47 protein-coding genes (1 of these 47 running past the window's edge) are annotated in these 57180 nt (G+C 66.0%); 29 read left to right on the top strand and 18 right to left on the bottom strand.

Features of this window, described 5'->3' with window-relative positions; translation table 11 throughout:
• The 5 genes from clpA to QM470_RS00960 form a co-directional block, all read left to right on the top strand.
• Window positions 1-2147 carry the 3' portion of an ATP-dependent Clp protease ATP-binding subunit ClpA gene (clpA, locus tag QM470_RS00980; RefSeq protein WP_280010719.1) on the top strand. 193 nt of this gene lie to the left of the window's left edge, so 2147 of the gene's 2340 nt are visible here — the last part of the coding sequence; its start codon lies off the left edge, out of view; the stop codon is at window positions 2145-2147.
• A 213-nt stretch (window positions 2148-2360) separates the two neighbouring features.
• Window positions 2361-3815, top strand: a complete 1455-nt coding sequence (cls, locus tag QM470_RS00975; protein WP_283337810.1) for a cardiolipin synthase — start codon at window positions 2361-2363, stop codon at window positions 3813-3815.
• Between the two features lie 6 nt (window positions 3816-3821).
• The gene (locus tag QM470_RS00970) at window positions 3822-4697 is read left to right on the top strand and encodes an NAD-dependent protein deacetylase (protein ID WP_283337809.1); all 876 of its coding nucleotides are present in this window, start codon (window positions 3822-3824) and stop codon (window positions 4695-4697) included.
• 108 nt (window positions 4698-4805) lie between these two features.
• Entirely contained in the window at window positions 4806-6260 is a 1455-nt protein-coding gene (gene sbcB, locus QM470_RS00965; RefSeq protein ID WP_283337808.1) for an exodeoxyribonuclease I, read from the top strand.
• 227 nt (window positions 6261-6487) lie between these two features.
• Window positions 6488-7060 (top strand): DUF3617 domain-containing protein, encoded by a 573-nt coding sequence (locus QM470_RS00960; protein ID WP_283337807.1) that lies wholly within the window; start codon window positions 6488-6490, stop codon window positions 7058-7060.
• Between the two features lie 138 nt (window positions 7061-7198).
• Here QM470_RS00960 and QM470_RS00955 read toward each other — a convergent pair whose 3' ends face one another.
• A complete protein-coding gene (locus tag QM470_RS00955) occupies window positions 7199-8428 on the bottom strand; it encodes a spore maturation protein (protein ID WP_283337806.1) in 1230 nt (409 codons plus the stop codon).
• A 138-nt stretch (window positions 8429-8566) separates the two neighbouring features.
• Here QM470_RS00955 and QM470_RS00950 point away from each other — a divergent pair, with 138 nt between their 5' ends.
• Window positions 8567-11038, top strand: a complete 2472-nt coding sequence (locus QM470_RS00950; RefSeq protein ID WP_283337805.1) for a putative bifunctional diguanylate cyclase/phosphodiesterase — start codon at window positions 8567-8569, stop codon at window positions 11036-11038.
• A 66-nt stretch (window positions 11039-11104) separates the two neighbouring features.
• On the opposite strand, the gene QM470_RS00945 is transcribed toward QM470_RS00950, so the two are convergent.
• Window positions 11105-12241, bottom strand: coding sequence for a PQQ-dependent sugar dehydrogenase (locus QM470_RS00945; RefSeq protein WP_502846796.1), 1137 nt, complete (start codon window positions 12239-12241; stop codon window positions 11105-11107).
• Between the two features lie 456 nt (window positions 12242-12697).
• On the opposite strand from QM470_RS00945, the gene QM470_RS00940 reads away from it, so the two are divergent.
• From QM470_RS00940 to QM470_RS00930, 3 genes are all read left to right on the top strand, one after another.
• Window positions 12698-13402, top strand: coding sequence for a YebC/PmpR family DNA-binding transcriptional regulator (locus QM470_RS00940; RefSeq protein WP_066532334.1), 705 nt, complete (start codon window positions 12698-12700; stop codon window positions 13400-13402).
• Window positions 13403-13637: 235 nt separating this feature from the next.
• Window positions 13638-14519, top strand: a complete 882-nt coding sequence (locus QM470_RS00935) for a DUF2189 domain-containing protein (protein WP_283337804.1) — start codon at window positions 13638-13640, stop codon at window positions 14517-14519.
• A gap of 77 nt (window positions 14520-14596) precedes the next feature.
• A complete protein-coding gene (locus tag QM470_RS00930) occupies window positions 14597-14770 on the top strand; it encodes a hypothetical protein (protein ID WP_283337803.1) in 174 nt (57 codons plus the stop codon).
• Between the two features lie 157 nt (window positions 14771-14927).
• On the opposite strand, the gene QM470_RS00925 is transcribed toward QM470_RS00930, so the two are convergent.
• Window positions 14928-15584, bottom strand: coding sequence for an arylesterase (locus QM470_RS00925; RefSeq protein WP_280010711.1), 657 nt, complete (start codon window positions 15582-15584; stop codon window positions 14928-14930).
• Between the two features lie 22 nt (window positions 15585-15606).
• Here QM470_RS00925 and QM470_RS00920 point away from each other — a divergent pair, with 22 nt between their 5' ends.
• Window positions 15607-16323 carry an ABC transporter ATP-binding protein gene (locus QM470_RS00920; RefSeq protein WP_283337802.1) on the top strand — a complete coding sequence of 239 codons (717 nt, stop codon included), beginning with the start codon at window positions 15607-15609 and terminating at the stop codon, window positions 16321-16323.
• Between the two features lie 76 nt (window positions 16324-16399).
• Here the strand turns inward: QM470_RS00920 and sstT are convergent, their stop codons facing one another.
• Window positions 16400-17656, bottom strand: a complete 1257-nt coding sequence (gene sstT / locus QM470_RS00915) for a serine/threonine transporter SstT (RefSeq protein ID WP_283338187.1) — start codon at window positions 17654-17656, stop codon at window positions 16400-16402.
• Between the two features lie 319 nt (window positions 17657-17975).
• On the opposite strand from sstT, the gene rlmB reads away from it, so the two are divergent.
• Both rlmB and QM470_RS00905 read left to right on the top strand, forming a co-directional pair.
• A complete protein-coding gene (gene rlmB, locus QM470_RS00910; protein ID WP_066532330.1) occupies window positions 17976-18734 on the top strand; it encodes a 23S rRNA (guanosine(2251)-2'-O)-methyltransferase RlmB in 759 nt (252 codons plus the stop codon).
• A gap of 77 nt (window positions 18735-18811) precedes the next feature.
• Window positions 18812-19570, top strand: a complete 759-nt coding sequence (locus QM470_RS00905) for an SIR2 family NAD-dependent protein deacylase (protein ID WP_283337801.1) — start codon at window positions 18812-18814, stop codon at window positions 19568-19570.
• A 51-nt stretch (window positions 19571-19621) separates the two neighbouring features.
• On the opposite strand, the gene QM470_RS00900 is transcribed toward QM470_RS00905, so the two are convergent.
• Window positions 19622-20017 carry a hypothetical protein gene (locus QM470_RS00900; RefSeq protein WP_066532322.1) on the bottom strand — a complete coding sequence of 132 codons (396 nt, stop codon included), beginning with the start codon at window positions 20015-20017 and terminating at the stop codon, window positions 19622-19624.
• Between the two features lie 236 nt (window positions 20018-20253).
• On the opposite strand from QM470_RS00900, the gene QM470_RS00895 reads away from it, so the two are divergent.
• Window positions 20254-21123, top strand: a complete 870-nt coding sequence (locus QM470_RS00895; protein ID WP_283337800.1) for a fumarylacetoacetate hydrolase family protein — start codon at window positions 20254-20256, stop codon at window positions 21121-21123.
• Window positions 21124-21182: 59 nt separating this feature from the next.
• Here the strand turns inward: QM470_RS00895 and QM470_RS00890 are convergent, their stop codons facing one another.
• Both QM470_RS00890 and QM470_RS00885 read right to left on the bottom strand, forming a co-directional pair.
• Window positions 21183-21488: a helix-turn-helix domain-containing protein gene (locus tag QM470_RS00890; RefSeq protein ID WP_066532320.1), complete on the bottom strand. Its 306-nt coding sequence runs from the start codon at window positions 21486-21488 to the stop codon at window positions 21183-21185.
• A gap of 98 nt (window positions 21489-21586) precedes the next feature.
• The gene (locus QM470_RS00885; protein ID WP_098066152.1) at window positions 21587-21808 is read right to left on the bottom strand and encodes a hypothetical protein; all 222 of its coding nucleotides are present in this window, start codon (window positions 21806-21808) and stop codon (window positions 21587-21589) included.
• Between the two features lie 273 nt (window positions 21809-22081).
• Here QM470_RS00885 and QM470_RS00880 point away from each other — a divergent pair, with 273 nt between their 5' ends.
• The 4 genes from QM470_RS00880 to QM470_RS00865 all read left to right on the top strand — a co-directional run bounded on the left by QM470_RS00880 (window position 22082) and on the right by QM470_RS00865 (window position 24486).
• A complete protein-coding gene (locus QM470_RS00880) occupies window positions 22082-23191 on the top strand; it encodes an NAD(P)/FAD-dependent oxidoreductase (protein ID WP_283337799.1) in 1110 nt (369 codons plus the stop codon).
• 157 nt (window positions 23192-23348) lie between these two features.
• Window positions 23349-23660 (top strand): DUF883 family protein, encoded by a 312-nt coding sequence (locus QM470_RS00875; RefSeq protein ID WP_066532311.1) that lies wholly within the window; start codon window positions 23349-23351, stop codon window positions 23658-23660.
• Between the two features lie 80 nt (window positions 23661-23740).
• Complete coding sequence (locus QM470_RS00870) at window positions 23741-24136, top strand: phage holin family protein (RefSeq protein ID WP_066532303.1); 396 nt, start codon at window positions 23741-23743, stop codon at window positions 24134-24136.
• Window positions 24133-24486, top strand: coding sequence for a hypothetical protein (locus tag QM470_RS00865; RefSeq protein ID WP_283337798.1), 354 nt, complete (start codon window positions 24133-24135; stop codon window positions 24484-24486). Before QM470_RS00870 ends, QM470_RS00865 begins: the two co-directional genes overlap by 4 nt.
• Window positions 24487-24659: 173 nt before the next feature.
• On the opposite strand, the gene QM470_RS00860 is transcribed toward QM470_RS00865, so the two are convergent.
• On the bottom strand, window positions 24660-25718 hold the full coding sequence (locus QM470_RS00860) for a quinone-dependent dihydroorotate dehydrogenase (RefSeq protein WP_283337797.1): 1059 nt from the start codon (window positions 25716-25718) through the stop codon (window positions 24660-24662).
• Window positions 25719-25752: 34 nt separating this feature from the next.
• Here QM470_RS00860 and rpiA point away from each other — a divergent pair, with 34 nt between their 5' ends.
• On the top strand, window positions 25753-26445 hold the full coding sequence (gene rpiA, locus QM470_RS00855; RefSeq protein WP_280010701.1) for a ribose-5-phosphate isomerase RpiA: 693 nt from the start codon (window positions 25753-25755) through the stop codon (window positions 26443-26445).
• A 181-nt stretch (window positions 26446-26626) separates the two neighbouring features.
• Here the strand turns inward: rpiA and QM470_RS00850 are convergent, their stop codons facing one another.
• The 5 genes from QM470_RS00850 to QM470_RS00830 form a co-directional block, all read right to left on the bottom strand.
• The gene (locus tag QM470_RS00850; protein ID WP_283337796.1) at window positions 26627-27166 is read right to left on the bottom strand and encodes a superoxide dismutase family protein; all 540 of its coding nucleotides are present in this window, start codon (window positions 27164-27166) and stop codon (window positions 26627-26629) included.
• 439 nt (window positions 27167-27605) lie between these two features.
• Entirely contained in the window at window positions 27606-29654 is a 2049-nt protein-coding gene (locus QM470_RS00845) for a M3 family metallopeptidase (protein WP_283337795.1), read from the bottom strand.
• Window positions 29655-29831: 177 nt separating this feature from the next.
• A complete protein-coding gene (gene folD / locus QM470_RS00840; RefSeq protein WP_066532289.1) occupies window positions 29832-30689 on the bottom strand; it encodes a bifunctional methylenetetrahydrofolate dehydrogenase/methenyltetrahydrofolate cyclohydrolase FolD in 858 nt (285 codons plus the stop codon).
• A gap of 73 nt (window positions 30690-30762) precedes the next feature.
• On the bottom strand, window positions 30763-31401 hold the full coding sequence (locus QM470_RS00835) for a response regulator transcription factor (RefSeq protein WP_192334065.1): 639 nt from the start codon (window positions 31399-31401) through the stop codon (window positions 30763-30765).
• On the bottom strand, window positions 31398-33983 hold the full coding sequence (locus QM470_RS00830; protein ID WP_283337794.1) for a PAS domain-containing sensor histidine kinase: 2586 nt from the start codon (window positions 33981-33983) through the stop codon (window positions 31398-31400). The genes QM470_RS00835 and QM470_RS00830 overlap by 4 nt, the downstream gene beginning before the upstream one ends.
• A 298-nt stretch (window positions 33984-34281) precedes the next feature.
• Between QM470_RS00830 and aceE the strand changes: the two genes are divergently transcribed.
• The 8 genes from aceE to QM470_RS00790 all read left to right on the top strand — a co-directional run bounded on the left by aceE (window position 34282) and on the right by QM470_RS00790 (window position 46034).
• A complete protein-coding gene (aceE, locus tag QM470_RS00825) occupies window positions 34282-36999 on the top strand; it encodes a pyruvate dehydrogenase (acetyl-transferring), homodimeric type (protein ID WP_283337793.1) in 2718 nt (905 codons plus the stop codon).
• A gap of 18 nt (window positions 37000-37017) precedes the next feature.
• The gene (aceF, locus tag QM470_RS00820) at window positions 37018-38748 is read left to right on the top strand and encodes a dihydrolipoyllysine-residue acetyltransferase (RefSeq protein WP_283337792.1); all 1731 of its coding nucleotides are present in this window, start codon (window positions 37018-37020) and stop codon (window positions 38746-38748) included.
• 14 nt (window positions 38749-38762) lie between these two features.
• Window positions 38763-40613, top strand: a complete 1851-nt coding sequence (gene lpdA, locus QM470_RS00815; RefSeq protein WP_283337791.1) for a dihydrolipoyl dehydrogenase — start codon at window positions 38763-38765, stop codon at window positions 40611-40613.
• Window positions 40614-41082: 469 nt separating this feature from the next.
• Window positions 41083-42297 carry an ABC transporter substrate-binding protein gene (locus tag QM470_RS00810; protein WP_283337790.1) on the top strand — a complete coding sequence of 405 codons (1215 nt, stop codon included), beginning with the start codon at window positions 41083-41085 and terminating at the stop codon, window positions 42295-42297.
• Window positions 42298-42301: 4 nt separating this feature from the next.
• Window positions 42302-43246: a carbohydrate ABC transporter permease gene (locus tag QM470_RS00805; RefSeq protein ID WP_283337789.1), complete on the top strand. Its 945-nt coding sequence runs from the start codon at window positions 42302-42304 to the stop codon at window positions 43244-43246.
• Between the two features lie 2 nt (window positions 43247-43248).
• A complete protein-coding gene (locus tag QM470_RS00800) occupies window positions 43249-44079 on the top strand; it encodes a carbohydrate ABC transporter permease (protein ID WP_283337788.1) in 831 nt (276 codons plus the stop codon).
• A gap of 32 nt (window positions 44080-44111) precedes the next feature.
• Window positions 44112-45188 (top strand): ABC transporter ATP-binding protein, encoded by a 1077-nt coding sequence (locus tag QM470_RS00795; protein ID WP_283337787.1) that lies wholly within the window; start codon window positions 44112-44114, stop codon window positions 45186-45188.
• 57 nt (window positions 45189-45245) lie between these two features.
• Window positions 45246-46034 (top strand): DeoR/GlpR family DNA-binding transcription regulator, encoded by a 789-nt coding sequence (locus QM470_RS00790; protein WP_283337786.1) that lies wholly within the window; start codon window positions 45246-45248, stop codon window positions 46032-46034.
• Between the two features lie 153 nt (window positions 46035-46187).
• Here the strand turns inward: QM470_RS00790 and QM470_RS00785 are convergent, their stop codons facing one another.
• The 3 genes from QM470_RS00785 to QM470_RS00775 all read right to left on the bottom strand — a co-directional run bounded on the left by QM470_RS00785 (window position 46188) and on the right by QM470_RS00775 (window position 50540).
• Window positions 46188-48614 (bottom strand): TonB-dependent siderophore receptor, encoded by a 2427-nt coding sequence (locus tag QM470_RS00785; protein ID WP_283337785.1) that lies wholly within the window; start codon window positions 48612-48614, stop codon window positions 46188-46190.
• Between the two features lie 212 nt (window positions 48615-48826).
• Entirely contained in the window at window positions 48827-49891 is a 1065-nt protein-coding gene (locus QM470_RS00780) for a FecR family protein (protein ID WP_283337784.1), read from the bottom strand.
• An 88-nt stretch (window positions 49892-49979) separates the two neighbouring features.
• Window positions 49980-50540: a sigma-70 family RNA polymerase sigma factor gene (locus QM470_RS00775; protein ID WP_283337783.1), complete on the bottom strand. Its 561-nt coding sequence runs from the start codon at window positions 50538-50540 to the stop codon at window positions 49980-49982.
• A 337-nt stretch (window positions 50541-50877) separates the two neighbouring features.
• Here QM470_RS00775 and QM470_RS00770 point away from each other — a divergent pair, with 337 nt between their 5' ends.
• Complete coding sequence (locus QM470_RS00770; protein ID WP_283337782.1) at window positions 50878-52524, top strand: carboxylesterase/lipase family protein; 1647 nt, start codon at window positions 50878-50880, stop codon at window positions 52522-52524.
• A gap of 101 nt (window positions 52525-52625) precedes the next feature.
• Here the strand turns inward: QM470_RS00770 and QM470_RS00765 are convergent, their stop codons facing one another.
• Window positions 52626-52982 (bottom strand): zinc ribbon domain-containing protein YjdM, encoded by a 357-nt coding sequence (locus QM470_RS00765; RefSeq protein WP_066532258.1) that lies wholly within the window; start codon window positions 52980-52982, stop codon window positions 52626-52628.
• A 348-nt stretch (window positions 52983-53330) separates the two neighbouring features.
• Between QM470_RS00765 and QM470_RS00760 the strand changes: the two genes are divergently transcribed.
• Complete coding sequence (locus QM470_RS00760) at window positions 53331-54746, top strand: GntP family permease (protein WP_283337781.1); 1416 nt, start codon at window positions 53331-53333, stop codon at window positions 54744-54746.
• A gap of 266 nt (window positions 54747-55012) precedes the next feature.
• Window positions 55013-56086 carry an alkene reductase gene (locus QM470_RS00755; protein WP_283337780.1) on the top strand — a complete coding sequence of 358 codons (1074 nt, stop codon included), beginning with the start codon at window positions 55013-55015 and terminating at the stop codon, window positions 56084-56086.
• Between the two features lie 141 nt (window positions 56087-56227).
• Here QM470_RS00755 and QM470_RS00750 read toward each other — a convergent pair whose 3' ends face one another.
• Window positions 56228-57142: a LysR family transcriptional regulator gene (locus QM470_RS00750; protein WP_283337779.1), complete on the bottom strand. Its 915-nt coding sequence runs from the start codon at window positions 57140-57142 to the stop codon at window positions 56228-56230.
• Window positions 57143-57180 lie beyond the last annotated feature (38 nt).

Here is a 57180-nt window from a genome sequence, read left to right as displayed (position 1 = left end):
ACACGCCTCAGGTCGCTGGTACCGAGGAAGTGGATACACAACCCACGCTGGGCTTCCAGCGGGTGATCCAACGCGCCATCATGCATGTGCAGTCCACAGGCAATGGCAAGAAGGAAGTGACCGGCGCCAACGTGCTGGTGGCCATCTTCGGCGAAAAAGACTCCCATGCCGTGTACTACCTGCACCAGCAGGGTGTGACGCGCCTGGATGTGGTCAATTTCATTGCCCACGGCATCAAGAAGAGCGAACCCCCGGAACCGGCCAAGGCAGACACGCCCATGGACGGCGATGAGGGCATGGGCAGCGACCGCAATGAAAAGGCCTCGCCGCTGGAGCAGTACACGCTGAACCTGAACCAGGCGGCCAAGGACGGCAAGATCGATCCGCTGATCGGGCGCGAGTACGAAGTCGAGCGCACGATCCAGATCCTGTGCCGCCGCCGCAAGAACAACCCGCTGCTGGTGGGCGAGGCTGGCGTGGGCAAGACGGCGATCGCTGAAGGCCTGGCATGGCGCATCACCGAGGGCACGGTGCCCGAGGTGCTGGCCGAAGCCAATGTCTATTCGCTGGACATGGGTGCACTGCTGGCCGGGACCAAGTACCGCGGTGACTTCGAGCAGCGCCTCAAGGGCGTGCTCAAGTCGCTCAAGGACAAGCCCAACGCCATCCTGTTCATTGACGAAATCCACACCTTGATCGGTGCCGGTGCGGCATCGGGCGGCACGCTGGACGCGTCCAATCTGCTCAAGCCGGCGCTGTCCAGCGGCCAGCTCAAGTGCATCGGCGCGACCACGTTCACGGAGTACCGCGGCATCTTCGAAAAAGACGCTGCGCTGTCCCGCCGCTTCCAGAAAGTGGATGTGGTCGAGCCGACCGTGCAGGAAACCGTGGACATCCTCAAGGGCCTCAAGAGCCGCTTTGAAGAGCACCACGGCGTGAAGTACGCCACGGCCGCACTGCAGGCTGCGGCCGAGCTGTCGGCCAAGTACATCAACGACCGCCATCTGCCGGACAAGGCCATCGACGTGATCGACGAAGCCGGTGCTGCCCAGCGCATCCAGCTGGCCAGCAAGCGCAAGAAGACCATCGGCCGCGCCGAGATCGAAGAGATCGTGGCCAAGATCGCCCGCATTCCGCCGGCCAATGTCTCCAACGACGACCGCAGCAAGCTGCAGACGCTGGAGCGCGACCTCAAGAGTGTGGTGTTCGGCCAGGACAAGGCCCTGGAAGTGCTGGCATCGGCCGTCAAGATGGCCCGCTCGGGTCTGGGCAAGCCGGAAAAGCCGATCGGCTCTTTCCTGTTCTCCGGCCCCACCGGCGTCGGCAAGACGGAAGCCGCCAAGCAGCTGGCCTACATCCTGGGCGTGGACCTGATCCGTTTCGACATGTCTGAGTACATGGAGCGCCATGCGGTCAGCCGCCTGATCGGCGCGCCTCCCGGCTATGTGGGCTACGACCAGGGCGGTCTGCTGACCGAGGCCATCACCAAGAAGCCGCACTCCGTGCTGCTGCTGGATGAAATCGAGAAGGCACACCCGGACATCTTCAACGTGCTGCTGCAGGTCATGGACCACGGCACGCTGACGGACAACAACGGACGCAAGGCCGACTTCCGCAACGTGATCATCATCATGACCACCAATGCGGGTGCCGAGACCATGAACAAGGCCACCATCGGCTTCACCAACCCGCGCCAGGCCGGGGACGAAATGGGCGACATCAAGCGCCTGTTCACCCCCGAGTTCCGCAACCGCCTGGATGCGACGGTGAGCTTCAAGCCGCTGGACGAGCAGGTCATCCTGCGCGTGGTGGACAAGTTCCTGTTGCAACTGGAGCAGCAGCTGGCCGAGAAGAAGGTGGAAGTCACGTTCACCGACACCTTGCGCAAGCACCTGGCCAAGACGGGCTTCGATCCGCTGATGGGCGCCCGCCCGATGCAGCGCCTGATCCAGGACACCATCCGCCGCTCGCTGGCCGACGAACTGCTGTTCGGCCGCCTGACCGACGGTGGCCGCCTGGAGGTGGACTGGATTGCCGACGCCAACGAAGGCAAGGGCGATGTCCAGCTGGACATCTCTCCGCTGCCCAAGAAGGAGCGCAGCAAGTCGGAGCCGGCCGAGCCGGAAGAGGCTGCTGCAGCGGATTGATGCAGTTCCAGTGCGTATAGCGTGCGACAAAACCGGCAGCAGGTCTGCCGGTTTTTTTGTGTCTGCAGGCGCGGTGGTGCAGCCTGGCTGGCGGCGCGGTGCTGACACTGGCACGGCGGATTTGTCGGCATACTCTGGCCTGCCACGGTGCAGTCTGCCTGCGCCGCTTCGGCCTTGTGGGCGTGCCGTGCGCCTGTCTCCTGGGAGCTTTGTGTGGATTGGATTGCGTCGTACCTCACGCACCACAACCTGATGCTGCTGCTGTCCGTGGTCTGGACGGCCTATGTGGTGGTGGTCGGGGTCTGGATCTTGCTGCAGCGCCGCGCGCCGGTGGCCACGCTGAGCTGGTTGCTGTCCATGGCGGTGATCCCGGTGGTCGGGATTGGCGTGTACTACTTTCTGGGGCCACGCCGGCTCAAGCGCCAGCGACTGCGGCGCTTGCGCAGCCGGCGCAAGTCGCGTGCGCGCAGCAGTATTGCCCGCCTGCGCGAGAAAGTGCCCCAGGCGCCGGACCGGCTGCAGCAGGTGGTCAAGCTGGTCACGGCGTCCACCCATTTCCCGATCAGCACGGCCGACGAGGTGGAGCTGCTGGTGGGCGGGGCGGCCACCTTCGACTCCATCATGGACGCGGTGCGTGCGGCCCGCCACCATGTGCACCTGGAGTACTACATCTTCGAGCCTGACAAGACCGGGCTGGCGCTGCTGGCGCTGCTGCAGGAAAAAGCCCGTGCCGGCGTGAAGGTGCGGCTGCTGGTGGATGCGCTGGGCTCCAAGAATCTGGGGCGCCAGCACTACCAGCCGCTGGAAGAGGCCGGGGCAGAGTTTGCCCTGTTCCACCCGACCAAGCTGGGCCGCCGCGTGCGGCCGGTGATCAACTTCCGCACCCACCGCAAGATCGTGGTCATCGACGGCTGCATCGGTTACACCGGCGGCGTCAACATCACCGACGAGGAAGACCGCCGCATTCTGCCGGACGCCTACCACGATGTGCATGTGCGCCTGGCGGGGCCGGTGGTCAACTGGCTGCAGACCGTGTTTCTGGAAGACTGGGCCTATGCGCTGGACTACAACCGCCGCAACGAACCCAGCGACTTCGAAAACATCCTGCCGGAGCTGCCCGAGGGCAAGCAGGTGGTGCAGATTATGGCGTCCGGCCCGGACAGCAGCATGGAAGCCATCCACCGCGTGCATGTGGCGGCCATCCATGCCGCGGCCAAGCGCCTGTGGCTGACCACGCCGTACTTTGTGCCCACCGAAGCCAGCATGCTGGCGCTGACCAATGCGGCGCTGCGGGGGGTGGATGTCTGCCTGCTGGTGCCCGAAAAATCCGATTCGCAGCTGGTGACGGCGGCGGCACGGTCCTATTTCGACGAGCTGATCAGCTGCGGCGTGAAGGTGTTCGAGTACCAGGCCAGCATGCTGCATTCCAAGACCATGCTGGTGGATGACTTCATGGGCATCATCGGCACGGCCAATTTCGACAACCGCAGCTTTCGCCTGAACTACGAGGTCTGCGCCATTGCCTATGGCGAAGCCTTCAACGGCAAGCTGGCCACCCAGTTCCAGGAAGACCTGAAGCTGGCACGCCGCGTGGGCTATGCACGGCCGCAGCCGTTCTGGCAGCGGCTGTTCGATTCCGCCGCGCGGCTGTGTTCCCCCTTGCTGTAACGCACCATGCACTACGCTTTGAGAGACCAGCCGGTCGATGTGCCCGCCGCGACGCCCGCGCAGTTGCTGGACTGGGCGCGCCAGCACCCACGCTGGCTGGTGATCACCGGTGCAGGCTGCAGCACCGAGGTGGGCATTCCGGACTACCGCGACCAGGCCGGGCAGTGGAAGCGCCCGCAACCCGTGACCTACCAGGCCTTCATGGGCGATGCGCTGGTGCGCCAGCGCTACTGGGCGCGCAGCCTGGTGGGCTGGCGGGTGATGGGCCATGCCCGGCCCGGGGCCGCCCACCATGCGCTGGCGGCGCTGGAGGACGCCGGCCATGTGCAGCTGCTGCTGACCCAGAATGTGGACGGCCTGCACAGCGCCGCCGGCAGCCGCAAGGTGCTGGATCTGCATGGCCGCATCGACACCGTGCGCTGCCTGGACTGCGGCCACCGCTTTGCGCGGACCGACTGGCAGCGCGCGCTGGAGGCCCTGAATCCCGACTGGGTGCAGCTGCAGGCCCGTACCGCACCGGATGGCGATGCCGATCTCGACGGACTGCCGTTTGCCGAGTTCCGCATTCCTCCCTGTCCGCACTGCGGCACCGGCGTGCTCAAGCCCGATGTGGTGTTCTTTGGCGAGAGCGTGCCGCGCGAGCGGGTGCAGCGCGGCCTGGACACCCTGGCCCAGGTGGATGGGGTGCTGGTGGCCGGTTCTTCGCTGATGGTGTATTCGGGCTTTCGCTTTGTGCAGGCGGCGGCCGCTGCCGGGCTGCCGGTGCTGGCCATCAACCAGGGACGCACACGGGCCGATGCGCTGCTGGCGGCCAAGCTGCAGGCCGATGTGGGACAGTCCTTGCAGGCGCTGGCCCAGGGGCTGGGGGCCGAGGGCGGCTGATAGAACGGACACGGCTGACTGGGGCGGGGGCGTTGCCGATGCCCGACACGGTGCAGCGCAGCGCCCGGCAGGCCGGGAGCGCCTGCGCTTGCAGGCATACTCGCCCCCATGGCTGAATCCGCTTCCCTCACTTTTCTGTGGCACGACTACGAGACCTTCGGTGCCAATCCCCGCTATGACCGCCCGGCGCAGTTTGCGGCCATCCGCACCGACATGGAGCTCAACGAAGTCGGCGAGCCGCTGATGTTCTACTGCCAGCCGGCCCCGGATTACCTGCCCGATCCCCAGTCCTGCCTGATCACCGGCATCACCCCCCAGCAATGCCTGGAAGAGGGCGTGCCGGAGGTGGAGTTTGCCAACCGCATCGAAGCCGCGTTCAGCCAGCCGGGCACCGTGGGCGTGGGCTACAACACCATCCGCTTTGACGACGAGGTGACGCGCTTTCTGTTCTGGCGCAACCTGATCGACCCCTATGCCCGGGAATGGCAGAACGACTGCAGCCGCTGGGACCTGCTGGATGTGGTGCGCATGGTCTACGCGCTGCGCCCGGACGGCATCCAGTGGCCGAAGAAGGAAGACGGCAGCCCCAGCTTCAAGCTGGAAGATCTGGCCCGCGCCAACGGCCTGCTGCACGCGCAGGCCCACGATGCGCTCAGCGACGTGCGCGCCACCATTGCGCTGGCGCGGCTGATCCGCCAGGCACAGCCCAAGCTGTTTGAATTTGCCTTTGCCCTGCGCAAGAAGGACCGGGTGCTGCACGAGATGGGCCTGCCTGCCGTGCAGGTCGATGCGCGGCCTTTTCTGCACGTGAGCGGCATGATCCGCCCCGAGCGCGGCTGCATTGCCATGATGTGGCCGCTGGCCCAGCACCCGACCAACAAGAACGAGGTGATCTGCTGGGACCTGAATGCCGACCCGTCCGAGCTGGCCAGCCTGGACGCCGAGCAGCTGCGCCTGCGCCTGTTCACGCGCCAGGCCGATCTGCCGGAAGGCGTGCAGCGCCTGCCGATCAAGAGCATCCACATCAACAAGTCGCCGATGGTGGTGCGCAATCTGAAGACGCTGTCGCCCGAGATGGCGGCCCGCTGGGGCCTGGACATGGCGCAGTGCATCGAACATGCCGTGGCCGCACGCGCGCTGCCGGACATGAGTGCGCTATGGAAGCAGGTGTACCAGCGCCAGGACGGCCATGGCCCGCAGGATGTGGACCAGGATCTGTACAACGGCTTTGTCGGCCCCAACGACCGCCGCCACCTGAACCAGCTGCGCGGCCTGAACCCGCAGGAGCTGGCGGTCAGCCGCATGGGCTTTGACGACAAGCGCCTGCCCGAGCTGGTGTTCCGCTGGCGTGCCCGCAACTGGCCGCAGACGCTGAACCCGCAGGAGCAGGTCCGCTGGGAGCAGCTGCGTGCAGCCTTCCTGGTGGAAGGCCAGGGCGGTACCCGCACGGCCGAGCAGATGTTTGCCCAGATTGACGATCTGTCGGAAAACGCCAGCGAGCAGGGGGAGGAGATCCTGGGCATGCTGTACGACTACGCCGAAAGCATTGTTCCGGAGATGTGAGCGGGTGGGCAGGCATGCCCCGGCGCCGCCACCACCCCACAACCATCCAGGGCCATCCGCGGCGGGGTGTGGGGGCCGGGCCACGCTGATTCGGCCATTTGTCTTATAGGATTTCCCTTGGAGGCCCGCCTTTTCTATAGTCGGTTTCCATGTCCTGTCCTTTGTTCCTGACGTGGTTGCCGCGCATGGCTACGGCCGTGCGGCCGCTTGGCGCGACGGGATGGCGCATGGCCGCAGGGGCAGTGTGCCTGGGGGTGGTACTGACACAGGTCCAGGCCCAGACGGTGCGCCCCGGGCTGTGGGAGTTCGAAGGCCGGCAGTCGCAACTGCGCCAGAGCAGCGGGCAGACGGTGGACATGCAGAAGATCAACCAGCAGCTGGAAACCCAGTTGCTGGGCATGGAGCCCGGCGTGCGCCGCATGCTGGAGGACAACCTGCGCAGCGCGGGGGTGGTGGTGGACCGGGGGCGCAGCCAGTTGCTGTGCGTGCCGCCCGACCAGATCCAGCTGGCACGGCTGGTCGAGCGCCAGCAGCAGGAGGGCTGCACCTTCACCCTGCAGGAGCGCGGTGCCGATTTTGTGCGCGGCCAGCTGAAATGTACCGAGCCGCGGGGGCAGGGCAGCCATGTGGCATCGGTCATCACGCCCGAGCGGCTGAGCACCCGCACCGAGCTGAAGATCCCGCAGGGCCAGCTGATCATCACCGCTTCCGCCCAATGGATTGCCGCCGACTGCGGCAATGCCGCCGAGGTGGGCCGCCAGCGGCAGCAGGAGCGCTCGCTGTTCGGCGGGGGCAAGTAGGGCGGTGCACCGGCGGCTTGGGTCATCAGGGCTGTGCCTGCGGTGGCCTACACACCTCTGCCGTGGATGTGAGGTGACCTGTGCAGTACGCCTGGAGGGTGCCTCCGGCGGGCGCGGGGCCCGTCCGGAGGATGTGATTCAGCCAAAGAACCGGTAGCAGACCACGATGGCGGCCACCACACCGGCCAGCTCGGCAATCAGGGCGCAGGGCACGGCGTGGCGTGCACGCTGTATGCCCACGGCACCAAAGTACACGGCCAGCACATAGAAGGTGGTTTCGGTGCTGCCCTGGATGGTGGCGGCGGCCAGGGCGGCAAAGCTGTCCACGCCCTGGGTCTGCATGGTCTCGATCAGCATGGCACGCGCCGCGCTGCCGGAAAACGGTTTGACCAGGGCCGTAGGCAGGGCGTCCACAAAGCGGGTGTCCATGCCCAGCACGTCCACGACCCAGCGGATGCCGTCCAGCGCATAGCCCAGCGCGCCCGAGGCGCGGAACACGCCCACGGCGCAGAGCATGGCCACCAGATAGGGCAGCAGGCCCTTGGCCACGTCAAACCCTTCCTTGGCCCCGGCGATGAAGCTGTCGTAGACGGCGACCTTCCTCCAGGCGCCCAGGCAGACGAACAGCAGCACCAGGGCGAACAAGGTCAGATTGCCCAGCAGCGCCGACAGGCTGGCCAGCGCGGCGGCGCTCAGCGTGCTCAGCAGCGCCATGAAGCCGGCCAGGCCCAGGGCCACCGGCAGCAGATAGGCCAGCACCACCGGGCTGAACAGCGGCAGGCGCTGCACCAGGGCCACGGCCAGCAGGCCGGCCAGCGTGGAGCAGCTGGTGGCCAGCAGAATCGGCAGGAACACCAGCGTGGGGTCGGGCGCGCCTTGCTGCATGCGGTACATGAAGATGGTGACCGGCAGCAGCGTCAGCGACGAGGCGTTGAGCACCAGGAACAGGATCTGCGCATTGGTGGCGGTGTCGGGCCGGGGGTTGAGCGTCTGCAGCTCCTGCATGGCCTTGAGCCCCATGGGCGTAGCGGCGTTGTCCAGCCCCAGGCCGTTGGCGGCAAAGTTCAGCGTGATCAGGCCCAGCGCCGGGTGGCCGCGCGGCACTTCGGGCATCAGCTTGCCAAACAGCGGACCCAGCACCTTGGCCAGCCATTGCACCACGCCGGCCTGTTCGGCAATGCGCAGAAAGCCCAGCCACAGTGTGAGCGTGCCGAACAGCAGCACCATCACTTCGACCGACAGCTTGGCCATGGCAAACAGCGCCTGCACCATGTTGGCAAACACCTGGGCCTGGCCGCCCAGCAGCCACTGCGCGGCTGCGGCCACGGCGGCAATCACAAAAAAGCCCAGCCACAGGGCGTTGAGCATGGAAGTTCTCCCTCAGGGCAGATGTCATGGGTCTTGGACGCCGCCATTGTCGCGCGGCGCACAGGGCGTGCCGATCGTCACCGGCGTGTAACAAGAAGTTTTCACAATCGGCGCACGCGCAACGCTCCCTTTGTGATCTTGACCACTGTTTCATCTTCTTTCCCTGCCGCCGCACGCCTGTGGGCCGGGCCCCGTGGGTTCTATGGCGCGGCGCTGGGCCGTGTGGGGGGCGCTATTTCCGGTTGGCCGCTGCTGCGCTGGGCGCCGCCGGTGCTGGTGCTGACCGCGCTGGCGCTGTCCTGGTGGTTCACCAGCCAACGCCTGCAGTCGCAGGAGGACCAGCTGTGGGAGGCTGCCCTGAGCCAGCAGGCTGCCGTGGCGGCCAGCCTGCAGGAGAGCCTGGTGCAGGCGGTGGACAAAGGCCACTTGATGGCCCTGATTGCAGCGGAGGCGCTGGACGGTGCACCGCAGGAGGTGGCCCAGACCCGCCGCCGCCTGCTGGCCATGCAGGCGGCCGACCCCACCTTGCTGCGCTTTGCGGTGCTGGACGCGCAGGGCGAGCGCCTGCTCAGCTCCACGCCGGTGCAGGACGGCGTGGCGCAGCTGCCGCTGGTGGACCCGGCCCTGTTGCGCAGTGCCGCGCGCCAGCAGAGCCCGGCCGCGCGCCAGGTGCAGGTGCTGCCGGTGTTGCCAGGGGGCAAGGAATTCGTTCCCGACACGCCCAACGTGCGACCTGTGTCCCTGCTGCTGGGCATGCCGCCGGCCTGGGCGGCGCAGGGGGATGCGCTGAGCCAGGTGCCGTCGCCAGGCGGCTTTTTGCTGCAGGCCATCGATCTGGTGCATTTCCTGGGCCCGTACCGGGGGGCGGACATGCACACGGGCACCCACATCCAGGTGTTGGCGCCGGATGGCAGCGTGTTGGCGGCCATGCAAGACCATGCGCTGCTGGCGTCGCCGCCCGGTCAGCGTCAGGCGGTGCTGGCCCAGCAGCCCGGTGTGCAGGGCCATGGCCGGCTGCGGCTGGACGACCAGCAGCTGCATCTGGTCAGCTGGCGGCGCAATGCCGGCACCCCGTTCACCGTGGTCGTCAGCCAGGACCTGCCCCGGCTGCTGGCCGAGCACCGCGCCAACAGCCGGCGTGCATGGGGACTGCTGGCGCTGCTGACGGCCATCACCTTGCTGGCCACCTTGGCGCTGGCCCGGGTGCTGGGGCGGCAGCACCACCTGTTCCAGGCGCTGTCGGTGGCAGACGCCAAGAACCAGTCGTTGATCGAGCAGCTGGAGCAGGAAAAAATCCGTGCGCTGGAGCTGGCGGGCAGCGACCACCTGACGGGACTGCACAACCGCCGCATGTTCAACGAGCTGGTGGCCAGCCACCTGGCGCTGGCGCGGCGCAGCCCCAAGCACTACGCGCTGCTGTACCTGGACCTGGACCGCTTCAAGCAGATCAACGACAGCCTGGGCCACCATGTGGGCGATTTGCTGCTGCAGGCCGTGGCCCAGCGCCTGCGTTCCCTGGTGCGCGGCAGCGACATCATCGGCCGCATGGGGGGCGACGAGTTTGCCGTGCTGGTCACCGCCATGGAGCAGCTGGCCGACATGGACCAACTGGCCAGCAAGCTGGTGGCCCAGCTCAGCCAGCCCTATGTGGGCCTGGACGGGCACAGCCTGCAGCTGAGCCCCAGCATCGGGATCGCCTTCTTCCCGCGCGACGGCCATGACGTGGCCACGCTGTGCCAGCACGCGGACATGGCCATGTACGCCTCCAAGCGCGCGGGGCGGGGGCGTGCCACCTATTACGACACCCAGCTCAACCCGGCCGACGACCGCGGCTGGCAGCTGGAGCGCGAGCTGGCGCAGGCCATTGCCGGCGAGCAGCTGGTGCTGCATTTCCAGCCCAAGGTGCGGCTGGAGGACTGCCGCATCGAAGGTTTCGAGGCCCTGGTGCGCTGGCAGCACCCGGCTTTCGGGCTGATCTACCCCGGAGAATTCATTGCCCTGGCCGAGAAGAACGGCCTGATCGCCGAGCTGGGGGACTGGGTGATACGCGCCTGCTGCCAGCAGGCGGCGGCCTGGCGCCAGCAGGGGCTGGACACGGTGCCGATTGCCGTCAATGTGTCGGCCCTGCAGCTGCGCGACACGGCGTTTCCCACGCGCATGGCCACCTATCTGCAGCAGTACGGCGTGCGGGCCAGCGACCTGGAGCTGGAAATCACCGAAAGCTGCCTGGTAGAGCCCGTGGACCTGGCGGTGCGGGTGCTCAACCAGCTGGAGGGCATGGGCATGCGCATCGGCCTGGACGACTTCGGCACTGGTTTTTCCAGCCTGAGCCAGATCCGCCACCTGCCCATCGACACCATCAAGCTGGACCGCTCGTTTGTGGACGACATCCGCTCAAGCCCCGAGGCCGGGGTGCTGGTGACGTCCATCATCACGCTGGCCCACAACCTGAAGATGCGGGTAGTGGCCGAAGGGGTGGAGCTGCGCGACCAGCTGGTCTACCTGAAGACCGCCGGCTGCGATGCGGCCCAGGGCTACATCCTCAGCCGCCCCGTGCCGGCGCAGGAGACGCAGCGGCTGCTGCGCCAGGGCATTCTGGAGCCGGCATGAAGGCCGGCCGTCCCTGCGGCGCCTGCGGCCGATAGGGGGCGGGCACAGGCACGCCCCTTCACGCGCTTACGGTGTCGTCGTTGTCAAGCGCAGCAACTGCCCATCCGGGGCATCGGTCAGCACATACAGCCAGCCGTCCGGGCCCTGGCGCACATCGCGCACGCGCTGGCCCAGGCCGGGCAGCAGTTTTTCGTGGGCCACCAGACGGTCGCCGTCGAACTTCAGCCGCTCCAGCATGCGCGACTTGAGCGCGCCCACCACCAGCGAGCCCTGCCAGTCCGCACCATAGCGGCTGCTGCTGACCCAGGCCAGTCCGGACGGTGCGATCGACGGCACCCAGTAGTGCAGCGGTTGTTCCATGCCGTTCTGGCGGGTGATGCCGGCGCCGATCTTGCCGCCGCCGTAGTTCTCGCCATAGGTGATCACCGGCCAGCCGTAGTTTTTGCCGGACTGGACACGGTTGACTTCGTCGCCGCCCTGGGGGCCGTGCTCGTGCATCCACAGCTGGCCGTCGGGGGCCAGCACCGCGCCCTGCGGGCTACGGTGGCCCCAGCTCCAGATGGCGGGCAGGGCATCGGCGCGGCCAACGAAGGGGTTGTCGGCGGGGATGCTGCCGTCCTTGCCCACGCGCACGATCTTGCCCAGGTGGCTGCGCAGGTTCTGCGCCTCTTCCTTGTAGAGGGAGCGTTCGCCCAGCGTCAGGAACAGGCTGCCGTCCGGCTTGCCGTTCACCATGCGCTCCACGATGCGGCAGCCAAAGTGCAGGGCGCTGTCGTACTTGGGCTGCTGCTCGAAAATCACCTGTACCTGCTGCAGGGCAGTGGCGTCGGCGTTCAGCGTGGCACGGGCCAGGGCGGTGCCGTTCTTGCCGGCATCCGCGCCGGTGCCGGGCTGGCTGTAGCAAAAATACAGCTGGCGGTTCTGGGCAAAGCCGCTGTCCAGCACCACGTCCAGCAGGCCACCCTGGCCGCGCGCCACCACCGGCGGCACGCCGGTCAGCGGCGGGTTCAGCCGGCCATCGCTTTGCACCACGCGCATGCGGCCGGGGCGCTCGGTCACCAGGTAGCGGCCATCGGGCAAAAAGGCCAGTGCCCAGGGGTGTTCCAGGCCCTGGGCCACGGTCACCGCCTGCAGCGCGCGTGCGGCGGCGGTGCTGGGCGTGGTGGCCGGCTTGGACGGTCCCACGGGCTGGGCCAGCGCCATGCTGGCGCCCAGGGCACCGGCCAGGCACAGTGCGGGCCGCAGCAGGCGCAGGCGGGAGGTCGGCCAGGAATCAGGGCCGGAAAAAGGGAGTGAAAAGGGGGAAGGAAACGGTCGGGGATGGGTCATGGGCACTCCAAAAGCACAGGGTATGTCGCAGGACGCAGGTCGGCCCATTGTGGCGGCCGCGCGGTGGACGCCTTGCGGATTGCGCCTGCGGCGTGCCGGGGAATACGCCCGCCGGGGTGCGGATGGGGCGGCGCCGGAGGGGCGCAGCGGTAAAAAATCCGAGTCGCCGCCGTGGATCGCTGCGGCAGCACACGCCCGCACCGGGCCAGCGGGTGTATAAAGTCGGCTGCACAGAGCGCTGCGGCGCTTGACCGAAGGCGCGGCCATGGAGTTCCTGGACGCGCCTTTGTTGTTCCCCTCTACATCCCTGCATACAAAGGAATCGCACCCATGGGCGCGCAATGGAAAGCCAAGGGCAAGGCCCTGGTCGCCGATGCCAAAGGCAAGCTGTTTGGCAAACTGGTCAAGGAAATCACCGTCGCGGCCCGTCTGGGCGGCGGCGACCCCGGCTCCAATTCGCGTCTGCGCATGGCCATTGAAGCGGCCCGCAAGGCTTCCATGCCCAAGGACACGCTGGACCGTGCGATCAAGAAGGGCTCCGGCGCCGGCGCCGATGCGGTGAACTATTCCAGCGTGCTGTTCGAAGGCTACGGCCCCCAGCGCGTGCCGGTGATGGTCGAGTGCCTGACCGACAACCCCAACCGCACGGCCCCCAATATGCGCGTGTGCTTCCGCAAGGGCCAGCTGACGGCCGTGGCCTGGGACTTTGACCATGTGGGCATGATCGAAGGTGAAGCCGAAGGCGGCGCCGACGTGGAAATGGCCGCCATCGAAGCTGGCGCCCAGGATTTTGAAGCCGGCGAAGAAGAGGGCGTGACCCTGTTCATCACCGACACCACCGACCTGGACACCGTGGCCAAGGCGCTGCCGGCCCAGGGCATCAAGGTGCTGTCCGCCAAGCTGGGCTACAAGGCCAAGAACCCCGTCAGCATGGGCAGCCTGTCCGCCGAAGCGCAGGAAGAAGTGCAGACCTTCCTGGCCGGTCTGGAGAACGACGACGACGTGCAACACGTGTTCGTGGGTCTGGTGGACTGAGGATTTAAGCCTCCAAAAAAGGGAACCCTTCGGGTTCCCTTTTTTCTTTGCGGGGCCGCGCAGAGGGGCCTGCTGCACCGCCATGCCATCCGGCGGGTGCGGTGCAGCACGGTGCACTAGCGTTTTTTCGTAGTGCGGATACAAGGCGGGCCGATTAAGGTGGGGGCAGCCCTGTGTGTCAGCGGCCATTCCCCGTGGACGGTGCGGGAAGGCCTGTGCCTTGAGGAGGTGTGCCATGCCCCTGTCGCCCGCTGAGGATTCCCACAATGAACGGCCCGGCCAGGAATGGCCCAGCCAGGAGCGGCCCGGCGCGGCTGCGCCCGGTGCGGCGCCACCCGTGCAGCTGCAGGCCCTGCGCTGGGGGGACCCCTGGCGCTGGCTGGGGGCCGGCGCGCGGGATGTGCGGCGTGCCTGGGGCGTGGCGCTGTTTTACGGGCTGTGTTTCTGGGGCATGGCGCTGTGCCTGGCCTGGGTGTTCAGCGCCAGTCCGGAGTATGTGATGTCCATGGCCAGCGGCTGCCTGCTGCTGGGACCGTTTCTGGCCATGGGGCTGTACGACACCAGCCGCCGGCTGGAGCGGGGCGAGGCGCCGGATCTGGGCCGCTCCATCACCGCCTGGGACCGCAATCTGGGCGGCATGGGCATGCTGGTGCTGGTGCTGATCGTGCTGGAGCTGCTGTGGGGGCGGGCCTCGCTGGTGGTGTTTGCGGTGTTTTTCGACACCGGCATGCCGTCCACCACCGGGGTGCTGCAGGCCATCTTCCGGCCGGAGAACTGGGAGTTCATTGCGGTGTACGCAGCGGTGGGCGGCACGTTTGCGCTGCTGGTGTTCGGCACCACGGCCGTGTCCATGCCCATGATGCTGGACCGGGGCACGGACGCGCTGACGGCCGGCCTGACCAGCATGCAGGTGGTGCTGGGCAATCTGGGCATGATGCTGGTCTGGGGCGCGCTGATTGCCGCGCTGGTGGGCGCGTCCTTCCTGGTGCTGTGGGGGCTGCCGCTGCTGCTGGTGGGGCCGCTGCTCGGTTGCGCCAGCTGGCATGCCTACCGCAGCGCGGTGGTGCCGCTACCGTACACACCGTCCACAACACCAGCACCGGAGGCAGTGCCTTAAGATGGACTGCGGCCCGCTGCCGGGCAACTTGGTGCAATATCCACCCATACAACTTCCATTGATAACGAAAGAACGCATTGGCTACACCCAACTACGGATACGAGAAACGACAGCGCGAGCTGGCCAAGAAGCAGAAAAAAGAAGAAAAACTGCGCGAGAAGGCCCAGCGCAAGCAGTCGGACACGGATGCCCCCCATTCGGGCGATGCGCCTGCATCCTCGGATGAGGGTGCAGCGCCGACGGCAAGCTGAACGGGCACCGCTCCACCATGGCCTGAAGCTGCCGTTGTGCAGTGTGGGGTGGGCGTTGCTGCGCAGCCAGCGCGCCCAGGGTGGTGAAGGACAAAGGCCGGGGGTGACGTGACGTCACCCCCGGCCTTTGTCGTTGTGCGCGCCGATGGTGCAGGGTTCAGCCCAGCAGGCCTCGGAGGGTGGGCCAGACGTTGTCCAGCATCAGCGGCTGGGCTTCTGCACGGGGGTGGATGCGGTCGGCCTGGAACAGCGCGGCGGCATTGGGAATATCGGCCACGCCTTTGAGGAGGAACGGTACCAGCGGCGTGCGCGTGTCCTGTGCCACCCGGGTGTAGATCTGGGCAAAGTCCCGCCCGTAGCTGGCGCCGTAGTTGGGGGGCATCTGCATGCCCACCAGCAGGCCTTTGGCGCCGCTTTCCTTGCTGACCTGCAGCATCAGGCGCAGATTCTCTTCGGTCTGCTGCAGCGGCAGGCCGCGCAGCGCGTCGTTGCCCCCCAGCTCGATCACCACGATCTGCGGCTGGTGCTGCTTGAGCAGTGCGGGCAGGCGCGAGCGCCCGCCGGCGGTGGTTTCACCGCTGATGCTGGCGTTGACCACACTGGCGTTCGGGTGTTGCTGCGCCAGGCGCTGCTCCAGCAGCGTGACCCAGCCGGTGCCGCGTGCCAGGCCATATTCGGCGCTGAGCGAGTCGCCCAGGATCAGGATCTTGCGTGCGGCCGTTTTGCCCTGTGCCAGCGCCGGCGATAGCCAGAGTGCAGCGGCGGCGCCCGCAAGCGCGATACAGTGGCGACGGTGGCGGTGCAAAGGGTGCATGGCTTTTTCCTGAGGTTTTTTCATGACTGAGACGATTTCCCGGCAGCCCTTGATCGCGGTAGAGCATCTCTTCAAGTCCGTGACGGATTCTTCCGGCAGCCTGGACATTCTGCGGGATATCGATTTCACACTGCAGCCCGGGGAGACCGTGGCCATTGTGGGTGCATCCGGATCGGGCAAAAGCACCCTGCTGTCGATTCTGGCGGGGCTGGACGTGCCTTCGCGCGGCACGGTGCGGTTGCAGGGCCAGGACATGTTTGCGCTGGACGAAGACGCACGCGCTGCGCTGCGGGCGCAGAAGATCGGCTTTGTGTTTCAGAGCTTCCAGCTGATGGGCAATCTCACGGCGCTGGAGAACGTGATGCTGCCGCTGGAGCTGGCCGGCGTGCGCGGCGCACGCATGCAGGCCACCGAGATGCTGCAGCGCGTGGGCCTGGGCCAGCGCCTGCAGCACTACCCCAAACTGCTGTCCGGCGGCGAGCAGCAGCGTGTGGCCCTGGCGCGGGCCTTTGTGGTGCGCCCGGCCGTGCTGCTGGCCGACGAGCCCACGGGCAGCCTGGACTTTGCGACCGGCGAAGCGGTGATGGAGCTGATGTTTGCCCTGAACCGCGAGCAGGGCACGACCCTGGTGCTGGTGACCCACGACCGCGGTATCGCTGCGCGCTGTGACCGGCGCATCACCATCGCCGCCGGCGCCGTGGCGGCGGATGAGCAGGGCGTGCTGGAGCAGCCGGGCTGAGTGCTAGTACTGCGCGGCAGGCCGCAAGGCCTGCGCCACCCTTGGCGGGGGCGCGCAGCCCGCCAATCTGCAAGGTTCAGGCGCGGCGCTGTGCCGCATCCGCTGCAGCGGCGGTGGACGCAGGCGCACCGCCGTCTTCCGACAGGCAGACGGCCGCGGTGAAGATCACGTCGGTGGAGGAGTTCAGCGCGGTCTCGGTCGAGTCCTGCAGCACGCTGATGATGTAGCCAATGCCCACCACCTGCATGGCGATGTCGTTGGAGATGCCGAACATGCTGCAGGCCAGCGGAATCAGCAGCAGGGAACCACCGGCCACGCCCGATGCACCGCAGGCGCACAGCGCCGACACCACGCACAGCAGCAGGGCCGTGGGGATGTCCACCGCAATGCCCAGGGTGTGGGCGGCGGCCAGGGTCAGCACGCTGATGGTGATGGCCGCGCCGGCCATGTTGATGGTGGCGCCCAGCGGGATGGCCACGCTGTAGGTGCCTTCGTCCAGGTTCAGGCGCTTGGCGATCGCCATGTTGATGGGGATGTTGGCGGCCGAGCTGCGGGTGAAGAAGGCCGTGACACCGCTTTCGCGCAGGCACATCAGCACCAACGGATAGGGGTTGCGGCGGATCTTCCACCAGACGATGGCGGGGTTGACCACCAGGGCCACGCACAGCATGGAGCCCAGCAGCACGCACAGCACATGGACATAGCCGCTCAGCGCTTCCAGGCCGGTGGTGGCCACGGTGGAGGCGACCAGGCCAAAGATGCCCAGCGGCGCGCAGCGGATCACGGCCTGGATGATGAAGGTCACACCGTTGGCCAGATCCGATGCCACTTTCTGCGTGGTGGCGCTGGCATGGCGCAGCGCCACGCCCAGGCCGATGGCCCACACCAGAATGCCGATGTAGTTGGCCTTCAGCACCGCATTCACCGGGTTGTCCACGGCGCTCAGCAGCACGCCCATCAGCACTTCGCTGATGTCGCCGGGCGCGGCGACGCCGGTGGCTGCATCCTTGAAATGCAGCACCGAGGGAAACAGCATGCTGGCACCCACGCCGACGATGGCGGCCGCCAGCGTGCCCACCAGATACAGCCACAGCACGGGCTTGAGCAGGGTGACTTCCCCGGGGCGGTGGTTGCCGATGGCCGCCATCACCAGGACCAGCACCAGCACCGGTGCCACGGCCTTGAGGGCCGAGATGAAGAGGGTGCCCAGCAGGCCGACCGACAGTGCGGCCTGCGGCCAGAGCAGCGCCAGGGCAATGCCCAGAATCAGGCCGATCACAATTTGCGTGACCAGGCCGGTGCGGCGCAGCCAGTGCAGCAGGGGTTGAAACATCATGGTGGAAAGAAAGCCGGGCGGCGCCGGCAAAGGCATCCGCGTACAAAATGAAAGCGGCCTTTGAAGTTGGCCGCAGTGCAGCAAAATTCAAAGGCCGGTGCCTGGGGTCTGCCGGAGCGCATCCCCAAGATGCCTCCGACCACAGGGTGAGTGTAGGCTTTCAGGGAAAACCCGGCGTTTGCAGGGTGCTTGGGAGGCGGGGCCGTCGGGCGGTGTCTGCCGATGCGGTCTGCGGCAGGCTGCCCGGGTGTGGACCGCGCGCCACAGCGGCCTGTCTTCTCCTCGGACATTGGCTTGGCCGGATAATGCCCCTCTTATGTCGTCCCCCAAAGTGCTTTTCGGCTTCCATGCCGTCGGCGTGCGCCTGAAGACCGCGCCGCAATCCATCATTGAAATCTACTACGAGAGCGCGCGCCGCGATGCGCGCATGCGCCAGTTCCTGGAGCGTGCCAAAGAGGTTGGTGCCCGTCTGATCGAAGCCGATGCCATGCGCATCGCCAAGCTGGCTGGCAGCCATGGCCACCAGGGCGTGGCTGCGCGCGTGGAAGAGGTCCGGGACACCCGCACGCTGGATGAGCTGCTGGACGATCTGGAGGAATCCGGCGTCAAGGCACCGCTGCTGCTGGTGCTGGACGGCGTGACCGATCCCCACAATCTGGGTGCCTGCCTGCGGGTGGCCGACGGCGCTGGTGTGCATGCCGTGATCGCCCCCAAGGACCATGCGGCCGGCATCAACGCGACCGTGGCCAAGGTGGCCAGCGGCGCAGCCGAGACCGTGCCGTATTTCATGGTGACCAACCTGGCGCGCACGCTCAACGAGCTCAAGGAGCGCGGCATCTGGGTGATCGGCACCAGCGGCGATGCCGACAAGCATCTCTACCAGATGGACCTGACCGGCCCGACGGCCCTGGTGCTGGGCGCCGAAGGCGACGGCATGCGCCAGCTCACCCGCAAGACCTGCGATGCGCTGGTCAGCATCCCCATGCAGGGCGCGGTGGAAAGCCTGAATGTGTCCGTGGCCAGCGGCGTGTGCCTGTACGAGGCACTGCGCCAGCGCATCCCCAAGCCGGCCTGATTTCCCCCCGTCTCTGCCCCGCTGCGGCGGAACAGCAGGCGGGATCTCTGGATTTTTCACAGCTGTTGACGTCTCCCATGCCTGCTGCCGAGCCTGACCGTGCCATGGACGCTGTGCGCGACTGGATCGCACAGTCCCGGCGGCTGTGCGTGCTGACCGGCGCGGGTGTCAGTGCGGAATCGGGTGTGCCGACTTTCCGTGACGCCCAGACCGGCTACTGGGCGCAGTTCCGTGCGGAAGACATGGCGTCCGAGCCTGGTTTCCGCGCCCATCCCGCGCGCGTGTGGCGCTGGTACCAGCACCGGCGGGGCTTGGTGTCGGCCGTCGCGCCCAATGCCGCCCACCGTGCGCTGGCCGGCTTTGCGGCCCAGCACCCGGGCCGGCTGACCCTGGTCACCCAGAATGTGGATGGACTGCACCAGCGTGCAGGCAGCCCCGATGTGGTGGCTTTGCACGGCGATCTGTTTGCCGACCAATGGCTGGATGCCTGTTGTCCGCAGTGCGCCCCGACCTCGCAGGCCGGGCAGCTGACGGCGACCGAGCCGCCCGCCTGTCCGTACTGCGGCAATCTGCGCCGCCCCGGGGTGGTGTGGTTTGGCGAATGCCTGCCCCAGGCGGCGCTGGACGCGGCCGAGGTGGCGGCCCAGGGCTGTGATCTGATGCTGGTGGCGGGTACGGCCGGGGTGGTGTACCCGGCGGCGGGCCTGGTCTTTCAGGCGCGGGATGCGGGGGCGCGCGTGGTCATCGTCAACACCGCGCCCACGGAGCTGGACCGGCTGGCCGATGCCGTGCTGCAGGGGCCGGCGACCACGGTGCTGCCTGCACTGCTGGGTTGACTCTTTGGCAGGTGCGCAGCACGGGCGCCAAATGTCGGTGCAGCGTGCGGTTCAATGGCCGATGTCGTGGGAGGCGTCGGCAGGTACCGGTGCCGCCTGCTCGGTTTTCTTGCGGCGCCCGGGCTTGGAGAACAGGATGGTGCTGCTGTCCGGCGTGAGGCGCTGGATCACGATGCTGCCGTCCTGGTGCAGGTACAGGCGCGTATCCGGCGATTCGCTGTTGTCCACGTAGCAGACGCCGGTGCTCAGCCCCTGCCAGCCATGTTCGGCACAGAAGCGCCGGCTGCGCAGGTATTCCAGCACGCTGCTGGGACTGGCGTGTTCCTCATTGCTGGCGACCCACAGATCTCGGAACAGGGTGAATGCCGCTTCCGCGTTGTCGCAACTGGGGGCCGCTTCGAGCTTTTTCAGCAGCGTGGAAAAGCGAGTTTCAAAGGTGGACAGCATGTCGACTATGTTAGTGGCAGGGCTGATTGAAATTGTTGTGTATAGCTACCGGTTAGAAAAGTTACCCAAATGTAAATCAGCATACATTTGGTGCAGTTATCGGACATGCTAGTCCACATCCGTGTTCCGCGATGCGCTGCATCTTCAAACAGTTGCCTGGTTGCATCAGGGTTCGGCAAGAATGCTGCAGTGCAGAAGCCGGTCATGGGACGGCCGGCGGCAACCAAGATACCGCCATGAAATTGCTACGTTATGGCCCGCCTGGGCAAGAGAAACCGGGCCTGCTGGACGCCCAGGGGGTGCTGCGCGACGCATCGGCCTGGACCGATGACTGGGCGGATGAGGCCCTGGCGCCAGACGCTTTGGAGGCCTTGCTGCAGGCGCACTGGCAGCAGTGGCCGCAGGTGCCGGGGCAGCCCCGCCTGGGCTGCCCGGTGGGGCGGGTGCGCAAGATTGTCTGTGTGGGGCTGAACTATGCCGACCACGCGCGGGAAGCCGGTCTGGCGCCGCCGGAAGAGCCGGTGCTGTTCCTCAAGGCGGCGACGGCGCTGTGCGGTCCCCAAGACGATCTGCTGCTGCCGCCCCAGGCCCACAAGGTGGACTGGGAGGTGGAGCTGGGCCTGGTGATCGGTCAGCGCATGCAGCATGTGCCCGAGTGGCGGGCCATGGAGCATCTGGCGGGCTATGTGCTGGCCAACGACATTTCCGAGCGTGCCTGGCAGATGGAGCGGGGCGGGCAATGGGACAAGGGCAAATCCCACGACGGGTTTGCGCCGGTCGGCCCCTGGCTGGTGACGCCGGACGAGGTGGAAGACCCGCACAACCTGGCGCTGTGGCTGGAGCTCAACGGGGTGGTGATGCAGGACGGCCACACCAGTCACTTCATCTTCCAGGTGCCGCGCGTGCTGGCCTACATCTCGGAATTCATGACCTTGGAGCCGGGCGACATCGTGCTGACCGGCACGCCGGCCGGCGTGGGCCTGGGGCACAAGCCAGTGCCCCGCTTTCTGCAGGACGGCGATGTGATGCGCCTGGGCGGCCAGGGGCTGGGCGAGCAGCGCATCCACTGCCGCGCCTGGGTGCGGGAGAACACCGAAAGCCGCTGAAGCGGCGGTGCGAAAACAGGTGGGAGCGAGCGCGCAGACCGGAGGCGCGCTGCAAAGAATCAGGGGGCGGTGTGGCCGGCCGCCGGCGGCAGATGGCGTGCCAGCGCGGCATGCACATCGGCATGCGCTGCCTGGGGGATGGCCAGCAGCTCATAGCCCAGCACACGGGCCATTTCATGCAAGGTGGACAGGCGTGGGTCCAGTCCATTGCTTTCCAGTCGCTGCACGGTCATGCGCGACAGGCCGGCCTGGGCTGCCAGGTCGGCCTGGGTCAGCAGCAGCCGTTTGCGTGCCTGTGCCAGGGTGGCGACCAGGGGATCGGGTGTGGCTGCGGCCGTTACCGGTGAAGAAATGCTGTCAGGCATGGTGGTGGTTCTCGCAAAAAACCAAGAGTGGGGCCATTGCCAGTGCAGGCGGGGAAAGCCGGTCTGTACGGGCGGGAGCGATGCAGCGGCCCCAGTGCTCAGGCGAAAAGGTTGAGGCGCGTGCCCACCTGACCATAGCGCGCCAGCTCGGGCTGGATCACTGCCATTTGTCCGGCAGTGGGGCCGGACAGCGCCTTGTTCAGCTCCTGCTGGTTGAATTGGCGCTTGGTCAGCTCGGCCATGGTGGCTGCATCGGTGACGCGGTTGTTTCCCCAGGCATTGCTGGCATTGCGAACGGCGGTGGCGAAAGACAGATCCATAACAAACTCCCAGACAATCAACGATTGGGTGTGACTGTAGGAGTTCTGTTGCAAGGCGAAAGCGCAAAAAAATGGGCTTTTGTATCCCATGAAAGCGTTTTGTAGCGAGAACTCAACAAAGCGCGAAGCTGCACGCAGCAGCCGGGACGCCCCCTGGGGGCACTCCAAAAAACAGAGCAGACCACCGGTGTTTTTGTGCGGCTTTCTGTCAAAAAACACGCACAATCCTGACAAAGCTGCAGTGCAGCACACAGAGCAACAACAGGAGCAGAAATGGTGGATCGGGTAGCTTGTATCGTGGTCGGCGCGGGTGTCGTGGGCCTGGCCGTGGCGCGTGCACTGGCCTTGCAGGGACGGGAAGTGATGGTGCTGGAACAGGCCGAGGCGATTGGCACCGGCACCAGTTCGCGCAACAGCGAGGTGATCCACGCCGGCATCTACTATCCGCAAGGCTCGCTCAAGGCCCAGCTGTGCGTGCAGGGCAAGCACATGCTGTATGACTACTGCGATGCACGCGGCGTGGCCTACCAGCGCTGCGGCAAGCTGATCGTGGCCACCTCGCCCGAGCAGGTGCCGCAACTGGAAGCCATCCGCCAGAAGGCCGCCGCCAATGGCGTGGACGATCTGGTGCACCTGACACGCGAGCAGGCCCGGGAACTGGAGCCGGCACTGGAATGCGTGGCCGCGCTGCATTCGCCCAGCACCGGCATTGTGGACAGCCACGGCCTGATGCTGGCGCTGCAGGGCGATCTGGAAAATGCCGGGGGCATGGTGGCGTTCCACGCCGCCGTGGAGCACGCTGTGCTGCAGGACGACGGCCACTGGCTGGTGCGCACCCAGGACGGCACCGAGCTGGAGACGCCGCTGCTGGTGAATGCCGCCGGTTACTGGGCGCCCGATCTAGCGCGCCGCTTTGAAGGCCTGGCTGCAGAGCACATCCCCACCGCGTATTACGCCAAGGGCAACTACTTTGTGCTCAGCGGCCGTGCGCCGTTCAGCCACCTGATCTACCCCGTGCCCGAGGCCGCAGGTCTGGGCGTGCACCTGACGCTGGACATGGGCGGTCAGGCCAAGTTCGGTCCTGATGTGGAATGGGTGGAGGATCCGGGCCAGCTGGTGGTCAACCCCGCGCGCGGTGACGGCTTCTATGCCGAGGTGCGCCGCTACTGGCCGGCCTTGCCCGAAGGGGCCCTGGTGGCCGGTTATGCGGGCATCCGACCCAAGATTTCCGGGCCGCACGAGGCTTCGGCCGACTTCTGCATCCAGGGTCCGCAGCAGCATGCCGCGCCGGGCCTGATCAATCTGTTTGGCATCGAATCGCCGGGGCTGACCAGCTGCCTGGCCGTGGCCGAGCAGGTGGCGCAGTTGGCGCCAGCCGTCTGAAAACGGGCTGACAGCGCGGCAATGCTGGCGGGAATTGATCCCGCTGCTATGCCAAAGCTTGGTGAGGGTCTTGGCATTCGTTAAGATGGTTCCACCTCCGTTTCCACCGGTGGCCCGCTGCCGGTGCTTTATTTGTCGAACTAGAAAGGTGCTAGCTATGTCGTTCTCCGTCTCCGATACCGTCTCCACCGCCCAAGCCGACCTGGAAAAGCTGGTCACCGACCTGCGCGGTCTGCTGGCCAGCAAGGAGCTGGATGCCGTGCCCGACATCCACGTGCTGCGCCAGCGCCTGGACGACGGCATCAGCCACGCCCGTGACTCCGCCGTGCGCGCTGCCCAGGAAGCCGCCCGCCAGGCCAAGGACGCCGCCATCGCCGCCGACCGCTACGCCCACGACGAACCCTGGCGCGTGGCCGGTGCGGCACTGGCCGTGGGCGCACTGGTGGGCTTTCTGCTGGCCCGCCGCTGAGCGCAATCGGTGACCGGCTGCCATCAGACCGGTCCCTCGCATCGCCTTTTTGCCAACTCGCACCAAAGGAAACGTCCACTGTGAACTGGTTGTCTGCCCTGGGACTGGATACGCTGGTCGCCCGTTATCGGGCTGCCGTGATCGAAGCCGCCATCGCCTCCGAAGACCGTGTGGAGCTGGCCAAGCTGGAGTGGAAACTGCAGCGCAACCGCCTGCAGTCCATTCTGGTGCTGGCCATTGCCCTGGGGGGGCTGACGGTGGTGGCCATGGTGCTGCTGTCGCTGGCCATCCTGATCCAGTTCTGGAACAGCCCCGACCGTGCCACGGTGGCCTGGGTGATTGCCGCCGTCTGGGTGGCTGCCTGGGGTGGGGTGCTGTGGGCGCTGCTGTCGGCGCTGCGCAAGTCGCGCTCGCCGTTCATGCAGACCCGTGCCGAACTGGCCAAAGACTGGCAAAGCATCAAGGAGAAGCTGTGAGCGAAACCAAGACCAAGCCCGTGGTCACCGGCCCGGCCCAGGCACTGCTGGTGAAGGAATCGCGTTGGGAGCATGCCGGCCCGGAAGAGCGGGCGGTGCTGCAGCGCATTGCCCAGCAGCGTGACCGGCTGGCCGCCCGCAAGGCGACCTACCAGCAGGTGGCGGCGCTGCGCGCCCAGGCGTCGGCCGTGTCGCCCGATGCGCCGCTGATCGACCGGGTGCTGACCTTTGCCCGCCTGCACCCGCTGGCGTCGGCCGGACTGGTGGGGGCTGCCTTGCTGGTGGGGCCGCGCAAGATCATGCGCGTGGGCGTGGCGGTGCTGCCGCTGCTGGCCAAGCTGCGGCGCTGAGATGCACGGGCCGTGCGCCCGTTGCGGTGGCCGCTGCAGACTGCTGGCGGCGCCTCCCATGCAAAAAGCCCATGGCATAGTGCCATGGGCTTTTTTTCTGCCCGGCCCGCCTAGGCCGGGCAGGCCGGAGGCCGGAGCACGCAGGAGCCGGGGCGCGGACAGCGTGCGCGGTGTCAGCGGGTCTGGGTGCCCAGTGCGCGCAGCGCACGGGCCGATTGCACCACCAGCTCGGGGCCGGCATAGATCAGGCCGCTGTAGATCTGCACCACATCGGCGCCGGCCTGGATCTTGGCCACGGCGTCTTCGGCGCGCATGATGCCGCCCACGCCGATGATGGGGAAGTCCTTGCCCAGTGCCGCGCGCAGCAGGCGGATCACGCGGTTGCTGGCCTCAAAGGCCGGGGCGCCGCTGAGGCCGCCGGCTTCCTCGGCATGGGGCATGCCCTTGACCGCTTCACGGCTGATGGTGGTGTTGGTGGCGATCACGCCGTCCATGCCGTGGCGGCGCAAGGTGGCGGCAATCACCTCCACCTGGGCGTCGTCCAGGTCGGGGGCGATCTTCACGAAAATGGGCACGCGCCGGCCCTGGGTGGCGGCCAGTGCTTCGCGGCGTTCGGCAATGGCGCCCAGCAGGCTGTCCAGTGCCTCGTCGCTTTGCAGCGCGCGCAGGTTCTTGGTGTTGGGCGAGCTGATGTTCACCGTCACGTAGTCGGCGTGGGGGTAGACGCCTTCCAGGCAGGTCAGGTAGTCGCTGGTGGCGTCTTCGATGGCGGTGGCAGCGTTCTTGCCGATGTTCAGGCCCAGCAGCATGGGCTTGCCCTGGCGGCGCACGGTGGACTGCTTGACGTTGGCGATGAAGGCATCGAGACCGTCGTTGTTGAAGCCCAGGCGGTTGACCAGGGCCTTGGCCGCCGGAATGCGGAACATGCGCGGCTTGGGGTTGCCCGGCTGGCCCTTGGGGGTGACGGTGCCCACTTCGACAAAGCCGAAGCCCATGGCGGCCAGCGCGTCGATGCAGCGCGCATTCTTGTCCAGGCCGGCGGCCATGCCCACGCGGTTGGGGAAGGTCAGGCCGGCCAGGGTGACCGGGTCGTTGACCGTTTCGTTGGACCACACGGCCTGCAGCGGGGTGTTCTGGCCACGGGACAGGGTGTTCATGGTGAAGTCGTGGGCGGCTTCGGGGTCCATGTTGAACAGGAAGGGGCGGACTAGGGCGTAGGGGATAAGGGACATAGGGATAATTCGAGGATTACCCGGATTTTCCCCCATGACGACCTCTACTGCACCTCTCTCCCAAGATGAACTCAAAACCCTGGTCGGCCAGGCCGCTGTGCGCTATGTGACGCCCGGCGACATCGTGGGCGTGGGCACGGGCTCCACGGTCAACAAATTCATTGACGCGCTGGCCCCCATCAAGGACCAGATCAAGGGCGCGGTGTCCAGCTCCGTGGCCAGCACGGAGCGCCTGAAGGCGCTGGGCATCACGGTGTTTGACGCGAACGAAGTCGAAAGCCTGTCGGTCTACATCGATGGTGCCGACGAGATCGACGGCAAGGGCTATATGGTCAAGGGCGGCGGCGCGGCGCTGACGCGCGAAAAAATCGTGGCCGCCATGGCCGAGCGCTTTGTCTGCATTGCCGATGCCTCCAAGCTGGTGGACGCACTGGGTGCGTTCCCGCTGCCGGTGGAAGTGATTCCCATGGCGGCGCAGCAGATTGCCCGCCGCTTTGCCGCCCTGGGGGGTACCGCCACGCTGCGCCTGAAGGACGGCCAACCGTTGGTCACTGACAACGGTCAGCACATTCTGGACGTGCGCGGCCTGCGCGTGGCCGACCCGCTGGCGTTTGAATCCGATGTGAACCAGTGGCCAGGCGTGGTGACCGTGGGCGTGTTTGCCCACCAGAAGGCCAGCATCTGCCTGCTGGGCACGGCCGAAGGCGTGAAGACCATCAGCTATTGATGTAGCCGCTGATTCAGCGCTTGCGCCGGCAGCAGCCCAAGGGCTGCATCTGCCCGGCCTGCCCAAACAAAACCCGGACCGCAAGGTGCCGGGTTTTTTTGTGGGGCAGCGGATCGCGCCCCTGTTGGACACACCCACGGCGCAGTGGCGCAGCAAGGCCACGGTGCCATAGGTGGGGCGCTTACTTGGCAGCCACCACCACCCCGCAGGCCAGGCGTGCGCCGGCATTGCCGGTGGGCTGGGTGGTGTAGTCGTCGGCATCCTTGTGCACGATGACGCCGCGGCCCACCACATTGGTGGGGCCCTGGCCCACGGTGATGCTGCGGCTGCTGAAGTCGAAGCTGGCGGTGCCCGTGCCATCCGCGCGCAGGCTGGGCAGATCGCCGGCATGGCCGCTGCCATGGCGCGCGTGGGGAACGTTGTTGGGGTTGAAATGGCCGCCCGCGCTGGTGCCGTCGGGGGCAGAGCAATCGCCTTTTTCATGCACGTGGAAGCCGTGCTCGGTGTTGGGGGCCAGGCCTTGGACCGAGCCTTGCACGCGCACGCTGCCGTCCTTTTGCGTGGTGAAGCGCACCATGCCCTGCACACTGCTGCCCTGGGTGGGTTGCAACCTAGCCTGGGCCACGGCGCCGGTGGCCATGGGGTCATGGGGTGAGCTGGAGCAGGCCGCCAGCGCGGCGGTGGTGATCAGGGCCAGGGTGGTGCAAAGGCGAAGGGACATGAATGCGCTCCTTGTAGTGGGTGACGGGATCTGCAAAAACCGGTGGCCTTGTGCCCATGGCCTGGCACGGTGCGGGGTACGGGGTACGGGGCATTGGCCCCGGGGCACCGTGGCTGGCAGGTACGCAGGCGGCGATCAAGGGGGCGCCGCAGGGCGGCAGGCCCGTTGCACGATTGCACGGGCATTGCCGTTCAAAGTCAAGGGCAGGCACCGGGCGGTGCGGTACGGAGGTGTTACCCGGTGTGAATGGGGCGGGGTGAGAGGCGGTGGACGTGGACGTGTGCGACGGTGTTCGGCGTGCAGGCTGGAGGCCGGCCCAGCCCAGCCAGGGCAGGGGGCCGATCGGTGAAGTGGCGCACGAGCATGTCTGCGGCGCGGCCCATGAAAAAGGGCGCGCTCCCGGGTGGGGAGCACGCCCTGGTGGCGGAGTGCCGGAGGGTCAGGCGGTCGTGGCGACTTCGGCCATGCCCTGGTGGCGCAGCAGGGCGTCGAGCTGCGGTTCGCGGCCGCGGAAGCCCTTGAAGTTGTCCATGGCGCTGCGGCTGCCACCCATCTCCAGGATGTTGTGCAGGTACTTCTGCGCGGTGGTCTGGCTGGCCGTGCCGTCGGCGCCCTGGGTTTCCTCGAAGGCGGCATAGGCGTCGGCGCTCAGCACCTCGGCCCACTTGTAGCTGTAGTAGCCGGCGGCATACCCGCCGGCAAAGATGTGGCTGAAGGTGTTGGTGCCGCGGTTGTAGGGCGTGGTGGGCAGCACGGCCACTTCGTCGCGCACCTGCTGGAGCAGGGCGTAGTAGTCGGCGTCGGGTGCGTGCTCGGCGTGCAGCAGCATGTCGAACAACGAGAACTCGATCTGGCGCAGCGTGCCCATGCCGGCCTGGAAGTTCTTGGCGGCAATCATCTTGTCGTACAGAGCGCGGGGCAGGGGTTCGCCGGTGTCCACGTGGGCGGTCATGTGGCGCAGCACTTCCCATTCCCAGCAGAAGTTTTCCATGAACTGGCTGGGCAGCTCCACGGCATCCCATTCCACGCCGTTGATGCCCGAGACGTCCTTCTCGTTCACCTGCGTGAGCATGTGGTGCAGCGCGTGGCCGGATTCATGGAACAGGGTGATCACGTCATCGTGCGTGAGCAGGGCGGGTTTGCCGTCCACGCCGTCGGCGAAGTTGCAGACCATGTGGGCCACGGGTGTCTGCAGGGTGCCGGTGTCGGGGCGCAGCCAGCGGCTGCGCACATCGTCCATCCAGGCGCCGCCGCGCTTGCCGGCGCGGGCGGGCTGGTCCAGGTAGAACTGGCCCACCACCTTGCCGGCGCGCTCCAGGCGGTAGAACTGCACGGCGGGGTTCCAGACGGCGGCTTCATCGCGGCGGATGGAGACGTCGAACAGGGATTCGATGATCTTGAACAGGCCGGCCAGCACCTTGGGGGCCGTGAAGTACTGTTTGACTTCCTGCTCGCTGAAGGCGTAGCGCGCTTCCTTGAGCTTTTCGGAGATGAAGGTCCAGTCCCAGGGCTGGGGGTCGGCGATGCCCAGCTCGTCCTTGGCAAAGGCGCGCAGGTCGGCCACGTCTTTTTCGGCAAACGGGCGGGCACGGTGGCCCAGGTCGCGCAGGAAGCCGATCACCTGCTGGGGCGACTGGGCCATCTTGGGCACCAGCGAGACTTCGGCAAAGTTCTGGTAGCCCAGCAGCCGGGCTTCTTCCAGGCGCAGGGCCAGGATTTCCTTGATGATGGCCGTGTTGTCGAACTTCACGGCTTCGCCTTCGGCCTGCTCGGAGGCACGGGTCACGTAGGCGCGGTAGACCTTCTCGCGCAGTGCGCTGCTCTTGGCAAACTGCATCACCGGCAGGTAGCAGGGCATCTTCAGCGTGAGCTTGTAGCCGTCCTTGCCCTCGGCCTGGGCGGCAGCGCGGGCGGCCTGCACCACGTCGGCGGGCACGCCGTCGAGCTCGGCTTCGGTGGCGTAGTAGGCCCAGGTGTCGGTGGCGTCGAGCGTGTTCTCGCTGAACTTCTGGCCCAGTTCGGCCGCGCGTTCCTGGATCTTGGCAAAGCGTTCGCGGGCGGCGCCCTGCAGCTCGGCACCCGACAGCACAAAGCCGCGCAGCGCATTGGCATGGGCCTTCTTCTGCTCGGCGTTCAGCGTGGCGGTGTCGATGGCCTTGTACTTGGCGTACAGGCGTTCGTCCGCGCCCAGGCGGGTCCAGAACTCGGTGATCTTGGGCAGGGCCTCGTTGTAGGCGGCGCGCAGCTCCGGGCTGTCGGCCACGCTGGAGAGGTGGCTGACCGCCCCCCAGGACATGCCCAGCTTTTCGGTGGCCACGTCCAGCACCTTGGCGATGGCGTTCCACTCGGCGGGAAAGTCCGGCGCGGTGACGGTTTCCAGTGCGGCATCGGCCTGCTGCATCAGGGTGTCGATGGCGGGGCCGACATCGGCGGGCGTGATGCGGTCAAACCGCGGCAATCCGGAAGATTCAAGCAGGGCGTTGGTCATGGCTTGCATTTTGTGCCAACTGGCAATGTTTCAAGGTGTAGGGTAGCTATCTTGGTGATAGCTGCTTGTGCAGCACTGTAGCGAATTAAGAGCCTGTTTTCATGCCGAAGTTCCCACCAGCAAAAAGCCCCTGCGACACAGGGTGGGCAGGGGCTTGGGCCAGGTGCATCGGGCAGTTTACCGGGCAGCGCTGCGTTCGGCCGCTTCCATGGTGTTGACCAGCAACATGGTAATCGTCATCGGGCCGACACCTCCGGGGACGGGGGTAATGAAACCGGCCACTTCCTTGACGCCGTCGAAGTCCACGTCGCCGCAGAGCTTGCCTTCGTCATTGCGGTTCATGCCCACGTCGATCACCACGGCGCCGGGCTTGACCATGTCGGCCGTCAGCACGTTGCGCTTGCCCACGGCGGCCACCACCACATCGGCCTGGCGCGTCATGGCGCCCAGGTCGGCGGTACCGCTGTGGGTGATGGTGACGGTGGCGTTGGCGGCCAGCAGCATCATGGCCATGGGCTTGCCCACGATGTTGGAGCGGCCGATCACCACGGCGTGCTTGCCGCGCAGGTCCTTCATGCCGATGGATTCCAGCATCTTCATGCAGCCGTAGGGGGTGCAGGCCTTGAAGCCGACTTCACCGACCATCAGTGCGCCGGCGCTGGCCACGTGGAAACCGTCCACGTCCTTGGCAGGGGAGATGGTTTCGATGACCTTGTGGTCGTCGATGTGCTTGGGCAGGGGCAACTGCACCAGGATGCCGTGGATGCTGGGGTCGTTATTCAGCGCTTCGACGCGGGCCAGCAGCTCGGCTTCGGTCATGGAGGCGTCGTACTTTTCCAGCACGGAATGAAAGCCCGCCTCTTCGCAGGCCTTGACCTTGTTGCGGACATAGACCTGGGACGCCGGGTTGTCACCCACCAGCACCACGGCCAGACCGGGCGTGGTGCCCTGTGCCTTGAGCGTGGCCGCGCGCGCTGCGACTTCGGTGCGCAGTTGGCGGGAGAGGGCGTTTCCGTCGATGAGTTGGGCTGTCATTGCTTGTCTTCAATAAAAAATGCTGCCAGGGCTTGGTGCACAAGCGCTGGCAGCTGCGGGTGAAGGAATTACTTTACGCCGAGACCTTGGGGGTTGCACTGGTAGGGCCAAGTGCAATCTTCAGCAGATCGGCCACGGTGTTGGCGTTGAGCTTTTCCATGATGTTGGCGCGGTGGGCTTCCACCGTCTTGATGCTGATGCCCAGGTCGTCGGCGATCTGCTTGTTCAGGCGGCCGGCGACGATGCGCTCGAGCACCTGGGCTTCGCGGCCGGTCAGCTTGGACAGCAACGCGTCGCGGCTGGCGGCCTGCTGGTGGTCGGCAAAGGCTTCGCGGGCATGGTCCAGCATGCGCTCCACGGTGCCCAGCAGTTCGTCTTCGTTGAAAGGCTTCTGGATGAAGTCCAGTGCCCCCTTCTTCATGGTGTTGACGGCCATGGGCACGTCGCCGTGGCCGGTGATGAAGACGATGGGCAGGGGGGACTTGCGTTCAAGCAGACGGTCCTGGAGTTCCAGGCCGGTCATGCCGTTCATGCGGATGTCGACGATCAGGCAGGCGACTTCGCGCGGGTCGTAGCGTGCCAGAAAGGCTTCGGCCGATTCAAAGCAGCGCACTCTGTAGTCTTTGCCCTCGAGAAGCCATTGCAGCGAGTCGCGGACGGCCTCGTCGTCGTCGACTACATACACGGTGCCTTTTTTCGGGGTCATGTTCATACAGGTGTCCTTGGATTTGGATTGTTTGCCTGAGGGGATGTCTCACTGTCCTTGGGGGACGCCAGCGGGAGCCAGAATGAAAACCGGCAGCCGACGACCTCTGAACCATTGTAGAGGTTCTCCGCACGCATCCGGCCGTGATGGGACTCCACAATGCTGCGGCATAGATTCAGGCCCATGCCCATGCCTTCCTGCTTGGTGGTGAAGAAGGCTTCGAACAAGCGATCAAGCACTTCGGGCGGAAGTCCCTTGCCGCTGTCGGTCACGGCAAATTCCACGCCTTCCTTGCCGTCCTGCATGGTCGGACGCACCTGCAACTCGACGCTGCGCTTTCCGGACGGACGGTCGGACAGGTCGATGGATTCGGCACCGTTCTTCATCAGGTTCACCAGCACCTGCTCGATCAGGATACGGTCCGCCATCACCGCCGGCAGGCGGGCTGCGACGTGGTGGGTCAGGCTCACGTTGCGGCGGCGCAGTTCGATGTTGGCCAGCTCCACGGATTCCTCGACCATGTCGTTGACATTGGCCTGGGCGCGGTTGGGCTCGCTGCGTTTCACGAAGGAGCGGATGCGCTGGATGATCTGGCCCGCGCGCTGCGCCTGGTGGGCGGTCTTCTCCAGCGCGAACTTCATCTGGTCTTCGGTCAGCGAACCATTGGCCAGGCGGGTGAGCATGCCGCTGCTGTAGTTGCTGATGGCGGTCAGCGGCTGGTTCAGCTCGTGCGCCACGCTGGAGGCCATTTCGCCCATGGTGATCAGGCGGCTCACGGACTGGGCGCGTTCGGCCTGGCGGGCGTTCTGTTCCTCGGCCAGTCGGCGGGGGGTGATGTCGGAGGCGATCACCATCTGGGCCAGGCGGCCGTCCACCCAGCTCAGGTAGCGCGAGCGCACTTCCAGCCATTTGCCCAGCTCGGGCACAAAGATTTCGGCGTTGCCGGCCACCGAGCTGGTCAGCTCCTCGGTGGGCAGGCCCATCAGGCCGTCCTCGTCGTCCATATTGCTTTGCTGGTGGGCGCGGGCGCTGGGCACGCCGGCTTGCTCCACCAGGCGCAGGTGGCCTTCGGCGTCGGAGCCGAACCACTGGCGGTAGAGCTTGTTGGCAAACAGCACTTCGGTGCTGCCCAGCGGGGCCACGGAGACCGAGGCGTCCAGCGCTTCCAGCACCACGGTGAAGCGCTCGTGCGAGGCGGCCAGCTGGTCGCGGATGCGGTTGGGCTCGGTGATGTCGGTCATGGACGACATCCACCCCGTGTGCTGGCCATGGGCGTCGATCAGGGGAGAGACATAGAGGCGGGCATCGAACTGGCTGCCGTTCTTGCGGCGCACCCGCACCTGGAAGCCGCCGTGGATGGTCTTGCCTGCCAGCTCGTCGTGCAGCTTGGCGCGCAGCGTGTCGTAGTCGGTGTCGGGCCAATAGGGGTAGGGGGGCATCTGGCCCACCAGCTCCTGTTCGCTCCAGCCGGTCATCTGGCAGAAGGCGGCATTCACGTAGGTGATGCGGCCGTGCAGGTCCAGCGCGCGCATGCCGGTGAGCACCGAGTTTTCCATGGCGCGGCGGAAATTGGTTTCGGCCACCAGGGCTTCCTGGGTGCGCATGCGCCGGCGCGTGTGGCGCCAGGTGGCCAGCAGCAGCCAGGCGGTCATCACGCTGAGCGTGCCCACCAGCCAGAACAGGGCGCTGCCCACCATGCCCAGCGAGGCGCGGTAGGCCTGGGCATGCAGCACCAGCGAGGTACCGACCGGCCCCACGGCCACTTCATACTGGTTGGCCTGGGGGCGCATGCCCATGCGGTGCGCTGGCTGCGTGGGCACCACCAGCGGCGTGCCGGCCAGGACCTGGCCGCGGTCGTCGCGCAGGCTCAGGGCATAACGGGCCAGCACTTCCGTGGGGATGCCATAGCGCAGCAGGCTGTCCACCGAGTACTCGGCCAGGATCACGCCGCCGAATTCGCCCGAGCTGTTGAGAGGCACCTGCAGCTGCAGCATGGGGGCGCTGACCTCGCCGGCCTCTTTATGCGGCTGCAGATAGACCGGCTGCAGTTGCATCTTGACGGCGCGGAAGGCATCGGCCGTCTCGCCGGTGCGCAGCACTTCGCCGACCTGGCGCAGCTGTTCGCTGGAGACGGTGGGGGCGGCATGGGTGGCCAGGATCTGGCCGTCCATGGTGGCCCAGCTGATGGACTGCAGCTCGGGGTACTGGGTGATCAGCACCTCGGTGCGGTTGCCGAATTCGGCCGGGCCGATTTCCGCATTGGCCGCATCGCGCGCCAGCCGCATGATCTGTTCCTGGCGCTCCAGCAGGCGCAGGCGCAGGCGTTGCTGGGCGTATTCCACGTCGCGGCGCAGGGCTTCCTGCTCGCGGTCGACTTCTTCTGCGCGCAAATACCAGAAAGCCACCAGGATTGCAGCCAGGAACAGCGCCACGGCCGCCATGGGCGCCAGCGCCGCCAAACGGTCTTGGCGCGTGGGCGAAAGGCTGCGCCACCAAGTCCGCCACCATTGCACGGGGGGGGCGGATTCGTAGAAACCCGGAGAAATCGAGTCAGGGCCGGATGCGGACGGATCGGGGTGCGAATGCATGACTAAAGTGTAGGTGAATCCTAGGACATCCCCGGTGCTCGTCGCGGGTTTCAGAGGGAAGCGTAGGGATGTGCAATTGCAGCATTTTTTCACATTAAGAAATCAAAAAGCACAATTTGAAATATGAAAAAAATATGCGACACTCGCCCCGCTAACAAGCCGCAAAGGCCTGTGGGCGCTGTGTGCCTGGTGCGAGGATGTTGCTGTTCTGACAACGCCTGCATCGGAAGCCCTCCAGCCCGCCACCGGACTTCTGAGGCCCCGAATGACCCTGTAGCCCATTGACCAGGAGACAACCATGACAGCTCAGACCGACCCCCAGGCCGGCGCCAACGCCCAGCCCCAAATCGACACCCAGGAATCCCGTGAGTGGATGGACGCGCTCTCCGCTGTCATCGACCGCGAAGGCGCCGAATACGCCCACAAGCTGATCGAAGACCTGCTGGAACACGCCCGCGAAAACAGCGTGGACATGCCTTTCTCGGCCACCACCGGCTATGTGAACACCATCGAGACCGAGCAGGAAGCACGCTGCCCCGGCAATCTGCACCTGGAAGGCCGTCTGCGCGCCTACATGCGCTGGAACGCCATGGCGATGGTGGTCAAGGCCAACCGCCACCACCCACCGGAAGGCGGCGATCTGGGCGGCCACATCGGCTCCTTTGCCTCGCTGGCCAATATGTTCGGTGCCGGCTTCAACCACTTCTGGCACGCCGAGAGTGAAAACCACGGCGGTGACTGCCTGTACATCCAGGGCCACGTCTCGCCCGGCATCTACGCCCGCGCCTACCTGGAAGGCCGCATCACCGAAGACCAGCTGCTGAACTTCCGCCAGGAAGTGGACGGCAAGGGCCTGTCCAGCTACCCCCACCCCAAGCTGATGCCCGAGTTCTGGCAGTTCCCCACGGTGTCCATGGGCCTGGGCCCGCTGATGGCCATCTACCAGGCACGCTTCCTGAAGTACTTGCACGCCCGTGGCATTGCCAACACCGAAAACCGCAAGGTCTGGGTGTTCTGCGGCGACGGCGAAATGGACGAAGTGGAATCCCTGGGCGCGATCGGCCTGGCCGCGCGTGAGAACCTGGACAACCTGGTGTTCGTCATCAACTGCAATCTGCAGCGCCTGGACGGCCCGGTGCGCGGCAACGGCAAGATCATCCAGGAGCTGGAAGGCGAATTCCGCGGCTCCGGCTGGAACGTGATCAAGCTGCTGTGGGGCAAGGGCTGGGACGAGCTGCTGGCCAAGGACAAGGACGGCGTCCTCAAGAAGATCATGATGGAGTGCAACGACGGGGACTACCAGTCGTTCAAGGCCAACGACGGCGCCTTTGTGCGCAAGAACTTCTTCGGCCGCGATCCGCGCGCGCTGAAGATGGTCGAGCACATGAGCGACGACGAGATCTGGAACCTGCGCCGCGGTGGCCACGATTCGCAGAAGGTCTACGCCGCATTTGCCGCTGCCAACTCCACCAAGGGCCAACCCACGGTGCTGCTGGTCAAGACCGTCAAGGGCTTCGGCATGGGCAAGATCGGTGAAGGCAAGAACACCGTGCACCAGACCAAGAAGCTGTCGGACGAAGACATCAAGGCCTTCCGCGACCGTTTCAACATCCCGATTCCGGACAGCCAGATCGCCGACCTGCCGTTCTACAAGCCGGCCGACGACACCCCGGAAATGAAGTACCTGCACGAGCGCCGCAAGGCCCTGGGCGGTTACCTGCCGCACCGCCGCGTGAAGGCCGACGAACAGTTCACCGCCCCGGCGCTGGACACCTTCAAGGCCATCCTGGAGCCCACGCCCGAAGGCCGTGAGATCTCCACCACGCAGGCCTATGTGCGTTTCCTGACGCAGCTGCTGCGCGACAAGGACATCGGTCCCCGCGTGGTGCCCATCCTGGTGGACGAGGCCCGTACCTTCGGTATGGAAGGCCTGTTCCGTCAGATCGGCATCTACAACCCGCACGGTCAGCAGTACACCCCGGTCGACAAGGACCAGGTGATGTACTACCGCGAAGACAAGGCCGGCCAGATCCTGCAGGAAGGCATCAACGAAGCCGGCGGCATGGCCAGCTGGATTGCTGCGGCCACCAGCTACAGCACCTCGAACCGGATCATGATCCCGTTCTATGTGTACTACTCGATGTTCGGCTTCCAGCGCATTGGCGATCTGGCCTGGGCGGCAGGTGACATGCAGGCACGCGGTTTCCTGCTGGGCGGCACTTCGGGCCGCACCACGCTGAACGGCGAAGGTCTGCAGCACGAAGACGGTCACAGCCACATCCTGGCCAACACCATCCCCAACTGCATCAGCTACGACCCCACCTTCGCACACGAAGTGGCCGTGATCATGCAGGACGGTCTGCGCCGCATGGTGCAGAACCAGGAAAACGTCTTCTACTACCTGACGCTGCTGAACGAAAACTACGCCATGCCCGGCCTGACCGCCGGCACGGAAGAGCAGATCATCAAGGGCATGTACCTGTGCAAGCCCGGCCAGAAGGTGCCGCAATCGGGCGAGCGCGTACAGCTGCTGGGCTCTGGCACCATCCTGCGCGAATCCTTCTTTGCGCAAGAGCAGCTGGAAAAGGACTGGGGCATTGCGGCCGACGTGTGGAGCTGCCCATCGTTCAACGAACTGACCCGTGACGGCCAGGACGCCGAGCGCCACAACATGCTGCATCCGCTGGAAGCCGCCAAGGTGCCGTTCGTGACGCAGCAGCTGCAAGGCTCGCAAGGCCCGGTGATCGCGTCGACCGACTACATGAAGGCCTACGCCGAGCAGATCCGCCCCTACATGCCCAAGGGCCGCACCTTCAAGGTGCTGGGTACCGACGGTTTCGGCCGTTCGGACTTCCGCCGCAAGCTGCGCGAGCACTTCGAGATCGACCGCCACTACATCGTGGTGGCCGCGCTCAAGTCGCTGGCCGACGAAGGCAAGCTGCCCGTCACTAAGGTGGCCGAAGCCATTGCCAAGTACGGCATCAAGACCGACAAGATCAACCCGCTGTACGCCTAAAACGACCGGAGACAGACAATGGCAATGACAGAAATCAAGGTTCCGGACATCGGCGACTTCGACAGCGTGGGCGTGATCGAAGTGCTGGTCAACGTGGGCGACACCATCAAGGTGGAGCAGTCGCTGGTGACCGTGGAGAGCGACAAGGCCTCCATGGAGATCCCCTCCAGCCACGCTGGCGTGGTCAAGGAAGTCAAGGTGAAGCTGGGCGACCAGATCAGCGAAGGCTCGGTGGTGGTGGTGCTGGAAACAGCCGACGCCGCTTCCGCCCCAGCCCCTGCTGCAGCGCCTGCACCGGCGGCCCAGCCTGCCGCAGCTCCCGTGGCTGCAGCTGCTGCCACGGTGGCCGCTGCGGCCCCCGCACCCGCTCCCGCTCCCGCAGCCCCTGCTGCGGCCGCCGCTTCCAGCACGCTGGCCATCCAGATCCCCGATATCGGTGACTTCAAGGATGTGGCCGTGATCGAGATGCTGGTCAAGGTGGGCGACACCGTGACGGCCGAGCAGTCGCTGTTCACCGTGGAATCCGACAAGGCATCGATGGAAATCCCGTCGCCGGCCGCCGGCACCATCACCGCGCTGACGCTGAAGATTGGCGACACCGTGAATGTGGGCGACGTGGTCGGCCAGATGACGGTGCAGGGCGCTGCGGCCCCGGCTGCTGCGGCTGCTGCCCCCGCACCCGCTGCGGCGGCGCCTGTGGCTGCAGCACCTGCCCAGGCGGCCCCTGCCGCCGCAGCAGCAGCACCCGTGGCCGCTGCCCCTGTGGCGGTGCCTGCCCACAACCCCACGGTGGCGCCGTCCGGCAGCCTGCCGTACGCATCGCCTTCCGTGCGCAAGTTCGCCCGCGAACTGGGCGTGCCGCTGGCCGAGGTGAAGGGTTCCGGCAACAAGGGCCGCATCACGGCCGACGACGTGCAGGCCTTCACCAAGTCGGTGATGGCGGGCGCCGTGCAAACGCTGGCGCAGCAGGCTGCTGCACCGGCCAAGTCGTCCGGCGGCAACGTGGGCGGTCTGGAAGTGCTGGCCTGGCCCAAGGTGGACTTTGCCAAGTTCGGCGCCGTGGAGCGCAAGGATCTGTCGCGCATCAAGAAGATCTCGGGCGCGAACCTGCACCGCAACTGGGTGATGATTCCCCACGTCACCAACAACGACCTGGCGGACATCACCGAGCTGGAAGCCTTCCGCGTGAGCACCAACGCCGAAAGCGCCAAGGCCAAGAGCGACGTCAAGGTGACCATGCTGGCCTTTGTGATCAAGGCCGTGGTCTCGGCGCTGAAGAAGTTCCCCGAGTTCAACACCTCGCTGGACGGCGATACCCTGGTCTACAAGCAGTACTACAACATCGGCTTTGCGGCGGACACGCCCAATGGCCTGGTGGTGCCGGTGCTCAAGGATGCCGACAAGAAGGGCATCATGCAGATCAGCCAGGAAATGTCGGAACTGGCCAAGAAGGCCCGTGACGGCAAGCTGGGCGCGGCCGACATGCAAGGCGGCTGCTTCTCCATCTCGTCGCTGGGCGGCATTGGCGGCACCGACTTCACCCCCATCGTGAATGCGCCGGAAGTGGCCATCCTGGGTCTGTCCAAGGGCAGCATCCAGCCGGTGTGGGACGGCAAGCAGTTTGTGCCCCGCCTGATGCTGCCGCTGAGCCTGTCGTACGACCACCGCGTGATCGACGGCGCGGCTGCTGCCCGCTTCAACGCCTATCTGGGCGCGGTGCTGGCCGACTACCGCCGCATCCTGCTGTAAAGGGAGACTGGTACATGGCAACCATTGATATCAAGGTCCCCAATATTGGCGATTTCGCCGAAGTGGGTGTGATCGAACTGCTGGTCAAGCCCGGTGACAGCGTCACCGTGGACCAGTCGCTGATCACCGTGGAGTCCGACAAGGCTTCCATGGAGATCCCGTCCAGCCACGCGGGCGTGGTCAAGTCGCTGTTGGTCAAGGTGGGCGACAAGGTCGCCGAAGGCTCGGTCATCGTCGCGCTGGAAGCAGCGGGCGAGGGCGCTGCTGCAGCCCCGGCGGCTGCGCCGGCACCGAGCGCGGCCCCTGTGGCTGCAGCGCCTGCTCCGGCAGCGCCTGCCGCTGCGGCGGCACCGGGTCCCGTGGCTGCCAACTTTGGCGGCACGGTGGACCTGGACTGCGATGTGGTCGTGCTGGGCGGTGGCCCTGGCGGCTATTCGGCAGCGTTCCGCGCGGCCGACCTGGGCCTGAAGGTGGTGCTGGTCGAGCGCTACAAGACGCTGGGCGGCGTGTGCCTGAACGTGGGCTGCATTCCTTCCAAGGCGCTGCTGCACGTGGCCGCCGTGATGGACGAGGTCAAGCACCTGGAAGTGGCGGGCGTGAAGTTTGCCGCTCCGGAAGTGAACATCGACCAGCTGCGCGGCCACAAGGAAAAGGTCATCGGCAAGCTGACCGGCGGCCTGGGCCAGATGGCCAAGATGCGCAAGGTCACCATCGTGCGCGGCTATGGCAACTTTGTCAGCGCCAACCACATCGAGGTGGAAGAGACTTCGGGTGACGGCCAGGACAAGACCGGCAGCAAGAAGGTGGTTCAGTTCAAGAACGCCATCATTGCGGCGGGCTCGCAAGCCGTGCATCTGCCCTTCATGCCCAAGGACGAGCGCGTGGTGGACTCCACCGGCGCGCTGGACCTGAAGGCGGTTCCGAAGCGCATGCTGATTCTGGGTGGCGGCATCATCGGCCTGGAAATGGGCACCGTCTACAGCACGCTGGGCGCACGCCTGGACGTGGTGGAAATGATGGACGGCCTGATGCAGGGCGCCGACCGCGATCTGGTCAAGGTCTGGCAGAAGATGAACGCGCCGCGCTTTGACAACATCATGGTCAACACCAAGACCGTGGCGGCCGAAGCAACGCCCGAAGGCATCAAGGTCACGTTCGAGCCGGCCAAGGACGGCGTCACCGTGCCCGAACCCCAGACCTACGACCTGGTGCTGCAAGCCGTGGGCCGCACGCCCAACGGCAAGAAGATCAGCGCCGATAAGGCGGGTGTGGCCGTGACCGACCGTGGCTTCATCGACGTCGATATCCAGATGCGCACCAACGTGCCCAACATCTTTGCGATCGGCGACATCGTGGGCCAGCCCATGCTGGCACACAAGGCCGTGCACGAGGCGCATGTGGCTGCCGAAGTCATTGCCGGTGAACTGCAAGGCAACAAGGAGCTGGCATCCAGCGCCTTCAACGCCCGTGTGATCCCGAGCGTGGCCTATACCGATCCCGAAGTGGCATGGGTGGGTCTGACAGAAGACCAGGCCAAGGCGCAAGGCATCAAGGTCAAGAAGGGCCTGTTCCCCTGGGCTGCGTCCGGACGCGCCATTGCCAATGGCCGCGACGAAGGCTTCACCAAGCTGCTGTTTGACGATTCTCCCGAAGCCCACGGCCATGGCCGCATCCTGGGCGGAGGCATGGTCGGCACGCATGCGGGCGACATGATTGGTGAAATCGCGCTGGCCATCGAAATGGGCGCGGACACCGTGGACATCGGCAAGACCATCCACCCCCACCCCACGCTGGGCGAGTCCATCGGCATGGCGGCGGAAGTGGCGCACGGTTCGTGCACCGACGTGCCGCCGGCACGCAAGTAAGCGAAGCGATCAGGCTTTAGGGCCTGGAACAAAAAAGGCAGCCTGCGGGCTGCCTTTTTTTATGGTCTGTGCATCGCCCCGGATCTTCCGAGGGCAAGGGCGCAAGGGCGCGGGCTGCGCGTGGCATAGCACCCGGCGTGCGGTGCCTTCGGTGCAGATGGTGTTGGGCAACTCTGGTGGGGAGGGCGCCTTGAAAGCGCCTCGGAAATAAGCCGTAGATCTCTTCAATGTCTGGATTCAATCCAGGCAAATTCCACAAAAATAAGTGGAATTGAATTGGAATTTGTGGATTTCACATGGTTGCCACATTGCGACTGCAACATGCGAGCTGAGCCTGTTCGCAGGCCCCCTCAACTGTCCCAACAGGAGTTTCGACATGTCCCATTCCGCATCCGTACCGCAAACCACGTCGCGCCGGCAGCTTCTCCAGCGCGGAGCTGCTGTCTCAGCTGCCGCGATGCTTGGTGGCATGCCGCTGTTCGCGTCGGGCCAGCAGCAGGTGAAGCTGGCCTTCATGTATCCCGTTGGCGTGTCTGGCGACATCAACCGCCTGGTCAGCAACATGATCACCGGCTTCAACGCGGCGCACAGCAACATCCAGGTCGAGGCGATCTACGCCGGCAGCTACGACAACACCGAGCAGAAGGTGATGACGGCCCTGGGCGTGGGCGATCCGCCAGCCTCGTGGCTGCCGATCAACTCCATGCTCACGACCTTCCTGCGCATGGACGCACTGGAAGACGTGACCGCGCTGGCCAAGGCCGACGACATCTTCCAGGACTTCCTGCCGGGCTTCCTGGGCACCTGCATGGCTGACAACAAGCTCTACGGTCTGCCTTTCCAGTGCAGCACGCCCGTCCTGTACTACAACAAGACGGCGTTCGAGAAAGCTGGCGCCAAGCCGCCCACCAACTGGACCGAACTCGAAGCCGCCGCCAAGGCTCTCACCGTGCGCCAGGGCGACACGGTGTCGCAGTGGGGTCTGACCATCGGCGGTGGTTGGCACGACTGGATCTTCGAGAGCTTCGTGCGCCAGAACGGCCTGGTGTTCTGGAACAAGGAGAAGGTCATGTTCGACGCGCCTGAGAGCCTGAACGCCATGGAGTTCTGGGTGCGCATGGCACAGGCCAAGAACATGCCGGCGGCATCGACCTGGGAGAGCTCGGCCAACGACTTCATGGCAGGCCGCACCGCCATGCTCTACCACTCCACGGGCTCGATGAGCAACATTCTCAAGTCCTCATCGTTCCCGGTCGGTGTGGTGCCCATGCCGATCGGCAAGCAGAACGGTTCGACCATGGGCGGTGGTCCCATCCTGATTGCCAAGAAGCAGCCCGACGCCCACAAGCACGCCGCCTGGACCTTCGCCCGCTGGATGACGAACACTGCCAACCAGGCGCAGTGGTGCGTGGACACCGGCTACCTCGCGGCACGCAAGTCGTCGTGGGAGACGCCAGTGCTCAAGGCCCACGTGGCCAAAGTGCCCGAGTCGCGTGCTGCCTTTGTGACTGCCGAAGTCGCTGGGGCCTTTCTGCAGGTACCCGGCTACCACAAGGTGCGCACCTATCTGCAGAGCGCGATCGACAAGGCACTGGCGGGGCAGATGAAGCCCGATGCAGCGCTGCGTGAGGCCACGGTGCAGTCCAATCTCGAGATCCAGCGCCTGCTGCGCCGTCGCGGCTGAGCCCATGAGCACCACACTGACTGCCCACCACGTGCCAGCGCCTGATACCGCGCTGGCGGTGAGGCGCCGACAGCGGCGTCGCGAGCTGTTCACCGCCTGGGTGATGCTCGCGCCGTCTCTGCTGTTCCTGGCAGGCTTCACCTACTGGCCTATCGCGCGCTCGATGGTCTATGGCTTTTTCGACGTGCAACTTGGCTCAGCCGAGATATTCTTCGTGGGCTGGGAAAACTACCAGCGCCTCTGGAACGACCCTCTGTTCTGGAAGTCGCTGAGCAATACGGTGGTCTACATGGTGGTCACCGTGCCGGCCTCCATCGGCCTCGCATTGTTGCTGGCCGTTGCGCTGGACCGCAAGCTCAGCGGGACAGCCCTGTACCGCGCGACTTTCTTCTATCCGGTGATGGTGCCTTCTGTGGCCGCCGGCATGGTTTGGGTATTCCTGTATGCGCCGGGCTACGGGCCCATCAACGGCCTTATGGAATGGCTGGGCCTGCCCAAGCTCGAATGGCTCTATGACAGCCGCTGGGCGCTGCCCGCCATCATCTTCATGAGCATCTGGAAGTACGCCGGCTACTTCATGCTCATCCTGCTTGCGGCCCTGCAGATGGTGCCGCGCGACCTGTACGAAGCCGCGCGACTGGATGGCGTTTCGGGCTGGCGGCAACTGCTGCACATCACGATCCCGCTGATATCGCCGACGCTCTACTTCGTGGTGATCATTGGCGTGTTGCACTCGTACCAGATCTTTGACTACGTCTTCGTGATGACGCTGGGCGGGCCTGCCGACGCCACCAACGTACTCACTTTCTTCATTTATCAGAACGCTTTCCAGTTCCGGGATATAGGCACCGCTTCGGCCATTGCCAACATCCTGCTGCTGGTGGTGGGCGCGCTGATCGCCGCTGTGGCTCTCACGCTGGGGCGGCGGGTTCACTACATGGGACGTTGACCATGCTGACCCGGAAACTGTTCGGTCGCTCGCGCTGGATGCAATGGCTGCTGGTGCCCGCCGTTGTGGCGTGGCTCAGCCCGCTGGTCTGGATGCTGCTCACTTCATTCAAGACGCGGGCCGAGATATTCGACCCCGCCAGCAGCGTCCTGCCGCAGGTGTTGCAGTGGAGCAATTACCCGGCGGCGCTGTCCGTCGCGCCGTTCGGCACCTACTTGCTCAACTCGCTTCTGGTCACGGGTGGCATCCTGTTGGCACAGATGACCACCATCACGCTGGCGGCCTATGCCTTCGCCCGCCTGCGTTTTCCGGGGCGCGACCTGCTGTTTGGACTGTTCCTGCTGCAGGTGATGTTCCCGATCTACGCGACGTTCCTGACCAACTTCATCACGGTGCGCGAGTTGGGTCTGCTCAACAGCCTATGGGCTTTGATGGTGCCATTCATCGCAAGCGGCTACGGCACCTTCATGCTGCGCCAGGCCTTCCGCCAGGTGCCCAACGATCTGGCGGACGCTGCTCGGCTGGATGGTTGCGGCCACTGGGCCACGCTCTGGCACGTGTACCTGCCGCTGGTCAAACCAACGCTGATTGCCTTCGGGATGATCTCGGTCGTCACGCACTGGAATGACTATATGTGGCCGCTGCTTGTCACCAACAGCGAAAGCGTGCGCACCTTGCCCATCGGCCTGGGCCTTCTGGCCAAGGCTGACAGCGGCGCGGACTGGCCGCGCCTCATGGCGGCCACCATGGTTGTCATCTCGCCGCTGCTGCTGATTTTCGTGATCTACCAGCGTCGCTTCGTCGACAGCTTCATGCACGCAGGGCTCAAGTAAGCCATCCCATCACCCGTACCTTTTTTACAGACATGGCTGCCATCTCCCTTCAGGGTATCTGCAAGCGCTATCGCGACCACACTGCCGTCCACCACCTGGACCTGGAAGTCCAGGCCGGTGAATTCATGGTGCTCGTCGGCCCGTCGGGCTGCGGGAAGTCGACCACGCTGCGCATGATCGCGGGCCTGGAAGACATCACCCAAGGCCGGCTCCTCATCGGTGGCAAAGACGTCACCCATGCCGAGCCGCACGAGCGGGACATCGCGATGGTGTTCCAGTCCTACGCGCTGTATCCCCACATGACGGTGCAGATGAACATGGCGTTCGGCCTGCTGCGCACGAGCAAGCTTGCGCGCGCAGAGATCGACGCACGCGTGCACGATGCGGCTGAGCGACTGCGCATCACCGAACTGCTCGGGCGCAGGCCCAACGAGCTGTCGGGCGGCCAGCGCCAACGCGTGGCCATAGGCCGGGCTCTCGTGCGCCAACCCAAGGTCTTCCTGTTCGATGAGCCGCTGTCCAATCTCGATGCCAAGCTGCGTACCCATATGCGCGGCGAGCTCGAATGGCTACATGCCGAGCTGGGCATCACCATCGTCTATGTCACGCACGACCAGGTCGAGGCAATGACGCTGGGCACGCGTATCGCCGTCATGGACGGCGGGCGGCTGCAGCAAGTGGGGGCGCCCATGGACATCTACCGCGAACCTGCCACCCGCTTCGTCGCCTCGTTCATCGGCTCGCCCGAAATGAATTTCCTGTCGCCGCCGGTGGACCCGGCCGCACAGGCTTGGCTGGCCCAGCAGTACGGTGACGGTGCCTCGCGTCATGGTGTCGTGCTTGGCCTGCGGCCGGAAGAAATCGGCCTGGTGCCTGACGACGGGAGGGCGGTTGTGCCCCCACTGCATTGGAATGGCACCGTACAGCGCATCGAACGGCTGGGCGCGGACGCCTATGCGCAGATCCAGGTCGGCAATTCCAGCGTGCTGGTTCGCACGCTGGGCGATACCGCGCTCGAGGCTGGACACGTCACGCGCCTCACGGCCGATGCGCAGCGACTGCGTGTGTTCGATGCACAGGGTGACAGCGTGCTTGCGGTGCGCGCGTGAGGGCATTGCCACATGCCGCAAAATGCCGGGCAAAGCCAGCCGCAGAGGAGATCCTTCATGAGCGTCACGCCGGTGCTGAGCGCACGCCAGGAGCGTATCGTCGATATCCTGCGCTCCACCCCGTCTATCACCACCGGCGAACTCGCGCAGCGCCTGGAGGTCTCGGGCGAAACGGTCCGCCGTGATCTGCAGGTCCTGGCCGATGACGGCGTGGTGCGCAAGTTCTACGGCGGCGTCAGCCTGCACCAGGACGTCCAGGAGTCACCGTTCCAGTTGCGCTTGCGTAGCAACGTCGCGGTCAAGCGGCGGCTTGCCCAGCAGGTCTCGGCCCTGCTGCCAGACGGTGCCAGCCTGGTGCTCGACAACAGCAGCACGGCCTGCTTCATCGCCGAGTCCCTGGCCGAGCGGCGGGGGCTCACCGTGGCCACGCCATCGCTGGAAGTCGCGCGCGCGCTGGCGCAAAGCGGCGATCGGCACACGGTGATTCTTCCAAGCGGCACGCTGCGCAGCAGCGACATGACGCTGGCTGGCGCCAACGCACTGCGCTTCGCCACCCAGCTGCATCCGGACTATTTCGTCCTCTCTGTGGCCGCGCTGAGCGCGCGCGGCGGGTGCCTGGACTTCGACCCGTTCGAGGTGGAGTTCAAGCAGGCCGTATGTCCCCACGCCAAAGCAGTGATCGTGGTGGCCGATGCCAGCAAATTCGACGCACCCGGGCTCATCACCAGTCTGCCCTGGGACCATGTCGACATCCTGGTGGTGGACCGGCCACTGCCGCCCGACCTTGCGGAGGCGACTGTGCAACTCAGGGTGTTGACGGTGCTTCCAAGCGAGCGCCAGGTGTGAACCGTCAAGACTGCGAGGCCAGCGGCAACGCCTGGCGTGCTGGCGCTGCCGAGCAGCCGGTGTGCGTACCGGAGAGAAGGGCGCCTTGAAAGCGCCTTGAAAAAAGGGCCGTAGCAGGGGGGCCCTTCTGCGGCCCGCACCCCACATGCGCGTTCAGAAGCGCGGGGTGTATTTCACGGTGAACATGACGTTGCGCGGATCGCCGTAGTTGGCACCGGTGTAGCCGGTGTAGCCCGGGACGATGTAGCGTTTGTCGAAGATGTTGTTCAGGTTCATCGCGATGTTGACCTCGGGCGTGGCCTGGTAGGCGAAGCGCATGTTCCAGGTGGTGAAGCCGGGAATGTCGTTCGCGCGGTCGTAGTCGAGCGTGTGGCTTTGCGTGGTGAAGCCGGCGCTGGTGGTGAGGCGGTTCCAGTCGCCGGTATGGCGGTAGGACGCCCAGACGCGCAGCATGTGCTTGGGGGTCCAGGTGCTGAAGACCTTGCCCTGGTTGTCGGGGTCGCTCAGGAATTTGGTGGTGTTGAAGGTGTAGCCCGCAATCAGTTGCAGATTGCGCAGCACCTCGCCGCTCACCTCGGCTTCCAGGCCCTGGCTGCGGACCTTGCCGGATGCCGTGGAGCAGTACCAGCCGTCGCAGGCATAACCGGATGCCATGTCGTTGACGGCACGGTTCTTGTGGTCGTAGCGGAACACCGCGAGCGAGGTGTTGAGGCGCTTGTCCATCAGCTCGCCTTTGATGCCGAGTTCGTAGTTCGATCCGATGACGGGCTCCAGCACCTTGCCTGCCGCCGTGCGTGCCGACTGGGGTTCGAACACGCTGGTGTAGCTGCCGTAGGCCGACCACTGGGGGCTGAGGGCGTACACCAGGCCGAAGTAGGGGATGACCTCGCCCGAGGTGTGCATGACTTCGCGGGTGTCGAACAACGATGCCTTGTAGAACAGGTCATACCAGGCGACGCGGGCCCCCACGATGGCCGTCAGGGGTTCGGTGAGTTGTGTGCGCCAGCTGGCGTAGATGCCTTTTTGCCGCACGTCGTAGGAGGAGACGGATTGCCGGCCACCGGCGGCCAGCAGGCTTTCCTCGGTGGGCTTGGGGCGGTTGTGGTCGATGTCGAAGAGGTTGCCGCCCGAGGTGAAGTTGCGGGTGTACTTGTCGTTGGACTGGTACTTGGAGTAATCGGCGCCCAGCGTCACTTCATGGCGCAGCCCCAGGGCATCGAAGCGGCCATTCACAAAGGCATCCAGCCCGACCTTGTCGGAGTCGAAGTGGGTGATCCAGTCGGCGTAGGTCATTCCGCTGCCGTCCGGCGCCACGGTGCCGTGCATGCGCTGGTGCGTGGAGTTGCTCGTCTCGTTCATCTGCAAGGCCGATACCTTGAGCTTCCAGTCCGCGTTGAAGCGGTGGTTCAGATCGGCGTAGACCGTGGTCTGCTTGAGGTTGGAACGGTTCCACGAGGCACCCGTGAACGTGGAGCGGGACAGACCCACATCGCGGCTGTCAGCCGCCAGAGGCACGCCGTAGATGAAGGGCCGTCCCTTGCTGTCGAGCTGGCTCACGCCCAGGCCCACGGTGGTATCCGGGCTGATGTCGTAGTCCAGCGCTGCATACAGCGACCGGGAACGGTCGTTCACATAGTCGACAAACGAGTGGCTGCGGGCTTCGTCCACCACGGCGCGACCGCGCAGCGTGCCTTCGGCGTTGAGCGGGCCGCCGACGTCCAGCTGCACGCCGTAGCGGTCCCAGGAGCCGGCACGCGTGGTCAGCGTCACGGTCTTTTCGCTCTGGCCGCGCTTGCGCACGAGGTTGACCGCACCGCCAGGGCTGCCGGTGCCTTGCAGCAGGCCGGATGCGCCGCGCAGGACTTCCAGCCGGTCATAGAAGGCCATGCCTTCTGCGGCCCAGTTGCCCAGCGAGTACATGTTGCGGGGGATCGCGACGCCGTCGTATTGCCAGTTGTCGATCTGGAAGCCGCGTGCCGCCAGCACCATGCCTTGTCCGACACCGGTCACGCCGACGGTGCCGGTGGCGATGTTGGCGGCCTGCTTGAGGTCGGTGATGCCCTGTTCTTCGATCTGCTTGTGCGTGATCACGCTGATGGACTGGGGGATGTCCTTGAGCGCCTGGTCACCTTTGTTGATGCTCACCGCACGCGCGGCGAAGGAGTCCGTGCCTTCGGAGGTGGCACCGCGCTCTTCCTGGGCGGTGACGGTCACCTGCGGCAGGGTGGCTGCGCCCGGGCCGGGCGACAGGCGCCGTACCACGACCGAGCTGCCTTCCACTTCGGCATACAGGCCACTGCCCGCGAGCAGGCGGTTCAGTGCTTCGCGCACGGTGAAGCGGCCTTGCACGGCGGGGGCGGTGCGGCCTTCGACCAGGGCGGGCTGGACCATCAATTCCAGGTGGGCCTGGCGTGCGAGCACCACCAGCGCCTGCGACAGCGGTTGCGCGGTGATCTGGATTTCCACCGGCGCAGCCTGCGGGGCGGGCGTGTTGCCCGATTGCGCCTGGGTGGTGGTGGTGGCTACCAGCAGGGTGACGGCCGCTGCCAGCGGCGCAAGATGGAATCGGAAACGGGACATGCGAACTTTCTCCAAAAGGCACGAAACAGGAATCGTTCTCAGGAAGACGCATGGCAATGCAAAACCCCAACCTGTACGCAAAATTTTTTTAAAAATGTGGCGGGAGGGCCTGGCTCACAATGAGACTGCAACGAGGCTGCCACGAAGCCGCCCCGGTGCCACAACGATGCGGCCACCGTGCTGCGGCGGTGCCCACAGCGGGTGTGCGGCTGTTAGTGGCTTGCCACGATTTCCGTCAGATCCCCGTTTTGCTTCAAACGCACGGGCAGCACCTTGGGCAGGGCGGAGCGGAAATGGGCCAGTCTTTGCGGGTCGAACGTGCCTGACAGGCGCAGCGCGCCCACTGCCGGGTCGCGCACCACCATGTGCGTGGGGGCGTAGCGTTCGAATTCCGCCAAGGCGGCGGAGAGCGGCACGTTTTCCAGGTTGACCCGGCCGTCGCGCCAGGGGGCGATGCCGGCGGCGGCAAGCGGTGCCACGGGGCCCAGATGTCCATCGGCACTGGCCAGCTGCTGGCCGGCCGTCAGCAGCACGGCCGCCGATTCGGGCACGTTGCCGCCAGCCGATGGCAGCGGGCGCACGCGCACCTTGCCTTCCTCTACAGCAACGCGCACGGGGCTGCCGGCGGTGTTGCGCACGGCAAAGCGCGTGCCCACCACCGTCACCTGGGTGCTGCCGGCCAGCACGTCGAAGGGCCGGGAGGCGTCTTTCTGCACCTCGAACACGGCCTGTCCTTCCGGCAGCTTCACCTCGCGGCGCTGGCGGTACAGGCTGACTTCGACGCGTGTGGCGGTGTCGAGCTTCAGGTGGCTGCCATCGGGCAGCTCCACACTCAGCTGCTGCCCGCGCTCGGTCTGGTAGGTCTGCGCAAACACGGGCTGCTGCTGCCAATGGTCCCAGCCCATATAACCGCTGCCGACCACCAGCGCCATGGCCACGGCGGACAGTGCCGCGCGCGGTATGGCCTGCGGGATCAGTGCGGACCACCAGGGCGATGGGCATCCTGTGGCCTGGGCTCTGTGGGCCGATTTCGCCAGGTCTTTCTTCAACTGCAGGCGCAGTTGTTCAACGCCCGATGCCGGCAGGGCATCGAGCTGGCGCCAGTCAGCCTGCCAGCGCTGGAATGCGGTGGCGCGGTCCGGGTGTCCTGCCAGCCAATGGCGGAAGTCTGCGTTGGCGTAGGCCGCATCCGGGGCATCGCTGTAGCGCGCAAACCACTCCAGGGCCTCGGTGTCGAGGTCGCTGTGTGGCGATTGGGCAGTGGAGCGATCAGTCATGCGGATGCGAAAAGCCAGGGGCCATAGAAAGGTAGACGCACGAGTCTGCCAAAACCCAACGCCGCAAAGCCAAAGAAGTCGCACATTCTCATCGACCACTCCGGGGGGGCGCAGCCGTGGCAGCTGAGGAAGGGGCGGCTGTGCCGCCACCTTGCATTTGTTCCTGGCGGGCCCGGCAGGCCTGCATGCCCAGCTTGATGTGACGCTCCACCATGGTCACGGAGATACCCATCTGCCGGGCCACTTCGGCCTGGGACAGTCCGTCGAACTTGTGCAGGATGAAGGCCTCGCGGCAGCGCAGAGGCAGTTCGCCAATGGCGGCCAGCAGAGCATCGACTGTTTGGGACGACATCGCGGCCACCTCTGGCTCCAGCGCTTCGGGGCCAGCGGTCCAATCGGCTGCGTCGGTGGCGGCATCGCTTTCGGTTGCCGCGTAGGTGCCGCGCACTTCGCTGCGGCGGTACTGGTCAATGACCAGATTGCGCGCGGTGCGGTACAGCAGCGCGCGCGGTTCGGCGATGGGCTCGCCCGACTCCTGCACGGCCAGCACGCGGGCATAGCTTTCCTGTGCCAGGTCTGCCGCCGTATCGCGGTCTCTGACCGTTCCTTGCAGGAACCTCAGCAACTCTCGGTAGTAGTGTGCGACCACGGGACAGATCAGGGAGGGAGGGCGGCGTCTGCGTGGCGCATCCGGCCTGGGCGACCGGTGACCACGTGGGAGGCGAGTATACGTGTAAATGATATTCAATATCATTTGATGCGTTGCCAGGGCGGGGCCGGGAGCGGCCTGGGGTGCAGCGGCAAAGGGCAGGCGGTATTGCATGCCGGAATCACGGCCTGGTGCGGGCGGACGGCAGATCTGCTTTTTTCGTTTGAGCTCATGCACAAAGCTTTGTTGGGGTTCCGGCGCCTGGCGCCTAGAGTCGCGCTCCTTGACCGGGTGCACCCCCGTGCCCGGCAATGACTGGAATGAGAGTGTGAGTGCTATGAACAAGCGTGAGTTTTTGCTGTCCGGCCTGAAGGCCGGTGCCGTGATCAGCCTGCCCGGCGGCCTGGTGGCCTGCGCCAGTACGGCGGGCACGCAGGAGCCTGTGGTGGACACTGCGGCAGGCAAGCTGCGCGGTCTGCGCACGGCACAAGGCTTTGCCTTCAAGGGCGTGCCCTATGGCGAGAGCACCGGTGGTGCCAACCGCTTCCGCCCCCCGGTGGCCAAGCAGGCCTGGGCGGGTGTGCGCGATGCCACCGCGCATGGCGCCAGCGCACCGCAGCCGGCCGTGCCCCTGGTGCCGGAGTTTGCCTGGTACTGGCCCACGGCCAACACCAGCGAAGACAGCCTGTCGCTGGCCGTATTCACCCCGGCACTGGACGGCAAGAAGCGCCCGGTGCTGCTGTGGCTGCATGGCGGCGGCTTTGCCACCGGCGCCGGCACGGCCCCCGGTTTTGACGGCAGCCACCTGGCCCAGGCGCAGGATGTGGTGGTGGTCTCCATCAACCACCGGCTGAATGTGTTCGGCTCCCTGCTGATCGACGCGCCGGGCTTTGCGCCGGAATCGGCCAATGTGGGTGTGCTGGACCAGGTGCTGGCGCTGCGCTGGGTGCGCGAGAACATTGCGCGCTTTGGGGGCGATGCGGGCAATGTCACCATTTTTGGCCAGTCCGGTGGCGCCGCCAAGGTCACGGCACTGCTGGGCGCGCCTGCTGCCAAGGGCCTGTTTCACAAGGCGATTGTGCAAAGCGGCTCCGGCTTGTGGCGCCTGGCCAGTCGCGAGAAGGTGGCCCAGGCAAGCCACGGTCTGCTGCAGGAGCTGGGGTTGGACCGTGCCAATGCCGCACGCATCCAGCAGCTGCCGGCTGAGCAGATTGTGGCCGCCTACGGCAAGCTGCTGGCCAAGACCGGTGGCGTGAGCGAATTCCGCCCCACGCTGGATGGCGTGGTGTTTCCGCAGGAACCCTACGACCCCGCAGGCACGCCGCTGGCGGCCCAGGTGCCGGTGCTGGTGGGCTATGCCCAGCAGGAGGCCACGTTCTTTCTGGCCGGCAACCCGGCCAATTTCACGCTCAGTGAAGCGCAGTTGCAGGCCCGGGTGCAGAAGTTTTTGCGCCTGTCCGGTCCGGCCACCAGGGAGCTGCTGCAAAGCTACGCGGCCCAGTACCCGGGCAGCACGGCGTCACAGCGCTTGATTGCGGTGGCCAGCGACTACAACTACAAGCTGCCCACCCTGGCCTTTGCCGACCGCCAGGCCGACCTGGGCGGCGCGCCGGTGCATGCCTACGCGTTCGACTGGACATCGCCCGCACGCAATGGCGTGCTGGGGGCGGCACACACGTCCGAAGTGCCTTTCATCTTTGGCACGCTGGATGCGGCCCGCCATCTGTTGCAGGACAGTCCCGACCAGCTGCAGGTGCGTGATCGCATCGGCGCCATCTGGGGGCAGTTTGCCCGCAGCGGCAACCCCAATTCCGAGCGCGCCGGCGTGCAGCATTGGAGCCGTTACGAGCGCGGCCAGCGCACTACGGCCCGCATCGGCAAGAGCTGGACGGTGGTGGGCAACCCCGAAGCCCATGCCCGCCAGGCCTTGGCCCAGGTGCCGCTGTATGAGTACAGCTTCCCGGTGTCGTTTGTGCGGGACTGAAGACGGGCGCGCACGCCTGCGGCCTTGATTGAGGGCCCAGGCCTGCGCCTTCTGGACCTTCCAGATGGCGGGAAGGTCCAGAAGGGGCCGAGGCGGCGGGCTTACGCCTTCTTCAGGAATTCCGACTTCAGGATGAACGGACCCTGGTCGGTCTTGCAGTCCACGTCGTGGTCGCCGTTGTCATAGACCAGGCGGATGCCTTTGATCTTGGTGCCTTTCTTGATGACGGTGGAGGAGCCCTTCACCTTCAGGTCCTTGACCAGCAGCACGCTGTCGCCGTCGGCCAACGGGGTGCCATTGGCGTCCTTGATGACGCGCGGGCCGCTGTCTTCATCGGCCGCAGCGTCGGCCTGGGCCGACCATTCATGGGCGCAGTCGGGGCAGACCAGCAGGTCGCCGTCGGGGTAGGTGTGGTCCAGGCCGCATTGGGGGCAGGCGGGCAGGGTGGAATCGCTCATGTCACGTTCGTTGTTACAAAAGTGTGAGCGTACAGGCTCGCGCAGTAGCGGAGTGCGGGAGTGCGGATTGCGCGCTGTGGCAGGCGCTGCGGCGTGCTGGTGCGTGCCGAGATTGTTGCGATGGCCGCAAGAGACCCGGGCGGCGGGCTAGAAGGACGGCCCTGCCTCGATCGCCCCGGCCGTGGTGTTGTGCACTGCAGCATGCGTCGGGCATACTGTTTCCCGTTGGGGCCGGTTCCGTGCCGCTGTTGGCATGGCCGGTTTCCGCAGGACAGGAGAGGCCATGCCGTGTACCGCTGACCGTATCCGCACCGGCGCTGCTGTCGGGGCCTGGTGGAAAGGGCGCGCATGCTGAGCGTGCTGGCCGTGGCCGTTTCGCTGGCGCTGCTGATGTTCCTGGCCTACCGGGGCGTGACGGTGCTGCTGCTGGCGCCGCTGATGGCGGCGGTGGCGGTGGTGCTGTCGGGTGACGGGCGCTGGTTGCTGCCGCTGTATACCGATACCTTCATGGCCGCGCTCAGCGGCTATGTGCTGCAGTTTCTGCCCTTGTTCCTGCTGGGCGCGCTGTTCGGGCGGCTGACGGCCGATTCGGGTGCGGCCAGCACCTTGGCGCACTGGATTGTGCGCACCCTGGGCAAGAAGTACGCCATACAGACCGTGGTGCTGGCCTGCGCGCTGCTGACCTATGGCGGGGTGTCGCTGTTTGTGGTGGCTTTTGCCATCTACCCGATTGCGCGCAATCTGTTTGAAGAGGCGCAGATTCCGAAGCGCCTGATTCCGGCCACGATTGCGCTGGGCGCGTTCACCTTCACCATGACGGCCTTGCCGGGCTCGCCCGCCATCCAGAACGCCATGCCGATTCCGTACTTCGGCACCAATGTGTTTGCGGCGCCGGGGCTGGGGATTCTGGCTGCGGCGCTGATTCTGGCGGGCGGCCTGTGGTGGCTGAGCCGGCGGGCCGCCGCTGCCAAGGCCGCAGGCGAGGGCTATGGCGAGCACGACGAAGGTGGCGCCGATGCGGCGCCGACGCCCGAGCAACTGGCGGCCGATGCCGCACGCCATGCGCAGATTCCGCTGTGGATGGCGCTGCTGCCGCTGCTGCTGGTGATAGGCGTGAACGCGCTGTTCACCTATGGCGTGTTTCCGCGCATGGACCTGGGTTTTGTGAGTGAACGCTTTCCGGCGCTGGACCCGAGCCGGCTGGTGGGTTTGTGGGCGCTGGTGATTGCGCTGATTGCGGCTTGCATGGCGCTGGTGCTGCTGCGCCTGGGGCGGTGGCACAACCTGAAGGACACCATCAACCAAGGGGTGTTTGGCTTCATGCTGCCGTTGTTCAACACGGCGTCCGAAGTGGGCTATGGCGCGGTGATTGCATCGCTGGCCGGTTTTGCGCTGATCCGCGATGCGGTGCTGCAGGTGTCCAGCAACCCCCTGGTGTCCGAGGCCGTGGCCATGAATGTGCTGGCGGGGATCACCGGGTCGTCGTCCGGCGGGCTGAGCATTGCGCTGCAGACCCTGGGCGCTGATTACCTGGCCATGGCCCAGGCGGCCGGCATCAGCCCCGCGCTGCTGCACCGGGTGGCGGTGATGGCCGCCGGCGGCATGGACACCTTGCCGCACTGCGGCGCCATCATCACCTTGCTGGCGATCTGCAAGCTCAACCACCGCCAGTCCTATGGCGACATTGCGGCGGTGACCATGCTGTTCCCGCTGCCAGCGCTGGTGCTGGTGATCGCCCTGGGCACCTGGGTGGGCAGCTTCTGAGGTGTGCCATGCCGGGACGCTGCCTGCCAAGGCGGGTGCTGCACGGAGTGCTTTCGGTGCCGCAGAAGGCAGGAGGGCGGGAAGAGGGGAGCGCCGGGCGGGGCTTACAGGGCGAAAGAACGAAAGCTGCAGAAAAACCGCCCGCGCCTATTGCAATGCAGCAAACCGGCCCGCATGTCCCCCGGTCCGGCGGTGCTGACCGGGCATGCCGCTGGCATGCATTCCCTGGCTGCGGCCGGGCGGACCTTCTCTTTCGATTGGCTCTTATGACCTCACTCCAGACTCCTTTCCACATTGGCTCCGTCACTCTGTCCAACCGCGTGGTGATGGCCCCGCTGACGCGCATGCGTGCCTTTGACGGCCGTGCGCCGGGTGCACTGCAGGCGACGCACTACCGCCAGCGTGCAGGCGCGGGGCTGATCCTGACGGAAGCCACATCGGTTACGCCGATGGGCGTGGGCTACCCCAATACGCCGGGCATCTGGTCGGACGCGCAGGTGGCGGGCTGGAAGCAGGTGACCGAGGCCGTGCACGCCGAAGGCGGCAAGATTGCGCTGCAGCTGTGGCATGTGGGCCGTATTTCGGACCCCGAGCTGCTGGATGGCCAACTGCCCGTGGCCCCCAGCGCCATTGCCGCCGAAGGCGAGGTGAATGTGCTGCGCCCCAAGCGCCCCTATGCCGTGCCGCGCGCGCTGGAGACGGCCGAGATTGCCGGCATTGTGCAGAACTTTGTGCAGGCCGCGCGCAACGCCAAGGCGGCCGGTTTTGACTTCATCGAAGTGCATGCCGCCAATGGCTATCTATTCGACCAGTTCCTGCACGACGGCAGCAACCAGCGTGTCGACCAGTACGGCGGCAGCATTGAAAACCGTGCACGCTTTCTGCTGGAGACGCTGGATGCGCTGGCCCAGGAATGGCCGGCCGAACGCATTGGCGTGCACTTGAACCCCATGAGCAACACGCACAGCATGCGTGACAGCGACCCAGTGGCGTTGTTCACCTATGTGGCCGAACAGATTGCGGCGCGCAAGCTGGGCTTCATCTTCTCGCGCGAAGAGCTCAAGGACGGCGTGCTGCCCATCGGCCAGCACATGCGCAAGGTCTTCAAGGGCACGTTCATTGCCAATGACGGATTCACCCAGCAGCAGGCCGAAGCCGTGCTGGCCAGCGGCGCGGCCGATGCCGTGGCCTTTGGCCGCACCTTCATTGCCAACCCGGACCTGCCGGCCCGCTTTGCCCAGAGTGCGCCGCTGAATGCGCTGAACGCCTCCACCATCTACAGCCCCGACGCCACGGGGTACAACGATTACCCGGCGCTGGAAGCCTGCACCGCAGACTGAGGCAGACCACTGCCGCTGCACGCCCAGCGTTGCCTTACCCGGCGGGCCGCAGTGCAGCGGTGCCGTGCCACCCCGAAGCCAGGCTTGTCAGCCTGGTTTTTTTTGTGCCGCGCAGGTCGTGGGTTTTCTGGCGGGCCGCAGCTATTCGCCCGTGTGGAAGGCCTGCATGCCCTGCATGCAGTACTGCAGAAAGCGGTTGGCGGACGGAGACAGATAGCGGCCGGTGCGGGTGATGAGCTGCATCTCGGCCTGCTGGAACGGGGTGCTGTTCACCGCCACGGCGCGCACGCGGTCCTGGGCCAGTTCGGTGGTGATGGCGCAGGGCGGCAGCAGGGTCACGCCCTGGTTGGTGGCGACAAAGCTGATCAGCACGCTGATCAGGTTGCTGGTCAGGGCCGGGGAGAGGCGGATCTTGTCCGCCTGCTCGGCGTATTCCACCAGCTGGCGGATGCCGTAGACGCCTTGCAGCAGGGCGATGGGCCACTGCGTCAGCGCCTGCAGCGTGGTGTGCGGCACATCGGCCAGCGGGTGCTGCGGGTGGACGATGGCGTGCATGGGCTGGCGCGCCGCGCCGCGGGCCGTGATGTGGCTGTCGGCCGGCGGGTAGTAGACCAGGCCGATCTCGGCCTCGTCCTCGCGCACGCGGCGCATGATTTCGGTGGTGCCGTAGATTTCCAGCGACACGCTGACCCCCGGGTGCTGCAGGCGGAACTGGCGGATCGGCCCGTCGATCAGCTCCTGGGCAAAGCCTTCTCCGCTGACCACGCTGACGCTGCCGCTGTGCAGGCCGCGCAGCGCATCCACCTTGGCCAGCATGTCGTGCTGGTGGGCGGTCTGCTGGCGGTGGTAGTCCAGGATCAGTTGGCCGGCCTCGGTGGGGACCACGCCGGTGCGGTGGCGCTCCAGCAGGGCCAGGCCCAATTCTTCTTCCAGCAGGCTGACCTGGCGGCTGACGGCCGAGGGCACGATGCCCAGCTTTTCGGCTGCAGCGCGCACGGAGCCACAGGAAACCGCTTCAAAAAGATAGCGTGCGCGGGAGTCTTGGAAGGCTTGCATGGAGGTCACCAGGGGCGTAGATTGATGCGTGGTAATAC

The organism is Comamonas sp. 17RB (assembly GCF_030056555.1).
Lineage (GTDB): Bacteria > Pseudomonadota > Gammaproteobacteria > Burkholderiales > Burkholderiaceae_C > Comamonas > Comamonas terrigena.
The sequence above is the reverse complement of the archived record's forward strand: the minus strand, read 5'-3'. Positions and strand labels throughout refer to the sequence as shown.

Excerpts from the sequence above, each read along its gene's own strand:
- QM470_RS00810 (WP_283337790.1), top strand. The coding sequence starts at position 41,083 with ATGCCGCTGTTCGCGTCGGGCCAGCAGCAGGTGAAGCTGGCCTTCATG.
- QM470_RS00955 (WP_283337806.1), bottom strand. The coding sequence starts at position 8,428 with ATGCTCAACGCCCTGTGGCTGGGCTTTTTTGTGATTGCCGCCGTGGCC.
- aceE (WP_283337793.1), top strand. The coding sequence starts at position 34,282 with ATGACAGCTCAGACCGACCCCCAGGCCGGCGCCAACGCCCAGCCCCAA.
- QM470_RS00935 (WP_283337804.1), top strand. The coding sequence starts at position 13,638 with ATGCCCCTGTCGCCCGCTGAGGATTCCCACAATGAACGGCCCGGCCAG.
- QM470_RS00905 (WP_283337801.1), top strand. The coding sequence starts at position 18,812 with ATGCCTGCTGCCGAGCCTGACCGTGCCATGGACGCTGTGCGCGACTGG.
- QM470_RS00845 (WP_283337795.1), bottom strand. The coding sequence starts at position 29,654 with ATGACCAACGCCCTGCTTGAATCTTCCGGATTGCCGCGGTTTGACCGC.
- QM470_RS00920 (WP_283337802.1), top strand. The coding sequence starts at position 15,607 with ATGACTGAGACGATTTCCCGGCAGCCCTTGATCGCGGTAGAGCATCTC.
- QM470_RS00900 (WP_066532322.1), bottom strand. The coding sequence starts at position 20,017 with ATGCTGTCCACCTTTGAAACTCGCTTTTCCACGCTGCTGAAAAAGCTC.
- rlmB (WP_066532330.1), top strand. The coding sequence starts at position 17,976 with ATGTCGTCCCCCAAAGTGCTTTTCGGCTTCCATGCCGTCGGCGTGCGC.
- QM470_RS00945 (WP_502846796.1), bottom strand. The coding sequence starts at position 12,241 with ATGGCGCTGGCCCAGCCCGTGGGACCGTCCAAGCCGGCCACCACGCCC.
- QM470_RS00785 (WP_283337785.1), bottom strand. The coding sequence starts at position 48,614 with ATGTCCCGTTTCCGATTCCATCTTGCGCCGCTGGCAGCGGCCGTCACC.
- QM470_RS00760 (WP_283337781.1), top strand. The coding sequence starts at position 53,331 with ATGCTGAGCGTGCTGGCCGTGGCCGTTTCGCTGGCGCTGCTGATGTTC.
- QM470_RS00830 (WP_283337794.1), bottom strand. The coding sequence starts at position 33,983 with ATGCATTCGCACCCCGATCCGTCCGCATCCGGCCCTGACTCGATTTCT.
- QM470_RS00835 (WP_192334065.1), bottom strand. The coding sequence starts at position 31,401 with ATGAACATGACCCCGAAAAAAGGCACCGTGTATGTAGTCGACGACGAC.
- sbcB (WP_283337808.1), top strand. The coding sequence starts at position 4,806 with ATGGCTGAATCCGCTTCCCTCACTTTTCTGTGGCACGACTACGAGACC.
- QM470_RS00890 (WP_066532320.1), bottom strand. The coding sequence starts at position 21,488 with ATGCCTGACAGCATTTCTTCACCGGTAACGGCCGCAGCCACACCCGAT.
- aceF (WP_283337792.1), top strand. The coding sequence starts at position 37,018 with ATGGCAATGACAGAAATCAAGGTTCCGGACATCGGCGACTTCGACAGC.
- QM470_RS00875 (WP_066532311.1), top strand. The coding sequence starts at position 23,349 with ATGTCGTTCTCCGTCTCCGATACCGTCTCCACCGCCCAAGCCGACCTG.
- folD (WP_066532289.1), bottom strand. The coding sequence starts at position 30,689 with ATGACAGCCCAACTCATCGACGGAAACGCCCTCTCCCGCCAACTGCGC.
- QM470_RS00960 (WP_283337807.1), top strand. The coding sequence starts at position 6,488 with ATGGCCGCAGGGGCAGTGTGCCTGGGGGTGGTACTGACACAGGTCCAG.
- QM470_RS00895 (WP_283337800.1), top strand. The coding sequence starts at position 20,254 with ATGAAATTGCTACGTTATGGCCCGCCTGGGCAAGAGAAACCGGGCCTG.
- rpiA (WP_280010701.1), top strand. The coding sequence starts at position 25,753 with ATGACGACCTCTACTGCACCTCTCTCCCAAGATGAACTCAAAACCCTG.
- QM470_RS00925 (WP_280010711.1), bottom strand. The coding sequence starts at position 15,584 with ATGCACCCTTTGCACCGCCACCGTCGCCACTGTATCGCGCTTGCGGGC.
- QM470_RS00765 (WP_066532258.1), bottom strand. The coding sequence starts at position 52,982 with ATGAGCGATTCCACCCTGCCCGCCTGCCCCCAATGCGGCCTGGACCAC.
- QM470_RS00800 (WP_283337788.1), top strand. The coding sequence starts at position 43,249 with ATGCTGACCCGGAAACTGTTCGGTCGCTCGCGCTGGATGCAATGGCTG.
- QM470_RS00755 (WP_283337780.1), top strand. The coding sequence starts at position 55,013 with ATGACCTCACTCCAGACTCCTTTCCACATTGGCTCCGTCACTCTGTCC.
- QM470_RS00885 (WP_098066152.1), bottom strand. The coding sequence starts at position 21,808 with ATGGATCTGTCTTTCGCCACCGCCGTTCGCAATGCCAGCAATGCCTGG.
- QM470_RS00850 (WP_283337796.1), bottom strand. The coding sequence starts at position 27,166 with ATGTCCCTTCGCCTTTGCACCACCCTGGCCCTGATCACCACCGCCGCG.
- QM470_RS00770 (WP_283337782.1), top strand. The coding sequence starts at position 50,878 with ATGAACAAGCGTGAGTTTTTGCTGTCCGGCCTGAAGGCCGGTGCCGTG.
- QM470_RS00790 (WP_283337786.1), top strand. The coding sequence starts at position 45,246 with ATGAGCGTCACGCCGGTGCTGAGCGCACGCCAGGAGCGTATCGTCGAT.
- QM470_RS00860 (WP_283337797.1), bottom strand. The coding sequence starts at position 25,718 with ATGTCCCTTATCCCCTACGCCCTAGTCCGCCCCTTCCTGTTCAACATG.
- QM470_RS00780 (WP_283337784.1), bottom strand. The coding sequence starts at position 49,891 with ATGACTGATCGCTCCACTGCCCAATCGCCACACAGCGACCTCGACACC.
- QM470_RS00750 (WP_283337779.1), bottom strand. The coding sequence starts at position 57,142 with ATGCAAGCCTTCCAAGACTCCCGCGCACGCTATCTTTTTGAAGCGGTT.
- QM470_RS00805 (WP_283337789.1), top strand. The coding sequence starts at position 42,302 with ATGAGCACCACACTGACTGCCCACCACGTGCCAGCGCCTGATACCGCG.
- QM470_RS00795 (WP_283337787.1), top strand. The coding sequence starts at position 44,112 with ATGGCTGCCATCTCCCTTCAGGGTATCTGCAAGCGCTATCGCGACCAC.
- lpdA (WP_283337791.1), top strand. The coding sequence starts at position 38,763 with ATGGCAACCATTGATATCAAGGTCCCCAATATTGGCGATTTCGCCGAA.
- QM470_RS00970 (WP_283337809.1), top strand. The coding sequence starts at position 3,822 with ATGCACTACGCTTTGAGAGACCAGCCGGTCGATGTGCCCGCCGCGACG.
- QM470_RS00880 (WP_283337799.1), top strand. The coding sequence starts at position 22,082 with ATGGTGGATCGGGTAGCTTGTATCGTGGTCGGCGCGGGTGTCGTGGGC.
- QM470_RS00940 (WP_066532334.1), top strand. The coding sequence starts at position 12,698 with ATGGGCGCGCAATGGAAAGCCAAGGGCAAGGCCCTGGTCGCCGATGCC.
- sstT (WP_283338187.1), bottom strand. The coding sequence starts at position 17,656 with ATGTTTCAACCCCTGCTGCACTGGCTGCGCCGCACCGGCCTGGTCACG.